Annotated in this window: 28 protein-coding genes and 1 pseudogene (2 of these 29 only partly in view); 7 read left to right on the plus strand and 22 right to left on the minus strand. The window is 45.4% G+C overall.

Annotation, left to right across the window (positions count from 1 at the left end; translation table 11 throughout):
• The 19 genes and pseudogenes from HRU80_00825 to HRU80_00915 form a co-directional block, all read right to left on the minus strand.
• Positions 1 to 4,253, minus strand: partial view of a T9SS type A sorting domain-containing protein gene (locus HRU80_00825; GenBank protein QOJ27482.1) — the 5' portion only. 2,143 nt of this gene lie to the left of the window's left edge; only the first 4,253 of its 6,396 coding nucleotides appear in the window; its start codon is at positions 4,251 to 4,253; its stop codon lies beyond the left edge, outside the window.
• Positions 4,254 to 4,266: 13 nt separating this feature from the next.
• Positions 4,267 to 5,574: a hypothetical protein gene (locus HRU80_00830; GenBank protein ID QOJ27483.1), complete on the minus strand. Its 1,308-nt coding sequence runs from the start codon at positions 5,572 to 5,574 to the stop codon at positions 4,267 to 4,269.
• A 296-nt stretch (positions 5,575 to 5,870) separates the two neighbouring features.
• The gene (locus tag HRU80_00835; protein QOJ27484.1) at positions 5,871 to 12,296 is read right to left on the minus strand and encodes a T9SS type A sorting domain-containing protein; all 6,426 of its coding nucleotides are present in this window, start codon (positions 12,294 to 12,296) and stop codon (positions 5,871 to 5,873) included.
• A gap of 33 nt (positions 12,297 to 12,329) precedes the next feature.
• Positions 12,330 to 13,289, minus strand: coding sequence for a hypothetical protein (locus HRU80_00840; GenBank protein QOJ27485.1), 960 nt, complete (start codon positions 13,287 to 13,289; stop codon positions 12,330 to 12,332).
• A gap of 51 nt (positions 13,290 to 13,340) precedes the next feature.
• Entirely contained in the window at positions 13,341 to 13,688 is a 348-nt protein-coding gene (locus HRU80_00845) for a response regulator transcription factor (GenBank protein QOJ27486.1), read from the minus strand.
• Between the two features lie 486 nt (positions 13,689 to 14,174).
• Positions 14,175 to 14,819, minus strand: a complete 645-nt coding sequence (locus HRU80_00850; GenBank protein ID QOJ27487.1) for a response regulator transcription factor — start codon at positions 14,817 to 14,819, stop codon at positions 14,175 to 14,177.
• Positions 14,820 to 17,840 (minus strand): hypothetical protein, encoded by a 3,021-nt coding sequence (locus tag HRU80_00855; GenBank protein QOJ27488.1) that lies wholly within the window; start codon positions 17,838 to 17,840, stop codon positions 14,820 to 14,822. It lies immediately after the preceding gene.
• Between the two features lie 519 nt (positions 17,841 to 18,359).
• Positions 18,360 to 20,366 carry a cellulase family glycosylhydrolase gene (locus HRU80_00860; protein ID QOJ27489.1) on the minus strand — a complete coding sequence of 669 codons (2,007 nt, stop codon included), beginning with the start codon at positions 20,364 to 20,366 and terminating at the stop codon, positions 18,360 to 18,362.
• Positions 20,367 to 20,390: 24 nt separating this feature from the next.
• On the minus strand, positions 20,391 to 22,592 hold the full coding sequence (locus HRU80_00865) for a glycoside hydrolase family 3 C-terminal domain-containing protein (protein ID QOJ30417.1): 2,202 nt from the start codon (positions 22,590 to 22,592) through the stop codon (positions 20,391 to 20,393).
• Positions 22,593 to 22,680: 88 nt separating this feature from the next.
• Positions 22,681 to 24,492, minus strand: a complete 1,812-nt coding sequence (locus HRU80_00870; GenBank protein ID QOJ27490.1) for a family 16 glycosylhydrolase — start codon at positions 24,490 to 24,492, stop codon at positions 22,681 to 22,683.
• Positions 24,493 to 24,560: 68 nt separating this feature from the next.
• On the minus strand, positions 24,561 to 25,589 hold the full coding sequence (locus HRU80_00875; GenBank protein ID QOJ27491.1) for a PorV/PorQ family protein: 1,029 nt from the start codon (positions 25,587 to 25,589) through the stop codon (positions 24,561 to 24,563).
• A 14-nt stretch (positions 25,590 to 25,603) separates the two neighbouring features.
• Complete coding sequence (locus HRU80_00880) at positions 25,604 to 28,726, minus strand: hypothetical protein (GenBank protein ID QOJ27492.1); 3,123 nt, start codon at positions 28,724 to 28,726, stop codon at positions 25,604 to 25,606.
• 16 nt (positions 28,727 to 28,742) lie between these two features.
• On the minus strand, positions 28,743 to 31,466 hold the full coding sequence (locus HRU80_00885; GenBank protein QOJ27493.1) for a TonB-dependent receptor: 2,724 nt from the start codon (positions 31,464 to 31,466) through the stop codon (positions 28,743 to 28,745).
• A 79-nt stretch (positions 31,467 to 31,545) separates the two neighbouring features.
• The gene (locus HRU80_00890; GenBank protein ID QOJ30418.1) at positions 31,546 to 31,968 is read right to left on the minus strand and encodes a T9SS type A sorting domain-containing protein; all 423 of its coding nucleotides are present in this window, start codon (positions 31,966 to 31,968) and stop codon (positions 31,546 to 31,548) included.
• Positions 31,867 to 34,032, minus strand: a pseudogene (locus HRU80_00895) (hypothetical protein). The gene HRU80_00890 and the pseudogene HRU80_00895 overlap by 102 nt, the downstream one beginning before the upstream one ends.
• Positions 34,033 to 34,100: 68 nt before the next feature.
• Positions 34,101 to 35,729: a sodium/solute symporter gene (locus HRU80_00900; GenBank protein QOJ27494.1), complete on the minus strand. Its 1,629-nt coding sequence runs from the start codon at positions 35,727 to 35,729 to the stop codon at positions 34,101 to 34,103.
• 166 nt (positions 35,730 to 35,895) lie between these two features.
• Positions 35,896 to 37,356, minus strand: coding sequence for a sigma-54-dependent Fis family transcriptional regulator (locus HRU80_00905; protein ID QOJ27495.1), 1,461 nt, complete (start codon positions 37,354 to 37,356; stop codon positions 35,896 to 35,898).
• Positions 37,357 to 37,366: 10 nt separating this feature from the next.
• A complete protein-coding gene (locus HRU80_00910) occupies positions 37,367 to 38,839 on the minus strand; it encodes an ATP-binding protein (GenBank protein QOJ27496.1) in 1,473 nt (490 codons plus the stop codon).
• Between the two features lie 8 nt (positions 38,840 to 38,847).
• On the minus strand, positions 38,848 to 40,161 hold the full coding sequence (locus HRU80_00915; GenBank protein QOJ27497.1) for an extracellular solute-binding protein: 1,314 nt from the start codon (positions 40,159 to 40,161) through the stop codon (positions 38,848 to 38,850).
• A gap of 377 nt (positions 40,162 to 40,538) precedes the next feature.
• On the opposite strand from HRU80_00915, the gene fucP reads away from it, so the two are divergent.
• The 5 genes from fucP to HRU80_00940 all read left to right on the plus strand — a co-directional run bounded on the left by fucP (position 40,539) and on the right by HRU80_00940 (position 51,369).
• Positions 40,539 to 41,849 (plus strand): L-fucose:H+ symporter permease, encoded by a 1,311-nt coding sequence (fucP, locus tag HRU80_00920; protein ID QOJ27498.1) that lies wholly within the window; start codon positions 40,539 to 40,541, stop codon positions 41,847 to 41,849.
• Positions 41,850 to 43,085: a cellulase family glycosylhydrolase gene (locus HRU80_00925; GenBank protein ID QOJ27499.1), complete on the plus strand. Its 1,236-nt coding sequence runs from the start codon at positions 41,850 to 41,852 to the stop codon at positions 43,083 to 43,085.
• Positions 43,069 to 44,943, plus strand: coding sequence for a hypothetical protein (locus HRU80_00930; protein QOJ27500.1), 1,875 nt, complete (start codon positions 43,069 to 43,071; stop codon positions 44,941 to 44,943). The genes HRU80_00925 and HRU80_00930 overlap by 17 nt, the downstream gene beginning before the upstream one ends.
• 1,346 nt (positions 44,944 to 46,289) lie before the next feature.
• Complete coding sequence (locus HRU80_00935; protein ID QOJ27501.1) at positions 46,290 to 49,604, plus strand: PKD domain-containing protein; 3,315 nt, start codon at positions 46,290 to 46,292, stop codon at positions 49,602 to 49,604.
• A gap of 94 nt (positions 49,605 to 49,698) precedes the next feature.
• Complete coding sequence (locus HRU80_00940; GenBank protein ID QOJ27502.1) at positions 49,699 to 51,369, plus strand: T9SS type A sorting domain-containing protein; 1,671 nt, start codon at positions 49,699 to 49,701, stop codon at positions 51,367 to 51,369.
• Between the two features lie 597 nt (positions 51,370 to 51,966).
• Here the strand turns inward: HRU80_00940 and HRU80_00945 are convergent.
• The 3 genes from HRU80_00945 to katG form a co-directional block, all read right to left on the minus strand.
• Positions 51,967 to 52,485 carry a DUF4411 family protein gene (locus HRU80_00945; protein QOJ27503.1) on the minus strand — a complete coding sequence of 173 codons (519 nt, stop codon included), beginning with the start codon at positions 52,483 to 52,485 and terminating at the stop codon, positions 51,967 to 51,969.
• Positions 52,482 to 53,654, minus strand: a complete 1,173-nt coding sequence (locus tag HRU80_00950; GenBank protein QOJ27504.1) for an ImmA/IrrE family metallo-endopeptidase — start codon at positions 53,652 to 53,654, stop codon at positions 52,482 to 52,484. Before HRU80_00950 ends, HRU80_00945 begins: the two co-directional genes overlap by 4 nt.
• Positions 53,655 to 53,889: 235 nt before the next feature.
• Positions 53,890 to 56,088: a catalase/peroxidase HPI gene (gene katG, locus HRU80_00955; GenBank protein QOJ27505.1), complete on the minus strand. Its 2,199-nt coding sequence runs from the start codon at positions 56,086 to 56,088 to the stop codon at positions 53,890 to 53,892.
• Positions 56,089 to 56,529: 441 nt separating this feature from the next.
• Here katG and cas6 point away from each other — a divergent pair, with 441 nt between their 5' ends.
• Entirely contained in the window at positions 56,530 to 57,192 is a 663-nt protein-coding gene (gene cas6, locus HRU80_00960) for a CRISPR-associated endoribonuclease Cas6 (protein QOJ27506.1), read from the plus strand.
• Positions 57,189 to 57,671, plus strand: the 5' portion of a protein-coding gene (locus tag HRU80_00965; GenBank protein QOJ27507.1) for a hypothetical protein. 189 nt of this gene lie beyond the right edge of the window; 483 of the gene's 672 nt are visible here — the first part of the coding sequence; its start codon is at positions 57,189 to 57,191; its stop codon lies off the right edge, out of view. The genes cas6 and HRU80_00965 overlap by 4 nt, the downstream gene beginning before the upstream one ends.

Consider the following 57,671-nt stretch of genomic DNA (forward strand, 5'->3'; position numbering starts at 1 on the left):
ATTTCATCATTTGCACCCAGTACGCCATTTACGGGTTTTGGCTGACCAAGAACCGCCGGACTTGTTTTATCTATAATGCCCTGCACAAGCGCTGATGTTCCGCTCAGTGTATTGCCCGCACAGACTGCAAGCGCCTGCAGTTCATAGCTGCCGTCGGAAAGACCTTCTGTATCAAACGGAACAATCACATAATCCTGAAGCAAAGGCAGACTGTCTCTCGGAATCGTTGCAATAACCGTCCAGCTCTCCGTTGAGTTCTGCGGTGAAGCAAACAGAGATGCATAATCAGGGTTATTTCTTAATATACTGTACCGGTCCGTGCTGCTGTAGTCAATTACCTTCTGATACCTCATTGATGCAAGAGGCGAGCTTTTGAAGATTCTCTCACTCTTCATTTCTCCTTCTTCATTCAAGAGGTTTTTTCTGCCTGAGGACGGAGCTAGCTCCGGCACCTGACGATATCTTAAAACCACTTCCTGCAATGAGGGATTGCCGCGGTTATACTTCCAGAGTTTTACTGTAAAATCATCAGCATTTTCCCGATTGATCAGCCAGTTTGGCTCCGGCTCGTCAATTGCAATCTCGCTGCATGGTTCCAGGAAGCGGACTGAAATAAAGAGCGTATCAGCAATGGAAAGATCCTGACCGGCGTTTGCATCCCACTCACAGGGTGAGGTCAACACAATACCGATATTCTCGTATATATACGCCTGAGGACCCCGCTTTACGGTCAGGACAGCATTAACCTGAGACATCGGCTGAACCGTGAAGTTCAGTCCGCCCTGAAGCACTATTCCGTTAACAGCAATCACAGCACCCGACTCATTGGTTTCATTCAGAACGCGAAGCTGAAACTCTCTTGATTCATTAAGCTGACCCAGATTCTGCAGTGACAGATTAAACACCGCGAATGAATCCGGATGTACGTTCACTGCTATTGAATTATCAGTCAGCAGACCCATTGAGTCCCGCGCAACCGTTCCTTCTTCCCAGGGACAGGAGCTTTGCCCGCTCACGGTCGAGAAGACCGGAGTGCCATAGACACGGTCTTTATATACATTAACCGAGAATGCGTCCCCCACATCATCATCACGAAGACTGAAGCCAACTTCGTTAATCGTTGTCACAGTTGATGATGAAGATCTGCCAGCACCAAACCCGGTTCTGAATGTAAAACCGCCTACTCCCCCGATCCCGTTTATAGTAGCGCCAACTTCAAGGCCTACACTGGCATCCACCGTCATATCAAACTCAAATATCCTCGAGTTCGTCTGCTCTGTTGATTCAATATATTCAGCCGTTGCCCCTGAACTGAATGAGATATTTCGGGAATATTCTGCATCAGCTTTAAGTGAGTCGTTATAATCAAGAATACGCTGCCAGTCTCTTACTCCGGCTGTATCATTTATTGACTCAAGACTCGGGATAACAAAATTCTCGATATAGTCTGCCGTATATATAAAGGTGGTTGCAAAACCATTCGGAGAAACCACCAGACTGGTCTCCCTGCTGAATCCGCAGCTTCCGTTGTATTTTAATACATCGGTTACACCGTAAATCAGATTCATTGCCCCGCCGATAAACACATCTCCGCCGTCTCCGGTTATTGCATCATCATCCGCAGTCGAGAAATTTTCGGTCGTAGTGATTGTTGTGCTCAGCTCTGTTGCAGAGGTGCCTGTCTGCGTATAGGACATACTTGAAGTAATATCCAGTGTCAGATCAATTTCCGTGGAAACCGAATACATAAATCCTACGTCAAAACTGAAATCAGGAGCAAGTGAAAGGCGGCTGTCTAAGTCCGTTCCTGATGTACTCTGATAATACATATTCAGTGAATTCGAAAGAGAAGTAGAATTCGAAAAATATGAATAGCTTGCGTCTCCGGGGGGGTCTCGCAGAATCAGCAGCGGTACAGCAGGTGAGGTGGTTGTGAACGCATTGGTTCTTGGTTTAAATCCTGTTACCACCGCAAAAAGAGTATCTCCTGCAGTTCTTCCGTCTCTGTGTTCGGCGGAAATCTGAAGCCGCTTTGTATATGGTGCGATGATATTCGGATATCCGGAAATCAGAGTATCTAATGCAGCTCCGTCAATGGCTGTGAGTTCACGCAGAATTCCTTCTTTGTCAGAGATAGCATCGTCAATCGTAATAACTGCTGTGTCAACCTCACAGATATTTGTCACTCCGTTATAGGTGTAGCTTTCATATACACGGTACCGTACAGGTATCTTCGTGAACTGATCAAGCACAATCGTACTGCATCCTTCAGTGGGTTCCAGGCCAACAATTTCCGCCTGAAGCGGTGCATAATAGCGGTAATTTCTGATCTGGCTTGTATCACGAAGATCAATAATATCATCATTAAAAGTGATGCCTGGCTGAGCGGGATCAATTTCAACCCGGTAGCGCAAAGGGGGGAGATTCGAAATAGTAAAACTTCCGCTGCTGTTGGTTGTTATTTCTCTTGTGATACATGCACCTGACAAACTGGTCAGTTTAATAACGCTTGGGCCAATAGGAAGATCACAATCACCACCGGCAACCAGACCTGAGATTGAATAGGTTCTGGTCTGAACAAAGTTTGCGTTTGCAATAGGATCAACAATATTCCTGACAGTTATAAATGCCGGATTAAAAGTATATCCCTCCCGTACAGGCGTGAGTGTCTGAGTTGTTCCCGGTTCGAACTCGGCAATAAACTTTCCCTGATCATTGGTAAAGATTCTGGGGTTTCCTGGTGCGCCATTAATATATATTTCAATACTGTCAGCAAAGCAGCTAGTACCCTGATGCGTAATAATACCCGAAACCGGTACTGCTGATATGTCCGTAAAGTCAATATTATTTGCCGCTGTATTGCTTGTTGAAAGTGTAACAATACGTGCAGGCGGATTAAACAATCTTCCTTCACGTACCGGGGTTACACTAAAGTTTGTGGCAGAGCCGTAATTAATTCCCTCAATGGAATAATTACCAAGCGTATCAGAAAAAGCACTGGTTTTTACCGGACCCCGGTCATCGGTGAACACAGCACCTCCCAGCACGTTGCCGTTGTTAAATGCGGGTGAAAGGTCAAACACCAGATTACCCAGCCCTTCATCAAACTTCCAGTAGGAAGCAAGACCGGGTGAGTTCGTGTTTACCGTACGGCGCATATTTCTCTTGATTTCGCTCTGCGAGAGCGCTTTCTCCCAAACCCGCATCTCGTCAAGCTGCATCTTGAAATACTTGGTAGAGTTAATGCCGCTCCTGCCGATAACAATTCTGCCGGTGCCGTTGTATTTTACTCCGTTTAATTTATAGCGTAAGAGCTGAACTGCATCACGGTAGATATATCCGGAGTCTTTTTGATAATCCTGCACCCATGCATAATGGTGCCACTGGAAATCCTCCGTAACCGCTGTTACCGCGGGTACTCCGCCATAAACACCAAGCAGGTTGCCCGGTTTGTTGAATCCGATGAATAGCTGCCGTGAAGAAAGTGCCGAGTCAGACACATTCTGCGAGAAGATCATGCCTGAATCATTCGCGCTTCTTTTCAGCCAGAATTCAATGGTAAACGGTTTATTTGCAATATTAAGCCCATTTCCTGCATCGATATAATCATTAATGCCATCAAACTGCATTGCTTTGCCGAGGGTAGGAGTTACCGTCACTTCTACATCATGCACTGGTCTGCCAAACTGCGTTGAAATGGCACCGGTTATGATACCGTTCGGATTAACAAACCCGATGGCCTCAGAAGGAGGGCTTTCATTGAACTCATTCACTCCTGTTACCGTATAGCGGTAAAAGGTTCCGGGATATACATTATAATCAATATAATAGTTCTGTGTTGCAGGAAGCGTAGCAAGAAGACTGCCGTCACGGTAAACTTTAAAGTAATCATTGTCAGCCGGGGGGCTCAGGATGTCAAATTCCCAGCTTACTTCAATTCTGTTCGGGAATTCTCCCTGCGATACCGTTAGCTCTGCTTTATTTGGGGGCAGGAGATAGAAGCTCCAGTAACCCATTGAGATCGAACGGTCGGAACCAAACGTATTCCCCACAACCGCCTGTCCGAGCGATACCTGTACATTACGAAGGCCGTTTGTCGGGGCGGTCGGCGTAAAGCCGTATAACTGTACCGCGTTGGTCAGTTTAATTTCATCCTGCGGATATATATCCATTATTCCTGTCAGCAGGAATAGCATAATAACCTGCCACAAGGGGAGGATACCTCCGCCTTTGTATAAAAATATTTTATTCATCACAGTGCCCCTTTTACTGCCCTAACGGGGTAATAATAACCGTCCAGGCAACTGCCGCTCCTGTTGATGTAAGGAGTGTTACTGAGATATTCTCACCTTTTTTTGCGGGAAAACTGATGCTCTGAGCATCTCCCTCTCCAAGATTCCACCGGTTGAATGCAATGGTCTCCCCGGGTATATATGCCCGCAATTCCACAGTATGATTTGAAGCATTTGTTTTTTGCGCTATCGCATTTACAATTACATCAGTAGCCGGTGTTCCCGAATAAAGAACCTGATATCCGGTTGTTAGTGTTCCTTTAGTAATTGCCCTGGTTCCAAAAAGTTCAACGGTTCCATGCACATCAAGTTTTGCGTTTGGTGTTGTTGTTCCAATTCCCACATTTCCGGTTGATCCTTCAATCACCATTCTGCTGACCGAACCCGGGGTTACAAAGTTCAGTTTTGCCCCAGGCTCGTTATCAAAGTGGAGTACAAAATCATTCTTGGTTGCATCCGTGCCGCCGCGGGAGATAAAATAATCATCCGAATTTAAAGCGCCGGTAAGGGTAGTCGCTAATCTGAGACCAAAGCCCCAGGTCGAAGTGTTTATAATTAACGGTGTATTTAATCCGGTTTCAATTCCCCTGTTGCTGTTTACTTCAAGTAAATTAGCCGCAGTTGTTGAACCGCCCGGCCTTAAAATAAGACGGTCTCCGTTCCCGGCCAGCCAGCTCTGCTGAACAAGCGGTTTAGCATAAACATCAAATATACCGGCCCCATACTCGCTGAACCTCATTCTGTTTCTGAGAGTAACTGAGTCCTGCACCGAAAGATATGTGCCCGCCTGAATATTACCTGTTGCGCGGATATTGCCGCTTACATCAAGTTTTTGAGATGGATTAAGTGTCCCGATTCCAACATTGCCGCTACCGCCGAAAACGTTTTCACTTCCGCGGAGGGCAAGTGCATAAGGAGCTGCTGTAAGTTCTATACGAGGCGCAAGTTCTGCCCCCTGTCCTGTTACGGTTATACCCACCCAGTATTGCTGCGTAAAATTAACTGATGTCGGGATCGCCGTAACCGAGCCCAGCTTTGCGGTAAAGACACCATTTTGAACTGCAACCCCGGACTGTGTCTCCTGCCATACAGCGGTTCCGCCGGTTGCTGCCGTATATAAAGCAAATCTTAAAGAATAATTGCCATCGGCGACTGCTTTGTTTTGCTGATCTCTCAGCGTTCCCTGAATTACCAAACCTGTTGAATTGATCTGTGCATGTATTTCAACCATAAAACATGCAACCAGCAAAAGCATCCGCAAAAATGACAGTGTATTCTTCATTGTTTATTCCTTATATATAGATATTAAAATTTCAGTCCGGCAAAATAAGGTGTTTTGCCTTTTCTGTTTTTGGTATGCATCACATCAGGAAAGAGGGGAGGAAGTCAGAAGGCATCACACACACAAATGCTTCCGACCCGGCAGGGCGAGAGAGGCGGTATATAAATTCCGCCGGATATCTCAGGCCTGGCTACGGTTTCCGTCCCTGTTCTCTTCCTTATTGATAATTAAAAAAGCGTAATTCCTCAAAAGCCAGCCCCTCCTGCCGCGTGAGCAGGAGGGGCGCGGTTTAAATTTTATTTCAGGAAAACAATCTTTTTGGTAAAGCTTCTCTCACCTGCTTTCAGTGTGTAGAGATAAATACCGCTCGGCACATATTCGCCGTGATTGTTTTTGCCATCCCATACTGCCTGATGATATCCGGCATTTTTTCTTCCGGCATCAAGCAGACGGACCGCCTCACCCATGATGTTATATATCGTCAGACTGATCTCCGCCTCTTCCGGCAGTCCGAATCTGATTATGGTAGTCGGATTAAACGGATTCGGATAATTCTGATCGAGTGAATACTCGGCCGGAATACCGGACATATCATCAGCCGAAGAAAGAACCGGGGTGAGTATCATCGGCTGTTCAATAGTCCCGATCACTCCGTCAGCCGTAAACTGAACTCCGGTACCAAGATCTATTACCTGATCCGATGACTCTCTCCAGAGCATCATATTCAGGAATTCACCGCTGGCCTGATTGGCATATCCGGTAAGGAAGATATACATCTCCTTCTTTCCGGGAATTACCACTGGGTAAGCCAGACCGCGGCACTCCTCACCGGCAAAGAGCGCTATCATATCACCTGTTCTCAGGGAATCCGCATAATCTCCGCCAACTTTTGCAATGATGCTCATTGTATGCTGATACTGCGCCCGGTCAAGCGTCCAGAGCGGCTGAGAGGGGATAACTCCCGGCAGTATATCCGGCTCTGAAATATTGTTCTGCTGACCGCTTACACGGGGATAAATAAGGGTGCCTGCATTTGCCATTTTAATCAGATAGCCCTGTCTTGGCCTCATGAACTGCAGACTTCCTATCCATCCGATTCCCTGCGCATAGACCGAGAATGCCGTCTGGCTCTTGATGATATCGCCGTCAGATGCCTGCAGACTTGCCAGCGCCTGGTTTATCTGCATATCCGCGTTTGGTGTATATCCGATCCATGACCATCCTTGCGCAAGGCGGAGTGTGTCAGTCAAAGGATCAATCGCGTATCCGGTACGCCGGAGTGTATCACGCTGCGCAAGACGAATCATATACAGTGATTTATTATTCAGGGTTGTAAGCCCGCCGACCCAGCCATAGCCTGCTGCAGGAGAGTACTGGCTGAAGAGTGTCTGCTCTTTTATCATATCAAGATGCGTAGGGCTCAGTGAAGCAAGCACGGTATTTATGCTCATGTCTGCTGATTTGGTGTTCAGGGAGAACCAGGTCCATCCTGCATTGAATGAATAATCCTCAATTATCTGGCGTGTTGCAGTCATTTTAACCGGCATCTGATAACTTCCGATAACGGTATCTGCCTTAAAGGTGAAGGTTTCCATTATCTGTCCGTATTCCGTACACTCAGAAGCATCCCACACCCTGAATGTAAGTTCTTCGTAGTAAGGAGAATTACTGTACACGGTTATAAAGGCAAGATGTCTGTTTATTGCCTGTATATACTGCAGTTCCGCGGTACCGCGGAGTTCATTGCCGGAAAATGCAGCAATTCTGTCATAACGGTCTTTCGACAAGGTTGTATCTATATACAGTTCAGTTATCATATTCATATTGAATTCATAAGCTGCACTGTTAAAGCTCCACTGGGGCGGACGGCAAAGCACTCTCAGACGGACAATAAGCGGCTCATTACCGTTAATCGTCTGCGCATAGATGGTATCTTCATAAATTCCGGCAGGAATATCCTGCCCAAAGCGGAATCCAATGGTAGTACTGCTCTGAATCTGTACCGTTCCGGAAATAATTGTAGGCATCAGCCATGAAGGAAGATCGGTAATGGTAAACGGCTGATTAAACGAACCCGTATTCTGCAGAGTACGCTGCATGTCAACGGTTTCATCGAGATACTTTACCACATCAATCTCACCGCCGGTCCAGCGCACCGGATTTCTGTCCACCAGAAATTCCCATCCCAGAGAATCGATATAGGTTGTTCCTAATGTCACGCGCATGATGTTGCCGTTTTTATCTTTGATCCGTTTTACAACCGCTTTCAGGGTTTTATTCTCAAACGGAGCATAGCTTCCCTGAGGCGTGATTAACAGTTCCGATCCGTTGCATGAAAAATCAAAGAGAACAGGAGTACCGGTTTGTGTATAGATCAGCTCAATATTGTCAAGCGGATCTATGGTAGCACAGGATATATCTTCAGTGAAGGTAACTTTAATCTGATCATCGGCATTCAGAACCGCGTCAACCGGTTCAGGCAATCCGAGAATTTCAGGTCTGGTTCTGTCAATTATGCCGGAAATCGCTGCTGAGACTCCGTCGGTATTGCCGAGACCGCAGACAGCAACCGCTCGTATTTCATAACTGCCATCTGCCTCACCCATAAGTTCCCAACGCAGATTATGATACTCTGGCCCGAGTGAATCTTTAAGTATGGTCGCAAAGGTGAACCATGGTGTCGGGTCATCTCCCACAGGCGCAGAAGGTGCAATACCTTTGTCTGATATCAGATCAAGTATATGGTCATATGATACCTGATCATAGTCCATAATATCTCCTGAAGGCATACGCAGGGTTGCAAGCACCGATGAGATATATGCATTGCGCTCATCATTGCTTTCAAATACCGGGGTTTTATTTTCTACAGGACTATTGGACGCGCTCATTCTGCGGTACTGAACTTCTATTCTCTGAAGGTCAGGATCGTTTTTGTCATAGCCAAAAAGTCTTACGTCCAAACCATTTCCGCTGCTGCTGTTTATCAGCCAGTTTGGCGCAGGCTGATCTATCGCAACCTGTGTACAGGGTTCTTTGAAATAAACATCAAAATCCAGCTGTTCATAAATTGCCAGATTTCCGACGCCCTGATACCGGTCAAACTCACAGGGTGAGGTAAGTATTACACTAATATCCTCATAAACATACGCCTGAGGACCTCGCGTAATAGTCAAGACCGCCTGAACAGACTGTCCCGGACCAATATTAAAATTGATACCCTGTTCAATAATAATACCGTTAACCGCTACAACTGCACCGTTCGGATTTGATTCATTCAAAACCCGCATATAGTATTCTCTCGTTTCAGCGGAATTTTCATTTCCGATATTGATAAGAAATACAGCCGGTTCATTCGGGTCAACATTTACTGCAGTTGTTCCGGTTGATCCTGCCTGAAGGCGCGGAATATCTCTTGCCTGAGTCCCTTCTTCCCAAGGGCATGAAGTAGTACCAGCAACAGTCTCGAATACAGGTGTGCCAAACACCTGATCTTTGAATATATCAACCGTTAATGCATCGCCCGGATCATCGTCCCGAAGACTGTAACCAACGGTATTAGCTGAAGTTGTCGTGGTAATCCGGGATCCTCCATAGGACATTCCGGTTTTGATTTCAAATCCGCTTACCGTCCCTGCTCCATTGAAAGTTACACCAACTGATCCGCCAAAAGAATAGTCAATAGTGAGATCAAATTCGAAAATTTTGGTTTCCGTATTAACAGTCGTCTGCTGATATTCGGCAGTTGAACCGGCACTGAAAGAAATGTTTCTTTCAAACTCAGCCTGGGCTTTTAACGTATCATTATAGGCGAGTATTTTCTTCCAGTGATTTGCCTCCTTTACTAATGTATCCACACCCATTAAACGCGGAATCAGAACATTTTCAATATAATTAGTAGTATATATATAAGTAGTATTGAAACCTGTAGGCGCGAATGTTAAGGTCTGTGATTTCTGCAAAAGACAGGAATCCTGCTGAAACGTGAGAAGATCCGTAAGAGCATAGGTAAAGTTCAATGCAGCTCCCATTATGACATCACCTTCTTCGCCTACAATTCCCTGATCTTCATCAGTTCTGAAAACCTCAGAAACTGTCAGTTCAGTCTCAAGCTCAGTAGAATTGGTACTGGTATAAGTATATGAAACATCTGTTGTAAAATCAAGCGTGTTATCCTGCTCAACTTTTGTGCTTCCAAAGATAAATCCAATTTCTGTCTCAAAATCCGGAGCAAGTGAGAGGACATGGCTATATGATTTCGTGGCTCTGTCCTGAGCAAATAAGCTCCAGTTGTATTTTGTTGTCGTTTCCTGGGACACAAAAGAATAGCTGCCGTCTCCCGGGGGATCGCGTAAAATCATCAGCGGCAATGCCGGCGATACCGTAACAAAGGACCCAGTCTGTGGTTTATATCCAGTTATAATACCCTGATACACTGTATCAGTGCTGCGTCCGTCTCTATGCTCAGCAACAATTTCGAAAGTTTTTTTGAAATCACCCAGAACATTCGGATAACCGGTTACGATCGTGTCAATGATGCTGCCTCCCACAACCCGCAATTCATACGGCGAGTTTTGTCTGTCACCAAACCCGTCTTTTATCGTTACAATCGCGGTATCAACCGGACATCTGCCGGTAACCTGGCCGTTGTAAGTATACTCTTCAAAAACCTTATAGGTCAGAGCATAGTCAACAAACTGATCAAGCAGAGGCACACCAAAGCAGTCATTTACAGGGGGAAGTCCGGTTACTTCAACTGTTATATCTGCATAATAACGGTAATTTTTCTCAACACTGCCATTCCGCAGATCAATTGTATCAGATTTAGCTGTCCAATTAGGATTTTCAGGATCAATAAATACCCTGTAACGCACAGGAGAAAGACCATAAAACGCAAAACTTCCGGTCATATCGGTTACCAGTGTATCCGTAAAACAGATCTGGTTGTTTCCAATGCCTTCAAGGATAATCTGAACCGGTCCTATGGGCAGATCACAATTTCCACCGCCGACTTTTCCGCGGAAGCTATAGTTGGTGGTCTGCTGAAATACTTCACCGGCAATAGGATCAACAACATTCTGGTATTCGCGGAAGGCAGGGGCAAAAGTGAAGCCGGTTCTTCGGGGAGAAACACGATTTGAGGAACCGGGTTCAAACTCAAGTATATACTTGCCCTCTGCATTGGTAAATGTTGCCGGCACTGTGCTTTCACCATTAACCAGAATTTCAACACTGTCTGCGTAACAGCCGTTTAAATGCCGGACAAATCCGCTCACAGGCACCTGAGAGATATCAGTGTAATCTATATTATTTGCGGCAGTGTTACTGCTTGAGAGTGTAACAATACGCGTCGGGGGCGAAAAAATTCTTCCCTCGCGTACTGGCGTGACACTGAAGTTTGTGCTGGAACCGTAATTAATACCTTCAATAACAAAGTTGCCATTCAGATCTGAGAATGCACTTGTGCGTATCGGTGAGCGGTCATCAGAGAATACACCGTTGAAAGAATTTATCAGTATGCCGTTATTTGTATTGGGTGAAAGGTCAAATACCATAAGACCCACACCCTCATCAAATTTCCAGTAGGCAGCCAGATTTTCTGAGTTGGTATTTACCGTTCTTCTCATGTTTCTTACAATAAGATCATTGCTGCGAGCCGTTGTCCAGACACGCATTTCGTCAAAGATGAAGTTATTGCTCCCGACCCCTTTACCAAGCCAGACCTGCCCGCCCGCTGAAGTATATTGCTGATTCTGTGCTGTTGCTCCGCTTCCGGCAAGTTTACCATTAATATAAACAGAGCGCTTCCGTATCTGATCATCATAGACAAAAGCATAGTGGTGCCACTGATCAAGCGCGGAAGTATCAGTAACGGCGAGGAAATCTGTTGAGGAAAATCCAAAAACCAATTGTGTGGCGCCGGCATAGCCAATGGTTAGCTGGGGAGTTCCTGCTGCGCCAAGAGGATTCTGAATAAAGAGGGAGACGTTCGGAGAAGGATTCTGCGGACGTTTCAGCCAGTACTCAACGGTGAATGATTTGTTGCCAAGATCCAGATTATATCCGGCATCAACATATCTGGCATCACTGTTAAAACGCAGAGCCTTACCAAGTGTCGGAGATACGCCGACTTCAACATCATATACCGGTCTTCCGAACTGGGTGGTTATTGCTCCTGTGATAGTCCCGTTAGGATTAATAAAGCCGGCACTTCCTCCGCGGTACGACCAGCCAAACTCATTTCGCCCCGCAACTTCATAATAGTAATATTTGCCGGGATATACATTAAAGTCCTGATAGAAGTTTTGTGTTCTTGGCACGGTTGCAAGAAGAACCCCGTCACGGAAGATTTCAACATTTCCAGTGTTGTTTGCCGGACTCAGCACATCCCACTTCCAGGTTATATTCACTCTGTCCGCAAAATCACCCTGAGATGCCTCAACGATCGGAGCACTGGGCTGCATTATATAGAAAGAATACATACCCGCAGAAACAGAATTTGTTGTAGCATCTGACCTGTTTTGAGAAAAAGTCTGACCGATTACTGCCTGTATCTGGTAATTCGTATTTTTGCTGATTGTGCTTTGGTAACTTGAGCCGGTTGCAGAATTCCTGATTCTGTACTGCCCGAACATGATGCCGCTCAGCATTAAGACCAGCAGCATGATTACTGCCGGACTGAACACCGCAGGCATAGTCTGCCGCCTTATTTTAAATTGCTTCATAATAATCTCTCTTTCATTTATGAATGTGATTTATCAGAGATCGCCAATATGAAGACGGTAAGGAACAATAAATGCCCCGGAATTACTGGTTGTCTGAGCCTGTATATTTACTGACTCACCCTTTCTCACGGGAAAAAGCACAGTAAATCTGCGCGTGGTATAAAGTTGTTCGTGTACTACATCCGAACCTGTTGTCACTTTTATATATGTTGTCGGTGAAGATTCATAAGCATCTACCACATAGCTGATAAGCATATCTGCGTCAGCAGTAAATGAGCTGATGGTCTGGCTAATGATCGGACTCAATGTAATAAAACCGGGCATATCTCTTTTTCCATAGACTTTCGGTTTGCCATTCAGCTGGCCGGTCATTGACATGTTTCCGCTTATACTCACCGTGCTGTTAGGGCCGGTAATGCTTCCTGCATTAAGATTTCCTGTAACGCGCAGGTCACCCGTAACATTGGAGTTCCCGGATACATCAAGTCTATACGTAGTCGAGTTGGTACCTACACCCATATTTCCATCCACTCTCACATTTCCGTTAACATGAAGTTTCTGTGAGGGGGAAAGTGTTCCTATGCCGACATTGCCTGAACCTGCCAGCACATTTTCTCCTCCTTTTAACGCGAATGCATAAGGAACCGCGGTCAGTTCAATGCGCGGAGAAAGTTCCGTTGCGCCTGAACTTCCGACACGGATACCCACCCAATACTGCTGAGTGAAGTTAAGCGATCCGAAAGAAGTAACCGAACCAAGCCTTACGCTGAATACACCGTTTACAACCGGAACGCTGCTCTGGGTTTCGTTCCAGAGACTGCTGCCGCCCGTGGCAGTGCTGTATATATTAAAAACCAGTACATAGTTTCCGTCCTGTACCGCGGCACCCGACTGGTCGTGCAGTACTCCCTGCAGTGACAGGGTTGACGGTTGTGCATATAAAGTGGTGATGGCGCAAAGAAGAAAAAAAACAGACAGAAGCAGCTTTTTCATGATTACCTCGGTAGATATATAAGTTATTGGTTATTTAAAAATTCTTTATTATTACTCTTTTTCCGTAAGCAGCTTTTTAAGGCGTATGATGTCATCCTTGCGCACAAAATCCGCGGCACCGGCTTCAGTTGCAGCCCTGCGGTAAGATTCATTGTCATGGGATGTTACTATAATAACCCTTGCGGAAGGGTCATGCTGCAGAATATCCTTTGTGGCGCTCAGGCCGTCAAGCTTTTCCATCTCGATATCCATCAGCACGTAGTCCGGCCTGTATTTCACGTAGAGTTCCACCGCTTCCCGGCCGTCGGCAGCCTCCAGAAATTCGTCAGCCGTGGTTCCGAGCATCCGGCTTATTATTTTCCTTACGCGATGATTGTCATCCGCGGAAAGTACTTTCATTCAGTCCTGCAGTTAAAGATTAATTAATAAAACACACACAGAGAAATTGCCTGAGATTGAGCATCCGGGCAGGGCCCCTGAGGACCCTGCCCCGATACTTGTGGTAAAGCCCTCTTTTACCGCAAAATCTCTTCACTAATCAGGGAATCTTCAGACAGTAAACTAAAGGAAAGTAAAAGGGGATACAATCAGTGCTGACACTCAATTTTCTGAGTGGAAACACCTAGATGAATTATGAACTATGAATTATGAATTATGAATTTTGAAGTATGAATTATGAATCGATTAAGTCTGTGAGGTTTTGGCGGAAAAGGGATACTTGCGGGAGTTTCGGGAGACCTTAGTGCTCTTTGCGTCAATAATTATCTGCACACTGAGACAGATGGTCATCTGTCTCTGCCAAAAAGGTCTTCGATCCGCTGAAATCCGCGCTGCGAAGCATCCGTCTGAATTCAGCGTCCCATCGCAGAGTGCGGCGTCCCCTTTTTACAGTTTGTCTTTATTATCTAATGCAAATTTCAGAAGTGCATTGCCTCCGGTCAGCCCCATCTTCTTGCAGATATTGTTCCGGTGGTTTTCAATAGTGCGGTAACTTAATACCAGTTCAGCAGCTATCTCCTTTGTGGATTTCCCCATTGCTACATATTTCAGAATTTTTCGCTCGGAAAGCGTGAGCATGCTGAGTCCCGCAAGAAAATCCGGTGCTTCCTGCTCATTGGCTGATATCATCAGTTCCGTAAGTTCGTCACTGATATATCTCCCTCCGCCAAGAACTTTTTCAAGACAAAACCCGATTTCCGTAAGTGCATTCTCCTTCAGAATAAATCCCTTAGCTCCGAGTTTCAGAGCACTTTTGAGCAGAGACTCATCCTTAAATCCGGTATTAATAATAACCTTAACCGGATGATCCGTCTCTTTCAGCTGACGCAATATATCAAGCCCTCCCATGCCGGGCATGCTCAGATCCACAATGGCAACATCAGGTCTCAGCTCCGCGATATATCCGAGCGCTTCCTCGCCGTTTTTGGCTTCCGCAATTACTTCCATTCCTTCAAGAGATGTAAGGACCGCTCTCATTCCGTGCCTCACAATCGGATGGTCGTCAGCAAGCAGAATCGTTACTTTTTTCATTTACGCTGTTTCCTCAACCGGAATAGTAATAACAATAGTTGTTCCTTCATTTGCTTCTGATTTGATACTGTGATCCCCTTTAAGTATGCGCACCCGTTCAATGATACCGGCAAGACCCATTCCCGGACTTGGCTCATTGTCCTGAGTATATCTTCTTGCGTCAAATCCCCGTCCGTCATCCTGCACAAACAACCGGAGGCGGTTTTGTTCTTTTTCCGCAATTACTGAAACCCTTTTTGCCTCCGAATGTTTAAGAACGTTATTCAGAATCTCCTGCAGGATGCGGAAGACTATTATTTCATTCTCCTTCTTAAGCAGGCCGTCAATCTGCCCGATTTCATATTCTATAATAACCGAACTCCCCTTCTGAACGGTTTTAAGAAGCTGACGCAGCGTTTCAGCAAGACCAAGCCGGTCAAGCTGCACAGGCCGCAGATTATGCGCCATTTTTCTTGCTTCGTCAAGTGTTTCTCCGGCCAGAGCGGTTATCTCCTGCAGATGCTCGGTTGTTTCCTGAGGATTAGTGTTATTCTCCAGTGCAAGCATTGCCATATTCTTCATCAGGAGAATATTCTGGCTCATACTGTCATGAATTTCCCCGGCAATCCTTTTCCGTTCACTTTCCTGAGACTCCATAAGCTGCCGCGCAAGCTCTTCCTGGAGCCGTGTGCGGCGTTTAATGACATTCATGCGCCAGGTATATATCCAGAAAATCAGTCCCGATACAGCCAGCACCACTGCCCCCACAAACCAGCCTGTCATCCAGAACGGAGGCAGTACTGTTACACTGAGGACCGCGTCTTCTTCACTCCAGACCCCGTCGTTATTAGCCGCCGCAACCCTGAAGGTGTATTCCCCGGGAGGCAGATGTGTATATACTGCTTCCCTTGCTGACCCTGCGTCAAACCAATTGCTGCTGAAACCTGACATGATGTAACGGTAACGATTCTTTGAGGGGTCACTGTAGCTGAGTCCGGCATAGGTGATCAGAAGGCGCTCAACCCCGCTTGAAATAACCAGTCCGGCTCCGGGCATCATCCGGTGCTGATCCACAGAAACCTCTTCTATATATACCGGAGGTGCTGTCCGGTTAACCTCCGCGGTCGCGGCATCCACTCTCACAATACCTCTCACGGTCGGAAACCAGACCTGCCCATTTTCATCGGCAAATGCCGAAGGATGAAATCCGCCGTTGGTCTCGCTGTTCAGCATGCCGTTTGAAGAGGTAAATATCATGGGAGTCAGCTTCTTTTTTTCCTCCGTGTATTCCGCTGTCAGATACTCCTTGCTGACTGCTGATATACCCTTGTTTGATCCCATCCAGAGCCGTCCCTGCTTATCCTCAATGATATGTGATACCAGATTATCGTATAACCCTGATGCTTCAGTAAACGCCAGAACCCGGCTCCCTTCCACTCTGAAGAGACCGGCCCCATAAGTACCGATCCATAAAACAGAATCCGCATCCCGGTAGAGTGCCCTGACAATCTTTCTTGGAATCTGTCCGGCATAGGGCAGCGGTGTAACCGCGCCGTTATATATACGCGAGACTCCTCCCCCCGTTCCGGTTATTACCGCGCCGTCCATTTCAGCCATGATCGTCCGTATTTCATTGCTGGCAAGCCCCTCCGCGGTGGTAAAGCGCACCGCCTTCCCCTCAGGTGTTAACCGTATTACTCCTCCGTTTAGCGTGCCGAACCAGAGATTGCCGTATATATCCTCCTCAATGGCAAGAATTACATTCCCCTCTACCTTGCCGGCTTTTTCCGCGCGGAGGTTTCCTGTGCTGTATGCCTTCTCCCAGTTCTTCACCCGGTAAACTCCTTCCCCCCAGGTACCGAACCAGAGGTCGCCGCGGCTGTCTTCAAAGATTGACCAGACACAGACATTCTTTATGTTTCTCTCATCCAGAAGAAACTGAAGGTTTCCCTTCGCATCCTGAATATATATCCCGCCGCAGTTCAGTCCTGCCAGCAGACGCCCGCTTCTGGTTCTTATGAGCGAGGTGAAGTTATTAAAATCATCCTCCCCTTTTCTGATAAAAGTCTTAACCAGATTTTTGCGGAGCTGCATCAGCCCGTTGGTTTTGGATCCCAGCCAGTAGTTCCCTTCCCGGTCCCGTGCCATGGAAAGGATTTCGTTATCACTCAGCCCGTCTTCCGTTGTGTAGCGGAACAGATTACTGCCGTCATATATATACAGCCCCTTGTCGCTTGCCATCCAGAGGGTTCCGTCTTCATCCTGATGAAACTTCCTGATCCAGTCTGAAGCAAGCCGGTAAGGAAACGGCTTAATCTCTCCGGATGGGGTATGCCGGGTAACTCCCTTCTCTCTGCGGCTCACCCACAGGATACCCTGCCTGTCAAAAAAGGGAGAAATGGAAAGCTCTCCTCCGCCGCTGAAGTCGTATATAGTAGAAACAAACCGGCTGCCGTTAAACTTCAGGCATATTTTATCCGTGGCAAGATGAATTACCCCCTGCCGGTCCTTAAAGAGAGAATATTTATCGGGCACGCCGTGGCTGCTGTCATAACTGCTAAACTTCCCATCCTTATAGCGGATTATCCCCGGTTCAAAGGTCTGAATCCACACTCCCCCCTGGCCATCTCTGACAAAGGAAAGGACTGTCTGCTCAGAACCGGAACCGGGAAGATTAAAGCGGGTAAACTGATTATTCTGATAATGAAATATACCCCCCCGCTCAAATCCGATCCACAGGACACCGTCGAACTCAGCCATGGTCAGCACACGATCGGTTTCAAGCCCGGGAATATTTGAGGTATTAAAAAGAGTGAAGCGATTGCCGTCAAACCGGACAATGCCGCCAAAGGTGCCCACCCAGATATAGCCGTCACGGGTTTGAAGAATCGCTTTAACCGTATTCTGGGGAATACCGCTCTCAATATCCCAATGGCGCACCGTAAAAGCGGGCTTATCTTCCTTAGCGGAAATAATCTCCTGCCCTGCCGGCATCAGCTGCAGGGTAAACCAGAGAACGGACAAAAGCAGAAAAAAGGGCATTGGCGAAGAAATTGTTCTGTTTTAAGGCATGAATATAACTAACTGCGGAAAATACTTCTACAATAAAGAGATTTCCGTTTGCCGGAGCAGATGACAACAATCAGTGATGCCAGCCAAAAAGACAAAAATCTTTTTCCATACTCCTAGCCTCATGGGCACGCCGCGGTGTGTCGGTACGATTGGTAAGGATTACTATTTTCTATTATTAAGAAGGATTGCTTTCAGAATTATTCGGGCTATATAGGAACACGGCTCTGTAGCGACACGCCGCGGCGTGTCGGTACGATTGGTAAGGATTACTATTTTCTGTTTTTACGAAGGATTGCTTTTGAAATTACGCGGACTCTTTAGGAACACAGCTCTGTTGCGACACGCTGCGGCGTGTCGGTACGATTGGCTGGGATTTCGATTTTCTGTTTTTGCGAAGGATTGGATCTGGAGTTATGCGTGGATTGTTCAGCAATATAGTTCTGTAGCGACACGGTACAGCGTGCCGCTACAAAAGCTTTAAGAGGTCAGTCACCTCAACAGAATCATTTTCTTTGTTGCGGAGTATTCCGCTTTTCCCTCACTTGCCTGGGCGCGCATGCTGATGAAATAAATTCCGCTCGCCAGTCCGCTGGCTTCAAAAGAACGCGTATAATAACCCGCCTCCTGTTTTTCATCTGCAAGTAAAGCAACCACCCCACCAAGAGCGTTATATACTTCGATTTTTACTGATGCTGCTTCGGGGAGCTGGTAGCTGATTTTCGTGGCGGGATTAAACGGATTCGGATAATTCTGCTCCAATGCATATTCGGCCGGCACTGACTGCCCGTCTGCTATATCCGTTGAGACCAGCACAAAATCCAGATTACTGAAATTAAAATTACCGCTGTAAAATCTGACCGTCAGTTTGTGTGTTCCCGCGCTTAGCTGCACGTTTGAAAGCTGCACTGTCTGCCAGTTTTGCCACCCGCCGGTTGCCGGAACCTGAATAAATCCACCGAGCGGAGTGCCGTTCATCAGCAGAAAAATACTTCCTCCGGCTGACTGCGCGGCCACGTTCAGATCAATGTTATATACACCAGTGGTGTTAACCGTAACCGTATAACTCAGCCATTCGTTATTGCTGATCCACCCGACATTATATCCGTTGGAGGCAAAGTCGGAACACTGCTCTATATCAACACCGTCATTCCGGTAAAGAAATCCGCTGTTGTAGCTCCCGCCGCCGGTATTCTGAAAATCGGTATCAAAATATGCTGTGTTATGTTTTCCCATATCATAATTCACGGCAAAGATGTTGCCGGGTATTATATTCGGAGCATAAGCAGTAGTCTGACTGCTGAAAGGCTGTCCCAGTAACGCATGAACATAATCTTTATTATATGTGCAGTTTTCAATTTTCAGATTGTTGACCTGTGTCATCAGAGCGTTATATGCATACGTTTCTGAAGGACGCGCGCCCGACCCGCCCCAGTAATTAAGCAGCGTCTGATAGAGCGGAGAAAGCGTTGCCTGAAGCGGACCGGCAACCGATTTTATTTTCTTATGCGGCCATACCGCCCAGCCGATATTATGCGTCTTCATCAGCTCGGCCATATCGGTAAGCCACTGGTTTGAATTCTCACCCGTTTCGCCAAGCCACAAAGGGCGGTTGGTATTGTTCCTCAGATCTAGCAGATACTGGATTGAACCCTGATTATTGGTATTCCAGTATTTATGAAAACTGTAAACCATGTTTGCGTCCCACGGCGGGAAGAGACCGTTAAAATCAGTCGCAAACCAGTTCCCCTCGATAAAAATAATATGATTGGTATCAACCGCGCGGATAGTGTCGGTGAGGCGTATATACAGGTCACGCAGCGGCTGGTTTGTGCTGCCAAGATTCCACTTTGGCTCATTAAGAAGATCATATCCGCCAATCCACTGTTTGTCTTTATAGCGTTCTGCTATCTTACGCCAGATGGCCACCGTAAGATTTTTGTTCTGCTCGCTCTGCCAGAGCGAAGGGAACGCGGAATTATAATCACTGATCGGCTCATCACTCTGACCGCCCGGGGCTGCGTGCATATCAAGTATCAGATAGATCTGATTCGCCTCGCACCAGGCCAGCAGTGAGTCTGTCAGTTCAATACCTTTTGTTAGGAACTGCGGCGGGTTAGTGTTCGTCGCGAACAGGTTAAAATGAAACGGAAGCCGTACCGAATTAAATCCCCAGCTTTTTAACGAGTCTATATCAGCTTTGGTGACATAGTTTTTCAGCCAGGTATCATAAAAAATGGCTGTTTTTTCCGCCCCTATCAGATCAGTAATTCTCTCCTTTATCTGCCACTGCGCTGAGGCAAATGCTCCCGTATGCAGCATATATCCCTCCTGAAGCATCCACCCCCCGAGCCCTATTCCCTTAAGAAAGACTTCAGAACCGCTGCTGTTTACAATCTTCTGACCGTTAACTTTTAATAAATGCTGTCCTGTAAGGACGGACTGCATAAGGATAAACAGTAATGCAATCCGTCCCGCTGAATAAAACCATACGAACATAAAAAATCCCGGGCCGAAGTTTTGTTACTTAAGTTCGAACTCTTTTTCAAGTCCGGCAATGTTTACAAGAAATCTGCCTGGCTCAACAATTCTTTTATTTTCACGACCGATAAATGAAAGATGGTCCTTGTTCACGGTAAAGGAAACAGTCCTGGTTTCACCCGGAGCCAGTTCAATCTTGTCGAATCCTTTAATCTGTCTGTTCGGACGGCTTACGCTTCCGAAAAGGTCTGTCAGATATAACTGCACAACTTCTTTGCCTTTAATCTTGCCGGTGTTCTTAACATCAACCGTCACCGTCAGAGTACCGTTTTCGGATATTTCATTGCTGCTTAATTTCAGATTTGCATACGCAAAGGTTGTGTAACTCAGTCCGAATCCAAATTCAAACTGCGGTTTGTAGCCGTTTGCGTCAAATTTTTCGATTGGTTTGTAATCATAAAAAGTGATGCCGTTAGGTGATTTCGGATACGTCACCGGAAGTTTGCCGCTCGGATTTGCATCACCGAACAGGATATCCGCAATAGCTCGTCCGCCTTCCATACCGGGGAGGAACCCAACCATTATCGCATCAGCAATCTCCGCGATTTCATTCATAACGCGGGGTCTGCCCTGAACCAGCACTACAACCAGTTTTTTCCCTGCCGCTTTCAGCTTCTTTGCATAGTTTATCTGAGCGTCAGGCAGGGTAAGGTCATATATATTACCCGGAGTTTCGCAGTAAGCCGGTTCGCCAAGGCAAAGGACAACAACATCAGAAGAACCGGCAAGCTTTACTGCTTCATCAGTATTTCCTTCTTTATCGAATGTTACGCCTTCTGCATAGCTCACCTGTGCTTTGGGAATTTCAGACTGAATTGCCTCCAGGATGGTAAATTTCTCCTGAGGGTAAAGAGTCTCTTCATTCCCCTGCCAGGTAATGGTCCACCCTCCGTTGAGCACTGAAAGCATATTAGCTGTCGGACCCGTCACAAAAACCTTATTATTCTTTGCAAGAGGAAGAGTGTTATCCTTATTCTTTAACAGAACGATTGACTCCGTTGCAGCTTCAAGATTCTGTTTTGTATGTTCTTCCGTAGCGAAATGTTTTTTAAGTTCTTTGTCAGGAAAAGCATTTTCAAAAAGTCCCATACCCATCTTCACCGCGAGAATCCGTTTTACGGCTTCATCAATTCTCCACATCGGAAGCTTGCCTTCTTTTGCAAGCTCTACCACATATTCATAGAAACTGTAATCAGTCGGCACCATGCTCATATCAACGCCTGCCATTACCGCCATGCGGACAGCTTCCTTGGGTGAGTCAGCCACACGGTCACGTGTATATAAACGTTTAATATCTTCCCAGTCGGAAACCACAAAACCGTCAAACTTCAGTTCTCCTCTGAGTACATCGGTTAAAAGGAAATGATTTGCGTGTCCGGGAATGCCGTCAATCTCACCGGAATTAACCATCACGGTTTTTGATCCTGCTTTAACGCCTGCTTCAAACGGCGGAAGGAAATATTCCCTCAGCGTTCTTTCTGACATATAAGCCGGGGTACGGTCAAGCCCGTTGAACGGAAAACTGTATCCCACATAATGTTTAAGACAGGTTACAAACCGGTCTTTACCGACCAGCGGATTATTCTGTGAACCATATATATATGCTCCGCCAAGCTGCTGAGCCAGATACACATCTTCGCCGTAGGTTTCCCAGAGGCGCGGCCAGAGCGGCTGACGGCCGAGGTCAAGCACCGGATTAAAATTCCAGTAGATACCCGAAGCCGCTGTTTCTATGGCGGTAACATCTCCGATCATTTTCGCCAGCCCGGTATTCCAGGTGCTCGCCAGCGCCAGTCCCTGAGGGAATAATGTTGCGCCTTTTGTATAGGTTGCACCATGGATTGCATCAATGCCATAAATAACCGGAATACCCAGACGGGTTTTTTCCGTAGCTGCTGTCTGTATTTTGGTAATAATCTCATGCCAGTATTCAATATCATGAGCCACATCAAACACATTCAGTATTGAGCCCACATGATATTTTGTTATTGCCTCTTCAAGCTTTTTGTCATCAAGCTCATGCTTCTGGTCTTTTGTACCCTGCTTCTTTGAAATGGTCTGTATGGTAATCTGTGTCATCTGACCGGCTTTTTCTTCCAGGGTCATTTTGGAAATCAGCTCGTTCAGCTTAGCTTCCTGTTCTTTTGTTAGCTGCTGGGTATATGCGCAAAAGCTTATCAGCATTGCAAGTGCTGCGGTTAGTGTAATGTTCCTGAATGTATTCATGATTCTTTGTCGCTTTAGGATATGAGTATGATACTTTAAAAATACTTTAATTAAGCAGCAGAAGTTTCTTTATGCTGCGTGCCCCGGCTGATGCCAGTTCGTAAAAATAAACTCCGCTTGAAGCTGAGCTTCTGTTCAGATTATCAGAACGTAATGAAATCGAATACTCCCCCTGCTCCAGAAAGCCAAAGTGCTTCTCGAACAGACTTTCACCAAGCGTATTATATACTGAAAAAATGAAGTCTCCGGGAGTATGTACGGAGAACGATATCACCGTCTGTCCGTTAAACGGATTAGGATAATTCTGATGCAGACGGAATCCGCCGGGAGTTTCAAGACTTCCCTCATCTGTGCCAGAAGGATCCTGCTCAATGATAATGCCATTTATAAGAGGCATATCAACCTGCGCCCCAAAATAGATATCCAGCACTCCGTCCTGAACTGAAACTCCGTCAAAGGTATGCACCAGAGCAGTGTTTCCTCCAACGGATGCATAAATATCAAGATTCTGCAAAACGCGGTTCTGCTCAAGATAAATATCAAAAATCCTCTTGCCTGCTGCTGTAAGATAGTTCTCCGCAAACATCATCTTAACACGATAGGTGCCATTTGGCAGACGCACTTTATATCCCATGGCGCCATAGCGCTCTGTACGGTAAATTTCATCTTCATCGGTACCATTAATCTGCAGTGAGGATGCGTAGGTGGTTACTCCCCCTTCATAATAGCCGTAATCGGTCGTCAGATTCCATTCAGCATCAGCCAGATACCCGAGTGCAGCCGGACCCGCGGCATTAATCTTAACCGGAAAGGTAAACTGTGTCTGCGGAGAAATGGTAATTGCCCGTGCGGCAGCGGTATTGTTAAACCGGTCCTTCACATTAAATACCAGCAGATTTTTGGACGAAACAAAATCCCATCCTGAAACCGTCAGTTCAACACTTTTATTGTCCGGACGGATCTGAGCATTATCAACGGTCGCACCCACGATAATAAAATTGGATTCCGTCTGTGCGGTAACGGAATCAAGTTCTTCGGTAAAAGACGCAATCACTTTGTTGTTCTGAACCTTTGCACCGATAAACTTCGGCGGAGTAATATCTGTATATCCGAGATTAAACTGATCGGTAAGACAGAGTATCAGTTTTGAATCACGGAAGACAGCGTTTTCAACAACAAAATCACATCCGTTGCCAAACCAGGTGTGGGTGCCTTTTTCCCAGCGGGAAGTGTTAAAGTAGTCAAACTCATCTCCCCAGGAGAAGGTGAAATTATTTCCTGAGCCGTAATTCCCGGTACCAGGCGTATAGGTGTAATACTTAACCCAGTCATAGTAGGCAAACGCAGGAAGGATATCCGGACTCCACTGCCCCACCCAGTTGGCAAATGAAGGATTCCAGATATTCATCATAATCTTCTGTGTTTTATTCAGCGTTTGTATATGGGCTGATGTCTGCCGGTAAACTTCCACCCCGTCAATAAACCATGCGACATAGGACGGAGTCCATTCAAATGCATACGTGCGGTATTCCAGATGCGGGGAATAATTCACCGGATGACTTCTTACGTGATTCGCCTGTCCGGGTGTTATGGTGTTAAACTGCACGTTGTCATTATATCTGCCCAGAATTTCGATATCAATCTCATTCCAGGTATCAGGCCCCGTAGAATTGTCATTATAGGTAAAGAATGAAGAAAGCATTCCTTCTCTTCCGGCAGCTTTCATATTCACTTCAAAACGTCCGTAAAGAAATGACTGTTTAGTCCGCAGTTCCGCCCCTTTAAAATCCTTTGCCGCAAGCGGAGCCGCCATGGCAAGCAGAAGAAACACTGTTATATATAGTCTTGGCTTATTCATGCAATCCTGTTTGTTTTGGAAACAGAACGGTTCCGGAAGCTGCATGCTCCGGAACCATTCAGACACATCTAGAACGAAACTGATAAAGAGAATTTCTGAATTTCCGAGAAACGGCCGAAATTCTGGTAGCCGTAATCAAATATCACCGAAACATTATTCATCAGTGACTGCCGTATGCCGAATCCCAGCGCGAATGATTCTTCTGAATCCTGCTGAAACATTGATTTAAATCCGCCTCTTATAAAAACGAAATTATCAAATGTATATTCAGCTCCCAGATTCAGACTTTCATAATCATCACTCGGGTGCTGTGCGTCAACCGCGACGGTCAGTTTATGCATCTCACTCCGTACCGGATCATAGCTCACTCCCACTCTGAAGTTCAGAGGCAGCGACCACTGATTGGTTTCAAGATACGCAGGCAGTTTGCCGTTATCACCCGTGTTCGAAGGATCCATATCATAGAGAACCAGGTTTGAATTACCGAGGAGCTGAACCTTTGTTCCGAAGTTTGAAATGGACATCGCCAGTATGGCGCCGTCAAACGGAGTAACATACTGCACTCCCATATCAAGCGCGAAAGCCGATGCATTCATCTTCCAGATTCCCTGATAGATATACTTCGGGTTAAATCCGATCGAAAAATTATCTGTCAGCTGCATTGCGTAAGCCAGACTTATCGCAAGATCAGTAGCGGAAAAAGTTTCTCCGGTACCGTCCGGGCTTTCTACGGTTGTAACACGCATATCGCCAACATCTGAGCTGATAATGCTCAGGCCGATTGCGCCCATATCCTGCAGATTAACACTCGCGGCCACAAAGTTATAGCGCACGTTTGCAATCCACATCGTATGGTCAAACATCATCTGAATGCCCTGCGCCTTGGTGAGGCCGGCGGGGTTCCAGTAAATCGCGCTCACGTCATTAACAGTCCCGGCAAAAGCACTTCCCATTCCTATTGAACGGGCTCCCTGTCCCACAGAGAGGAAGGGTGCCGCGGTGGTACCCCGTTTTGAAACATCTGATTTAAATGTCTGCGCCAGTGCAGGAGCAGTTACAAAGTAAATAAGAGCAAGTATATAAGTTATCTTTTTCATATTCATCATTCCTCTTATTTAATCAGTGCAAATTTACCGACATGTTCCCCCACATTCGGTGCTTCAACATGATAGACATAAATGCCGTACGCTGCATCCATACCGTCATCGGTTACCAGATTCCAGGAGATGCTTCCGTCTCCGATGTTCGAATTCTTATACAGAGTCTTTATCAGCTGTCCTGTTATTGTATATATTCTGATGGTGCATTCAGCGGGCAGCTTAACAAAGTCTATCTTTCTTTCACCCCGGCCGGTGGAATTCAGATTTCTCTTTTCCCACGATGCAGCCCCGACGTAAGGATTCGGTACTACGTCAATCCTTTCGAGCTGGTTTTTAGCCAGGTCATTATCAACCACCGCCGCGTTGGTTCTGAAATTAAACTTATCGCCGTTCTTAAAGGGTTTGTAAGTGGTAATCTGATATTTATCACCTGCCGCGGGCAGAACCGGAGTTGCTGCCGGATCAGCTGGAGCATCATAGGATATATCCCACGCAAAGCGTACATTTGCCTGCGTAACAGCTCCCTGGAACTCAAGCACCTGTATCTGGTCCCCTATGGTCAGTGAGCCGGAACCGTCATTATCACGCACAGCAACCTTCGCGAATTTGTTTTCCGTTTTATTATATATCTTAAAGTTCACCGGGAATCTTGAGTAAAGTGGCGGTGACTGAATAAAACAGGTATCCTGCGGAGTATCGCTGAAGGTAATTTCATAATCAGCCGGCCACGGAATACCGCGGATCGGGGTAGGATTAGGCGTGGTCATGGTTATCAGATTTGTTCTGCCTGTCAGCCAGCCGGTCAGTGAATCATTCACAGTAACCGCGGTATCATTCAGAACTGTAATTGCCATGCCGTCATAAGGAGGACTGATTCTCTCAGCGCCAAAGTACGATGAATCAACTGTTGCAAGTGTGTCAATTACGGAGTTAAAGCTCTTAATCAGACGGTATCCCGTTGATTTATAAAGCGGATATGCTGAAGTAGAAGTAAACTCAACCGTGTAATCAGCTCCGCTAACAATGGCTGAAGGGTCAAGTACGGTAATCTGCAGATCACCTGATCCCGCTCCTCCTGCGGCTACGTTCTTTATATCACCGCTGATCTGCGGAGAGACATAACCTGCAACCGGTGCGTTCGGTGTTACCACCGCGCAATTGATATCCACAAACTGCAGATTGCCTGCAAAGTCCTGTGTGATAATTTTTGTGCACTCTGATGGCTGCAATCCTGTTGTTCCGAAGCTCGGGTCTCCCATATCATAGGATACACAGGCGTAATAATATTCAACGCCGTTCTTCACGTCAGTATCTATATATGAATACCTGAGGCCGGTTTCGCTTCCTCTCCAGAAATGCGCGCCGTTAATGCCGACCGGATCAGGACCGCTAATGCTGTCCTTCAGGTCAAACTGTGCAATTGGCTTCCAGTATTTCGGCGAACCTTTTGAGTCAGTGATAATTTTTATATCATTAAACTCAGGTTCGGTACTGCGGTAAATAAGGTATCCTTCAAAATCCTTTTTATATCCCTGCGTCGGGTCATTATTCTGATAACCCAGGAATGCATCACGGCTTTCTTCGGCAACGTTATCCCAATAGAGATATACTTTTCTGTCACCCGGAACCGCGGTGAGTTTTGGCTTAATAGGCGGTTTTGAGAAGTTATAATTCGAGTTATATATCTGCTGAACAGTTTCTTTGTTAAAGATAATGTCATTCAGATCTTCGCCAAATACCAGCGCCATGGAGAATCTCTCACGCAGTCCCTTATTCAGCGGAAACATACCGGAAGCAAAAATCATACTGATGTTTGCTCTCTGCAGTGATGTATCAAATGTTCCTGCGCTCATCTTAAGCCAGAGTGATTCATCATCCTTGGGCCATCCTCCGCCTGTTCCTCCCTGACCAAGGCGGTAGAGTGATACGGCGGTAAGACCTATCTGGTCTGATTCATCTTTATCGGTTTTATCAAAGTTCGGTTCGCCGTCTGTCGGCAGTCCGTCTCCCTCACCTTCATCCGGTCCGGTGTATTGTCTGTCAAAGGGACCAACACCGTCACGGCCTACGTCATCGTTTAATGGTTCATTCTGATCAGCATCCCAGACTCCGTTTCCGTTCAGATCGGTATATTTTATCCAGTCACCGTCATTATCAATGTTGTCATCACGGCGTTCATCAGTAATTCCATCCTGATCATTATCAATACCGTCAAAACCGTTACCCGGACTTTCAAGATATGCATAACCATAATAACCGGTTTTCCAGTTATCCGGAAGTCCGAGTCCGTTATTGTCATAACAGTACGCCAGGTCAAGTATAAGGTCAAACGATGCGTTATCATCTTCTGAGTCATCAGTTCCGCCCACGCCGCAGTCCGTATAAAAACCGAATGCGGTTTTGGGATAATTAAAGTCAGACAGGTTAAGTATATCATAATGCCAGAAGATAATATCTTCAGCAAGTACCTGTGACCACTGGAATCCGCGGACTTCAACACGCAGGCCAAGTCCCGCTCTTTGTGAGTCGGCAGCAATCGGATAATAGAAGAAAGGATTTCTTGTGAACTCTTTATCCTTCGAATCATCCATAACAAAGAATGTTTCAAAATCTGAATTCTGCACACCTCTTCCGAAGTAACCGTACCAGAAACCGTCCCACTCTGAAGTAAGATTCAGAGCCGCCGGCCAGAAATCAGGCCATGAAGCCGGATCGGTATTAATGGCAGGTTTCTTTGCTGAAGGATGCATATATCCGGGTACTGGTTCAAGCCCCCAGATTTCGCCGGTAACCGGATCTTTATCCATCCACTCACGGTAGGAAGTCTGAACCGGATGAACAAGCTGGCCTGTTCCCGGAGCAGTAATTTCAGATGCAATAAGAACGCTCACACCGTCAAGATATGAGTGTCCGGATCCTTTTGGCCACTCACCAGAGGGCTGATAGGGCCACTGCCCTACTTCACCGTTATTATAAAAAAGTGTGCGTATCTGATTACCGTCCATCACACCTTCACGGCGGAATTTGATGTCCCCCTTAGGGTCATCACGGTACCTCTGGACTTCAGGGGTTACCTGTGCCGTTACCGGGAAAGCTATCAGTATATAAACTATAAATAAAAGATTTCTGAACATGAACAAACTCCGGATATTAGAAATCAATGCCGACTCCTATTCTTATTTCGCGCGGGGCCGAGTACATTGCGGGATTCTTTATATACTCTTCAATCGTGTTAAGGCCTATGATGTCGCCTGCATACTGCGTATTCAGATCAATATTCGCACGGCCTGTGCTGGCATAAACACCAAACTCATTTCTGAGATCAAGAACATTATATATCATCACATACGTTCTCAGGAATAATCCGCTGCCGATATCAAATGCCTTGTCAGCCCGCAGGTCCATATTAAAGAACGTGGGCTTAATTCCGCCGTTTTCAAAGCGAACGCCGCGTGAGATTCTCGGGTCTTCAGTATACGGGGTGCCTGAACCGTACTGGAAGATCAGTCCCGCTGTCCAGTCAGCAGGCAAACCAACATTAATCACCAGATTAGCAGTATGGCGCTGATCCCAGTCAAGCGGAACAACTGATTTTGCTTCTTCAATAGGAGGCACTGTCTGGTTTTTGTTATACACTGCATAAGGGTCAGATGAGTTCCCTTCAGCTATCTGATAGGTATAGTCCAGTTTCGCGCTGAAGAAGTTGGAGAACCGCTTGTCAAGCACTAGTACCAGGCCGCGAACGTTTGCGTAATCGCGGTTGATGAATCTGGCGTATTTAAATCCTTCATAGGTATTTACAATTTCCATACCCAGCCAGTTGCGGATATCCCGGTAGTATAAAGAAGCATTTAAGGATATATCTTCAAATAAAACCTGCTGCAGGCCTATTTCATAAATTACGTTTTTCTCTGCTTTCAGATCGGGGTTGCCGATGATCGAGTTCAGACTGTTTCCGGGCCGGACGATAAAGTCAGGATTCTGATACAGATTCTCGAATGCCGGAATCTTGAAAAAATGTCCGTATGAGAAGCGGATAATTCCCTGGTCGGTAATCGGGAACGAAGCGCCAAGACGCGGGCTTACCTGCAGATTATCCGAAGCTTCAACCCACTGGTCAGCGCCGGGGAAAGCCGTGTTGCGTGTCGGATTCTTTTTATCTGCCGGCATACGGGCGTTTGAATTAAAGTAATCCAGACGAAGACCGGCGTTGATGATCATGATATCATACTCCATCTTATCCTGTATATACGCAGATGCTTCAAAAGGATAGCGGGTATATTCGATATGGGAGCCCTGGTCAGAGATTGTACCCTTTGCAGGATAGCCCGGAGTAAAAATAACGTTTCCGAGACTGTCAGTCTGGCCGTCGGTCAGGTTTACCAGATCCATGCTCTGGTTAAAGATGTTGTTAAATCTTGCTTCAACTCCCATCCCGATTTTATGTTCTTTGCTTATCTGGGAAGAAAGAGACCACTGGCTTACAAATGTCTGTGTATATCTGTGGTATCTGCCCCCCTGATTTCCGCCGGAGCGGAATGTATAGTTGGAAAGCGATATTCCCTGGCGCGGATTTACATACCGGGGGTCAAACTTATCTTCATAAAGATATCCCTTAAAATCATAGTTGCTGAAACTGAATTTCAGACTCTGATTGGTAGAGGATGATATATCGTGAATAAACTGCAGATTCTGAATCAGATCATTGCCATAGTGGGTCATAATTCCGTCAGGCGTCCAGCTGAAGTTATGATCATAATAGCGGTTTTCTGTGTTATCCCAGAAAAGTGAGTAGGTAACAGCCAGTTTAGGAAGAGCATAGGTCAGCTTTCCGTTAAAGGAATATTTACTGCTTGGATTCATTGCCACGTATGAATTGTCGCCGGTGTTGCGTGCAACCCAAAACTGCTTATTTGATGGGTTCGGATAAAACGGAACATCATCTGTTACATTATAAACTCTTTTTCCATAGAGGTGGCCGGTATTATCAGCAAATCTTGCTGTTGTGAAAAAGTATAAATTATTTATTGGAGTTACCGGACCGCTCACGGTCAGCTGAATACTGCGCTGTGATATACGGTCTGCCCTGTCAAGATTTCTGAAGAGATCAGTGCTTCCGGTTATAAAATTGCCCAGATACGATGAAACGCTCATCCTGAATTTATTTGATCCCCCTTCAGTTACGATATTAACCACACCGGAAAGTGCCTGGCCATATTCAGCGTTAAATGTTCCCGTTATAACTTCCATCTGACGGATTGAAGTGTTCTCAACCTCCATGCTGAAGCCGCCGTTAAAAGGATCCGTCACAGCCACGCCGTCAATCAGGTAAGCAACATCATTGGAGCGGCCTCCTCTGAAGTGTCCGTCCATTACACCGGCCTGCAGATTAACAATTTGGCCTACATTTTCAACAGGCATCAGTTTAATATCATCAGATGAGATGGTAGTTGAGGTTGACGTAAGATCCTTCTGTACCATCGGACGTTCGGAGGTAATCACGACTTCCTTATCCAACATAAGCGTTGAAGAGGTTAGTTTTACATCCACAGCTGTGGTCAGGTCTATCTTGACCAGGATATTTTCAATAACCACTTTCTGATATCCGATTGCCGAGACAATCAGACGGTATTTACCCGGAGGCACGTTGCTTATGGCATAATAGCCGTCTATATCTGCCGCAGCTCCGAGATAGGTGCCTTCAAGTACGATATTGGCCCCGATTACCGGTTCGCCTGTTTTATCATCCAGCACCTTGCCTGCTATTTTTCCTGTCACACCTGCTTCCAGATCAGCCAGAAACAGTATGAGCAGCACAGCCAAGAGATGTTTATATACAGATAGAAGAAATGTAGTTTCAGCTTTCCTTATCATTATCCTGTCCAAAATTAACCATTAAATAAATGGATGCAGGGACGCACAATCCTTCGTCCCTGCATACCGGAGGTAAATGCTACTTAATGAGCATTAATTTATTAGTTTTTGTAAATGAGCCGCTTTCCAGCTTGTAGAGGTATATACCGCTTGCAAGTCCGGATGCGTTAAACTGCACGGAGTAAACTCCTGCATTCTGTTCCTGGTCAACCAGAGTTGCAACTTCGCGTCCGAGCATGTCATATACGCGCAGTGTTACCAGACCGGCTTTCTGAATTGAGTATTTTATCGTTGTAGCCGGATTGAACGGATTCGGATAGTTCTGCGCGAGTGCATAGCTGTCCGCGGTCAGTTCATCTTCAACTCCGACCGGCTCCCACAGGCTGCCAATCCAGGTGTGCGTCCATCTTGATACGTCAGCATAAGAACGGTCTTCGTTGAACGGTGAGTAGGTAAGAATACCTTCTCTTGTTCCGGTTGCATCTGCATCATTCAGAGCCATATCGAACGGAATTCTGTAACCTTCAACCGGGACGAAGGTAATATCATTGCCCTGAAGAGCAAGCTGTGCAAAACTGATTCTTGCTTCAACAATGTAGCCTGAAGGGAATTTCTCACCGAAATAGTAATCAGTTCCCAGCCCGATCAGACTGTCAGTTCCTGCGGAACCGTCAATAAGGATTCTGTTGTAAGCAAATCTGAAATGATAATCAGGTTCTGCGCCTCTGCGATAGGTGGTATGAGGCATACCGCGCCAGTTATAAAGGCCGATATATAAGTCAGCTGCGTCATTCAGATATGAATCACCGTTGTTGTTCTGAACAACAATATCATCATTCACGTCAAACGCAACATAGAGATACTGGTTATCCATTGCAACATATGCATCAGCTGAAGCATCAGCATCGCCGCCGATAGTGGTATTGGTTACCACAAATCCTGTTCCGTCTGAAGGATACATTCTGAACTTGGTAAGTGACTGCCATTCCTGCAGATTACCGTCTGCTGCAAATGCTGCAGTAGGAGCGTTAAGGGAGATGGTTGGTTTTCCTTTTGCGGTATTGGTTACGGCAGATGAGTTATTGCTTACCGGGCTTTTATTGCCTGCAAGGTCTTTGCACATTACTGCATAATAATAGGTAACTGACTGATCTGTTACCGGTGCAATCAGAAGATGTTCAATAAGCTGAGCATTTTCCTGAACGCCAAGTTTTACCACTTCAACACCAGGAGCGGTAACATCGGTAATAGGATTCTTTGAATAATATACATCATATATTTCGCCTGTTTCACCGGGAACATCCTGCCAGGTGATTACGTTCTGGAAAGAGCCGCCGAAAGCTGCGACACCTGTCGGAGCAAGCGGAGGAATCACATCAAACGAAGGATTGCCTGTCCACCAGTCAGTCATCCAGATAACTGTTCCGGCTACTGCTGATGCTTCAGCCATTATCTGCGCTACGTTAACATTTGAAGAATCAAAAGAGGTAGTGTTATCCTGGAATACCAGATCACGCAGTGCAAACTTGTATGAGTGCCACTGATCATCACCGGTCGGAGTGAAGACTAATCCCTTCTTTCCGCCGCCGCCTTCAAACTGAATTCTGAGAGCACCTGTTCCGGGAGGGCATTTTAATTTAAACTTTACACTGTCCACCTGCCATGCGCCTGAAAGATCGAAAGTAGGTGATACGTTAAGACCCCATCCGGTCCATCCGTTGCCCCATTCATTACCCTGTGTCCATTTAATTGCGTTGCTGTTAGGTGTCGGGCCTGCACCAGTGACAACTTCCATTCCGGACTGTCCCCAGGTGAATGCAGTAAGGTTGCCCATAAACTGCACACCATTAAAAATGATTGCAGGTTTTGGCTTGTTGCCTGAACGGCTGAATCCGTCAAACAACACGCCAACTGAGTCTGCAGGAAGATTAACTCCAGGGGTGAATCCGGATGTTACTGCCGCAAGGTTAAATCCAACGATTTTATCGGCATCAAAAGTCTGGTTGTTCCAGTTATTGGTCGGACCTCCGCCCCATCCTGACGGGAAGATTACAAAACCGGAGTCTGATGGATTAAGGCTTCCGTCTGTTCCGAGAATTCTGAGAGGAACTTTCAGATTAATCCAGTCTGTCGTAGCATCAATAACCACGGCATTTTCATACACGTAGTTCTCCAGCGGAGCAGCTGCATTAGGACGGTCAAGCAGGTGAACACGAAGCACCATGTTTGCGGGTATTGAAGGTGCCTCAGTCACTTTAATCCAGAGAGAAAGAGTATCGGACTGGGTCCAGTCCCAGCTTTCGCCAACGGGAAGCAGCTTTTCAATAAGAGCAAAACTTCCCCAGGGATGATGCGCGCCGATGACAAATTTTATCTGCGCGGATGCTGTTCCCTGTCTGAAATCAGTCGTGTTGACGGTATAGTCAAGACGGCTTATTCCGCCTTCTGAGTAGAAAGCGTAGGTAGTATCAGCAAAGATATCAGTATCGAAGGTTTCAATAATCTGCGGAAATGCAGTTACTGAAAATCCGATCAGCATCAGTGCCGTAAGTACGAGTTTTTTCATGTGATCCTCAGATCTTTAGTTGTTAGTGATGTTTATTAAATTACTGTTCTGTGTAGTATATATGGCTGCTATGACCAGATACTCCACAGACCCGCAATAAGAATCAGAATAAACGCTGACAATACCACATTGGTATTGACCCGGTGAAGCTTAAATGCTTCCGAAAAACTAAATCGAATTTCAGCAATACTCTCGGTAAAGGAGTTCCTGATTTCAGCAGCAAAGTGGTTTGTCTCGCGGTTTGTCTGATAATTTAATACCAGAATCATTGCCACACTCAGCCCGAACAGGAATACCGAGAAGTGAAGGAAATTAACCGTCAGAACCCATTGCAGAAACGGATAAAGCACGACATTATTTTTATCCAGTATCTCAAGCACCAGCCGGCTGATGCCTATTGCTTCCGTTGCTATCAGAGTAATAATTGCAGTCCGGCCGTTCATCTTTTTTGAAAAGAGTCCGAACAGCACAACCGCGGTAATGGGCGGACTGATAAAGGACTGAGTGCTCTGCAGAAACAGATATAACTGCGAACTAATCAGTTTTACAAACGGCACCAGGAGTATCGCGATTATTACCGCAGCAGTGGTTGAAAGCCTGCCGACCAAAACTAATTTCCGTTCGTTTGCTGAAGGATACTTAAGGCGGTAATAATCATTGGTAAAAAGAACAGCAATGCTGTTAAACGCGCTTGAAAGTGATGACATAATGGCGGCGAGAAGTCCGGCAATCACGATTCCCTTTAGTCCGAACGGCAGTATCGAGCCGTTAATTAATGCTGAATATGCTGTATCTCCCCGCTGATCAGGGAAAAGAACTGCTGCATAAAGACCGGGGAAAACAAGAATAAATATGGGGAGTATCTTAAACGAGGCGGCGAGCAGTGAACCTTTTCTTGCGTCATCAGCTGATTTCGCGCTGAAGGTTTTCTGCACGATATACTGATCAGCGCACCAGTACCAGAATGCAATTATCGGTGCGCCAAACACAATGCCGGTCCAGGGATAATCTTTATCAGAAACCGGTTTAAACATCGTAAAAAAATCAGCCGGCAGTTTTGTATATAATTCACTGAATCCCCCCACGGCAAAATATCCGGCAACGGACAAAATCACCGCACCGGTAATAAGCATGATGCCCTGAAAAGTCTGGGTCCTTACAACCGCAACAGAGCCTCCTATCACACTGTAAAGCCCGGTGATGAGAACAATAAGAATTGATGATGCATAAAAACTGAGCCCGAAGGTGCTGTAAAACAAAAGTCCTGCGGCAAATAGCGAAACAAGAATTTTTGTGAGGAAATAATTCGCGATTGAGAACACCGCAAAAATCTTACGGATTTTAACTCCAAGACTCCGCTCAAGGAATTCAGGTACGGTTGCCGCGCCTGACCGGTACATAACCGGAGCGAGAAACCATCCGAAAAAGATCAATATAAAAATAGCCATCAGTTCAAACTGACCCACCGCAAGCCCGCTCACTGAGCCGGCTCCGGCTAATCCGATAAAATGCTCGCTGGATATATTCGCGGCAAAAACGGAAATACCGATGGCAAACCAGCCAAGCGTTCTGCCGGCCAGAAAGTAATCCGCAAACTTTTCATCATTCTTCCTCGAGGAATAAAACCCGATAGTGAGAACCACTATCAGATACACCACAATAAAGAATGCATCCAGAAAAGAAAACGTATCAGGCATTTGATTTTGACTTCATACTCTGCTGAGTGAGCAGAAATCATGCCATAATTAATAATTACCCCCGCTTTATTTAAACCCCTTTTAATGCGATCAGCCCAAGAACTTCTTTAATAATGTTATTAAAATAATAACCCTGCATTTATTATTTTGATAAGCCATCCCGATGCTATTTAAGCCCCAGTTCTTTCATCATACGGTGATAGTTGGGGGGAGCAAGTCCGAGTTTCTTTGCCGCGTCAGAATCGGACTGTGAGTGCTCTCTTACAAATCTGAAATATTTTTCTCTGAAAGCGCTTTCCACCTCCTTAAGCGGAAGTATGTTCTCCGGATCAAACAGCCCTTTCAACTCGCCTCCCATACTCTGATCACCGGGGAGCGCAATTCCCAGCGCTTTTTGCACAAGCGCCGGTGTGATTGAGTTTTCGGCTGAAAACAGCATACGCTGAACTACATTTTTTAATTCCCGTACGTTGCCCGGCCAGTCATAGGCAATGAGTGACTTCATCGCCTCGGGTGTAATATCCGGTTTCTCGCGCCCCATATCAGCACTCAGATTAAATAAAAAATGCTCGATGATTTCCGGTATATCATCCGACCGCTTTTTAAGATCCGGCACCTGAACCGGCAGCACGTTCAGCCGGTAATATAAATCTTCCCTGAACCGCCGCTCTTTTACTTCCTGCTCAATGTTACGATTGGTTGCCGCTATTACCCGAACATCAACTTTCATTGTTCCGGTTCTGCCGATTTTTTCTATCTCCCCTTCCTGAATCACACGAAGCAATTTCACCTGCGCAAAAAGCGGCAGTTCGGTTATTTCATCAAGAAAGATGGTGCCCTTGTCAGCTATCTCAAAAAGTCCCGCCTTTTTCTTATCCGCGCCGGTGAAAGCGCCTTTTTCGTAACCAAAGAGCTCACTCTCAACAAGTTGTTCAGGCAGGCTTCCGCAGTTAACCACAATAAAATTTTCATACTTCCGGTCGCTGCGGTAATGGATATTGTGTGCCACAAGCTCCTTTCCGGTTCCGGATGCACCCTTAATCAGTATGTTAATATTGCTTTTGGCAAGGCGGTCTATATCATTTTTCAATTCAGTCATGAGCGGAGAACTCCCGATGATTTTTTTCTGCAGAAGTATGTCGCTCACCCCCCGTTTAATCTTTTGAATAGAGCGGAGCCGCTCCCTTTCTAAACGGGATTTTTCAAACGCATTGAAGATACTTAGTACAAAATCAGTCGGCTGATAAATAAATTCTTCAATATCTCCCGGGTATTTGGTACAGTACCAGAATGCTCCCGCTTTAATCAGCCGGTTGGCAAAGTGGTAATCTGTCAGATTAATGGTCATCTTGGTTATAACGATAATCTGAATGGAACTGTCTATCTCCCTGATTTTATATATCAGCTCCTCACCCATAATACCGCCTGAAATCTGATAATCCATGATAACCAGATCAATTTCTGACTTATTCTGCTCCAGATATTCCAGAGCAGCTTTACCGTTCGAAACATATTTGGCAATCCTGATTTTTTCAGCAAAGGGAATTATCGTATTGGTCACACGCCTTACGTCAAACTCCTCATCCTCAATCAGCAGTATGTTGATATTCACATCCTGAAAGATCATTCTTTCTCCGTCAATGTTTTATGGTGATAATGAAACGGCATCCCCCCTCACGTCGGTTTTCAGCATCAATCTCCCATCCGCACCGTTTTGTCATTTCATATGCAATATAACACCCGTAACCGGCATTCATGAATCCTTCCGGTTTAGTGGTGCTGTTTTCGGTGAATAACATCTTTATTCCCGACTCATCCCGCTCCAGAAGCGGTTCTGCTATGCCGCGGCCGTTGTCTTCAATTAAGAGCCGTGAAATGTTTTTCTCCTTATCGAATCTGGTGATTACGCTGATAAGCAGGTCGCTCTGTCCGCTGTGGTCTATGCTGTTCTGTATCAGCGGCTCCAGGATTTCCCAGATTACAAACTCGTTGATATATACCGGAGGCATTGTCTCATCAAGGTCGCAGACAATGTTGTTCGCGTACGATACCGTTGAGACCCTTTCAAAAATGTTCTTCTTCAGAAACATGATAACCTCATTCAGATTGGTGCGGAACATCATGTTCCGTATTGTCTGCACCGGAGGGTCATACCACTTCATATCATAAATCACGCGGGAAATAAAGTTCGAGTATTTTGTCACACGGTATTTTACCTCGTCAATATTATCCACGGCAAGAATCCGCAGATCTTCCTTGATAAAGCCCATGATTTTTTCCGCTTTGTGGTGCGTGTGATATATCCGCTTGGTAAAGACCAGTTCCTTCTCGTAATTAATCTGCTTTTTCAGATTCCGTTCATTTTCATCAAAAAGCATCTTCTGGGTTTCATCCCGTTCCTTCACGGTATAGGAGGAGATAAAATACATCGCGAGCAGACCCAGGGTAATCAGCGAGAGGTAAATCACCGATGTTTCATCATAATTGCTGATAACCTCATTGCTGATACTGCTGAAATCAGGCGAAATCAGCATATATATTGCTCCCAGATACTCCCCCTTTATCACAAAAGGCACAAAAATATGGAAGTTTTGCCTGTCTTCAATCACCGTCTGTATGCGTTCGGTGGACTTCAGCCCCTTTTCCAGAGAAGCATACTGCCCAAGAATCTCCGGAGCATAAGCATCCGAACGGAGCGGCACATCTTTCCTGCTGAGAACCCCGTAGAGTGTCTTCCCCTCATTGATGCATAGCACCGAGTCCTTATACTCAATCAGCAGATAAAGCTTCTCTATATTATGGGTAAGCTGCTGCTGGCTGAATATGATGTCGAATGACTGTATCACCCTCCTCTCATCTTCCCCGTTCTCCGATGTGCGGGGATTGATGGACTCAATGGCAAGTTCGATTGCGGTCGCGGTAAGGTTGGCTATCTCTTCCGCTGATTCTTTCTGGTACCACTCCTGCGTGGTATTCAGAAAGCTTTTGATGGAGGATTTATTAATAAAGGATACAAGAAGCTGAAAACTGAAAAGCACAATAAACAGCACCGTTACGTGCCTGAACTCAAAATGATACTGTTTTAATTTTTCTAATACACTTTTTTTCATTTCGGCCGTCAGTTCTGCTCTATCTGCCTGAGTATGGTTCCGGTAACCGTTGCCGCGTCGGTGTTTTTTTCGATGGCTTTGCTGATATTTGACGAGAGAATATCCGATATGCCGGTATATTCTTCAAACATCGGACGGTATTTTCCCTTCTCAAAAAGTTTTTTGTAAAACTGAAGTTCAGGATACTTTCCGGTGAATTCTTTATCTGCATAAGGTGATTTCACCGCGGGGAGCAGATATCCCTCTTCAAACAGCAGCTTCTGATGTTCTTCTTTCAGTATATATGTTATAAACTTAACCACTTCCGGAACATTGTTTGAGAAACGGGAGATCATAAGATTCCATCCGCCGAAAACCGAAACCGGTTTCGTTCCGGCAATGTGCGGCACGGGAGCCGGGAGTATTTTTCCGCGCAATTCTTCTCTGAATGCAAGATTCGTTTTGCTCATAAAGCCCGGCCATCCTCTCACGGCAAAACCATCGTTCTCAAAAAACTTTTGATAACTTTCATTTTCTTTAAGCCGCGTAACCTCCGCGGGGGATATGCCAGAGCCGTACACCAGCTGCTGTAAAAAGCTGATTGAGCTTTCAACCAGTCCGGCATCACGGAAAATCTTGTCGTCAGTTTTCATGCCGTTAGGGACTTTTGCGGCAGCCACTTCAAAAAATGAACAGATCAGTCCTTCGTAAGCATCCGCCTGAAAGTAATAAAATGGTTTACCATTCCTTCCCGGAAGTTTTTGTACGTTTCTTTTCAGTTCCGCGAAACGATCCCAGGTGATTGATTCCGCCAGTTCAGCTCTGAATTTTTCCTGCTGCGGAATCTGCCTGAGCAGATCATTCCGGTAAAACATAACGGCTATATCCGCATAGAGAGGTAGAGCAACAAGGGAGTCCTGATAACGGCAGGTTTCAAGGGTAAAAGGCAGAAGGGTGTTAATTACGGAAGTATCTATCAACCTGTCCAGCGGCAGAGCCCACCGCGAAAATCTCGGCACCCAGATGATATCAACGCTGAAGAGGTCTATCCTGCTGCTCTTGCTCCGCAGATATCTGGCAAGCAGTTCCTTCCGTTCGTTGGTGCTGAACTTTTCGAACGGAAGATTAATAGTTTCAACCCGGATTCTTCCTTTATACTCATTATTAAACCGGTTGATAATTTTCTGATGAGCAGGTGATATATTATCAGCATAGTATATCACTTTCTCCCGGTTTATCTGCTGATCATCGTACGAGACCGGAGAAAAGATGAAGACAATCAGCACAAAAAGAGTTACGAGCACCGTGCTGGCAACGATGTAAAAAATCTTTTCGAGATTCATTTCCATTTTTTGCAATAGTTACGGCAAATATAGAGTGTATTTCTCCGCCGGAAAAGAGTTTTTCTTTTCACATCCGGTTTCAGGCGTCTCTTTCCGCCTAACCCTGACCCGCTCCCGCCTCCGGACTGATCATGATAACACCGCGTCTTCATTTCCGGAGCCTTCATATTTTCTTCTTTTTCTTTACGCGGATATCGGTAAATTTGGAGCCGGTTATCATTTTAATAACCGGAATTTATCAATTTGATAAATAAATGCCTGCTAAACCGTACATAATACCGCTTATTCCCCTTATTAGCGGCTGGTAAATTTCAGGTACAATTATTGCCGTGTGAAAGTATTTATCATAAAACTTATATTTAACCGGAGTTACTTAAATGGCTGGTATCATTACCGACTCAAAACCAATCTCCCAAAGTAACGGGAATAATAAGAACTATCTGCCCGAATTGTCAGTCCTTACCTCACTCTTCTTTATGTGGGGATTCCTGACCAGTCTTAACGATATTCTTATCCCCCATCTTCAGAACGTCTTTTCGCTGAGCTACTTTGAATCCATGCTCGTGCAGTTTACCTTTTTTCTCGCTTACTTCCTCATCTCCCTCCCGTCAGGATGGATTGTTGAAAAGGTAGGATATAAAAGAGGCATTATCATCGGTCTGGTAACAGCCGGTATAGGAACACTTATTTTTTATCCTGCAGCCGGCATGAGATCGTACCCGGTTTTCCTTACTGCATTTTTTATTCTTGCATCGGGTATCACCCTTCTTCAGGTTGCGGCAAATCCCTATGTAACAATTCTTGGCAAGCAGGAAACAGCTTCCTCACGGCTGAACCTTACACAGGCATTTAACTCGCTCGGCACCACCATTGCTCCTTACTTTGGTTCCTTGCTTATCCTCTCAACCGCGGTTAAGACAGCAGATGAAATGGCCAAGATGTCAGCCGCTGACCTTGAAGCATACAAAATAGCTGAAGCAGCAGCAGTGCAGCAGCCTTACCTCTGGCTTGCAGCAGTTCTCCTGCTGATTGCGGCAATATTTGCTTTCATTAAACTTCCGCAGGTTGAAGCCGGTTCAATGGATGAAGAAAATGACGGCTCGGCAAAGTATGACCATAAACACGAAAGTGCCTGGCAGTACCGCCATCTCATTCTCGGAGCAATTGGTATCTTTGTATATGTGGGCGCGGAAGTAGCCATCGGCAGTTTTCTTGTTAAGTATTTTGTTTTCCTTGACGGCACTCTCAGCGAACTGGATGCCGGCAAGATGGTTTCCTTCTACTGGGGCGGTGCAATGGTCGGACGCTTCATCGGTTCAGGTATTCAAAGGATGATTAAACCCGGCACCGTGCTCGGTTTTAATGCTATTGCTGCTGCTGTGCTGGTTGTTGTTTCAATGTTCACCGACGGGCAGATTGCAATCTGGTCAATGCTGCTTGTGGGCCTGTTTAACTCCATAATGTTTCCGACTATCTTCTCCCTTGCTATTCACGGACTCGGAAAACACACCGGACAGGCATCAGGTATCCTTTGTATGGCTATCGTAGGAGGAGCAATTGTTCCTGTGCTGCAGGGACTTATCGCTGACTCCATCGGCATTCATCAGGCATTCTTCCTGCCGGTTATCTGCTACATGTTTATCGTTTATTACGGTTTCTCAGGAAGCAAACCTTCGTTTGTGAAATAAATGACCAGTATCCGGAATATTTTTCCGTATATAATACTCTTATTTTTGCTTATCTGCCGGACCGGACTGGCCCAGTCCGGCAGCTTTTATTCTGTCAGCGGTAAAGATATAATCACGCCCTACGGCAAACCGGTTGTGCTTAAAGGGATTAACCTCGGCCACTGGATGGTACCTGAAGGATATATGTTCCGCTTTGAAAAAATCAGCTCCCCCCGGCTTATTTACGATTTCTTTAACATACTGCTGGGTGAATCAGAAGCGCAAAAGTTCTGGAGCAAATTCCGTGAGTTATATATTACCCGTGAGGATATAGCCCTGATACAAAAGGCCGGCTTTAATTCAGTCCGGATTCCTTTTCACTATAAACTTTTTGTAAATGATCAGGGAGAAATGACCGGTCCCGGTTACGCATTGATGGATAGTGCTGTTTCCTGGTGCCGGGAGTATAATCTCGGGGTGGTGCTTGATATGCACTGCGCTCCGGGAGGACAAACAGGTGATAATATAGATGACAGCTACGGCTATCCCTTCCTTTTTGAAAGCCCCGAAATGCAGGAACTCACCATTAGAGTGTGGAGAGAACTTGCATCGCGATATGCTAAAGAATCCATCGTTATTGGTTATGACCTGCTGAACGAACCAATTGCCCATTTTTTTGACAAGGATAAACTGAATCCGCTTCTTGAGCCGTTATTCAAAAGAATCACTGCCGCAATTCGGGAAGTTGATGAGAACCATATCGTCTTCATCGGAGGAGCACAATGGAACAGCAATTTCTCCGTCTTCGGCCCTCCGTTTGACAGTAAATCGGTATATACTTTCCATAAATACTGGACGGCAGCAGGCAAAGAGGTTATCCAGGATTATCTTGATTACAGAGACAAATACAATGTGCCTCTATACCTCGGTGAGTCAGGCGAGAACACAAATGAATGGATAACTGAATTCAGAAAAACGCTCGAATCAGAGTCGGTAAGCTGGTGTTTCTGGCCTTATAAAAAACTTGAAAGCGAGCGGGGAGTAGTAACCATAAAGGTGCCGGGTAATTACGATCAGATCAAAAAGTTCGCTGATGGTTTTGATGTGTCTTTTGCTTATATACGGGATAACAAGCCAGCGCAGGAAATCATTAACCGAGTGCTTGATGAGTATCTTGAAAATCTTGCTGTGAAAAATCTGATAATCAATCATGAATACCTGAAAGCTCTGGGGCTTGCTATTGATAATAAAAATTAGTTCTATGCTCCCTTCCGTCATCCGCATTATTTTTCTCCTGTTTTTGATTATTTCATGTAATGCCGCCGCGCAAAAAGCTCCGCTTACAATTGCAGAAATCGGAAAACTGAAAATTACCGATTCTGAGTTCCGCATCCGCTATGAGCTTTCCCCTTTTATCAGTCAGAAATCAGGCACCAACGCTGAGCAGAGAAAATCCGACTTCCTTTTTTCACTGATAACGGAAAAGCTCTGGTATCTTGAAGCGCTCAGCAGCGGCATAAGCGAATCTCAGTTATTCCGTTTTTATTATCAGCCGGTAGAAGATATACACCTGCGTGACGCACTTTTCAAAAAAGAAATTTCAGACAAGGTAAAACTCAGCGCGGATGATGTTACCAAGGCCCTGATGTTTGCCGGAACAGAAGTGAAAACCGACGTTATTTCCGGGAACGACTCCGCGGCAATATTCTACCTTTATCATGAGCTTTCCGGCACAACACCCGAAAAGCATGACTCCGTTCTCGTAACCTTCAGCAGCAGCGGATTGTCCCTCAATCAGTTCACCGTAGTTTTAGGATCAATGAAGGATGCCGAGGTTGAGGAATATATTTTTACTCTGAAGCAGGGAGAATGTTCTTACCCTGTCAAAAGCGAACTTGGGTGGACAATGTTTCTGGTACGGGAAAAGTCTTCTAAGCCGGTTGACATAAGCAATCAGTCTGAAGTGAACAGGATCAAGGAAATCATCCGGAACAGGAAAACCCTGCTGAAAACCGGTGAGTATTTCAGCAAACTGCTCTCGGATGTGCGGATTGATATTAATGAACAGAACTTCCGGTATATAGCGGAAGCAATGTATAATAAAATTAAAATTCGTTATCCTGAGGGGATTGATACTGCAGAAGGAAAAATCATCCTCAGCGATTCTGATTTCCGGGAACTGCTTTCTGAGATTCCTGAACAGGAAATACGCCGTCAGCTTTTTACCGCCGGCCTTAATGCAGTAACCATATTGGATTTCCTTTCTCATACCGCATTTAACGAGCTCACTTTTTCTTCATCAGGTAAGGCATACGTTTACCAGCGGCTAAGCAACGCTGTTAAGACTTTTGTGCAAAGCTGTATCCTTACTGATGAAGCACGCCGGCAGGGACTTCTGCAGACAGAGAGCGTCCAGCGCGATCTTGCGCTCTGGAAAGAAAGCATGCTTGCCCATTTCCTCAAACTCAGCAGCCTTGACTCCGCCCGTGCAAGCGATGATGAGGTAAAGCAGTACTACGATACAGATATATATAATGACCGTGAGCAGACCTATCTTAATGTGCAAATTCTTACCCTTGCTCAGCTGAGTGAAGTTGAAGAAGCTCTGCGCCGTATTACTGAAGGAACTTCTTTCGACCAGGTCACCCGCTCTTATGGATTTACTGATCCTCTTGCAGACTCAGCAGGAATGACCGGACTAAAACCCGCGGCTGTTCTGGGCAGCATTGGCACTATAGCCGCCGGGCTTGAACTCAATGAACTTTACGGCCCAGTGAGAAGAGAAAACGGAAGCTATTCACTTCTGATGGTTAAAGAGAAGCAGCGGTCATCAGATGCGCCTGTTGTTGATTTTGAAAAAGACAAAGAACAGCTCCGCAGATATCTGGCACAAAAGAAGATTACCGGTTTCATCTCTGAGAAAACCGCTGAGCTGTTTAAGAAGTATGGCGTAAGAGTAAACGAACAGCTTCTTTCTTCGGTTAAAACCAGTGATATATATATGTTCACCCACCGGCTTATGGGCTTTGGAGGAAGAATCTCCGCCGTTCCCCTTCTTGACAACTGGGCAGACTGGATTAACATTCAGCAGCTAAAAAAGGAACTGCTGCCCTAGAGGTTTTTTAGCTGTCCTCAGAATATGTTGCGGGAGTATTAAAACCAGAATCATCAACCGGAAATTATTCTTACTGACGTTCATATCCTTCCTTTCCTTTTCTGGCAGAAGATCACTTGCCGGTTACAAATTTTAACAAAATACATTTCAGATTTCAACCATTGCGAAATTCCGGATACTGCTTATTAAAACCATCCTAAGTTATACCGTAGAGTTTTAGTGAAGCCTGCTGGTGTGGAATATTTGCCTGCTTGGCTCTGCAGAACTCAGAAAAGCCCCCTCTTTTTCGATCTGACTTATATTCATGTAAAACCATCTAACCCAAGAAATATACATGAACACGAACATCGTTTAAAAAGAGAGGGGGTTTGGGATAATTCAAAAAGCCCCCTCTTTTTCGGTAAGATTCAAAATCAAGAAATACTTTCTTGTTGAAAGGGCACAACTAACCACTATACTAAGTTTTAAGAAAGAGAGGGGGTTTGGGGGTGAGTCAAAAAAGCCCACATTTTTCGATTAGAATTACTTTCATGTAAAACTATCTTGCCCAAGAAATAATAATGAACACGAACTTCGTTTTAAGAAAGAGGGGGGGTTGGGGGTGAGTTAAAAATCTCCTATATCTTCGATGTACAAAAGCCCCCTCTTTTTCGGTAAGATTCAAAACCAAGAAATACTTTCTTGTTGAAAAGGCACAGCTAACCACTATACTTCGTTTTAAGAAAGAGAGGGGGTTTGGGGGTGAGTCAAAAAAACCCACACTTCTTCGATTAGAATTATATTCATCTAAAACCATCTTTCTCAAAAAATAATAATGAACACGAACATCGTTTTAAGAAAGAGAGGAGGTTTGGGGGTGAGTCAAAAAAGCCCCCTCTTTTTCGGTAAGATTCAAAACCAAGAAATACTTTCTTGTTGAAAAGGCACAACTAACCACTATACTAAGTTTTAAGAAAGAGAGGGGGTTGGGGGTGAGTCAAAAAAACCCACACTTCTTCGATTAGAATTATATTCATCTAAAACCATCTTACTTAAAAAAATAATAATGAACACGATACATCGTTTAAGGAAGAGAGGAGGATTGGGGGTTAGCCCTGCCAAAACTTCTACTCTCTCTCCACACCGCCCAAAACCCAAATTCCACTCACTTCACAATGCAAAAGCTCCCCATTATCAATTTAATAACCCCCGGTTATTATTATCATAACCCTGCCTGAATTCTCATCTTCATAAACCCCTTAATCCATCTTATTTAACAGCTTTTCAGAGGTTTTTTACTGGTACGTTTATTGCATACTTGCCTGTACGCGAGGGCGAAATTATTCTCCCTCCAATAAAAGGAATTAATGATAAAGACTTTGCTTCAATTTACCGCGTTCCTCCTGCTTTCATCATTTGTTTTTGCCCAAAACGTTCAGGTTGGGGCGGGCAGTTATGGTACGGTACTTCCATCCGGAACCGTCGGTCCGCAATATGCATCAGGAGCCACTGCCGTTCCAAAAGTATCAGCGGCTTTCAGTAAGCCGGCACAGACCTGCGACTATTGGACCAGTCTTATTTTTCCTTTTTACGGCGACCAGCATTCAAACAACATCTTTGCCCACCCTCTGTATTTCCGCGCAAAGGGCAACGGACTTCAGGTTGGTCATACTCTTAACCATGTTTTTGCCGCGCAGGATTACCTCTATCCTTTTTCCCAGCAGATGACTGTCGGGATAACCGGACTCAATGTTACAAAAACCCTCACTGATGATTACGGTGACTGGACGGTAACAGCACTCTGGGATGACGGCACACGCCGAATGAAAGCAACTTTAGGACATGGACTTCCGTTTGTGTTCTTCACCATCTCAGGCGGAAACGCTTCCATTACTCTTATAGCCAATCCCAATATCTGGTTTAATCAGAATGGCGTTCTTGGTATTTCAGTTGAAGGGCGTCATTATGGAATCTTCGCCCCCGACAGTTCAGTGTGGACAGGAACAACCCTTCTTCAGTCTTCACTCAACAACAAAGATTATCTCTCCATAGCGCTTCTCCCTGACAATACTCCTGCAACACTCGAATTCTTCCGCAAGCGGGCTTATGCATTCGTTACCGGAAGTGAAGTTTCATGGGTATATAATCAGCAGACATCAAAACTTATTACCACGTTTACCTATACAACAGAACTGAAAGAGAACCGGAACGGAAATCTTAACCAGACTCTTTCAGCTCTGTACCGCCATCAGTATATAAACTCTTCCGTGCCGCTCACAGCATACGAATACACCACTGTCGCCGGAAAGATGAAACTGTTTGACGGCAGCCAGTTTGAAACCTCCCACGCTTATGAGGGAGTACTCCCGGGTATGCCCGATGCGGGTATATATAACCGGGCAGATCTGCTGGCAATGCTGAACTCTCACACGTCCGAAACACTCCCGGCAAGCGGTGACAATTCCGGAACCTATTGGAACGGCAAGCTGATGGCCCGCATGGCACATCTTGTTGGCATTGCCGATCAGCTCGGAGCAGCAGCACAAAGAGATTATTTCCTTACCCAGATCAAGACTCGCCTTGAAGAATGGTTCACCGCGGGCGGACCCCAGAGTTATGTATATAACGCTCCCTGGCGCACCCTTACCGGCTATCCTTCAGAATACGGTGCTGATAATCAGATTAACGACCATAACTTCCACTCCGGATACGCAATCATGGCAGCTGCAATAGTTGCGCAGTATGATCCCGTCTGGGCTTCTCAGGAAAACTGGGGAGGCATGGTTAACCTGCTTATCAAAGACGGCAATAACTGGGACCGCAATGATACCCGCTTCCCTTTCCTCCGGGCTTTTGACGCTTATGCGGGACACTCCTGGGCATCAGGCCACGGTGATTTTGGCGACGGCAACAACGAAGAATCAAGTTCCGAAGCCATGAACTTTGCAACCGCGGTTATCCTCTGGGGCTCACTTACCCAGCAGGACAGCATCCGCGATCTTGGTATATATCTGCACGCAACTCAGCGCAGCGCTATTGAACAATACTGGCTTGATGTTGATAATGTTGTTTTTCCGGCGGCCTATACTTATAAAGGTCTCGGCATGATCTGGGGAGCAAAAGGAGTCCACTCCACCTGGTTTGGCGCAAACCCTGATTTCATTCACGGCATTAACATGCTCCCCTATAACGGCGGATCACTCTATCTGGGACGCAATCCTGAATACGTGCAGTCGCTGCATACTGAAATAATCACCGAACTTAACGGCGCTGACCCCACATGGAAAGATATCATCTGGAAATATCAGGCGTTTGTTGATCCCTCAGCAGCGCTTTCCTCTTTCTTTGCCGACAGTGGATATATACCCGAAGCCGGCGGCACCAAAGCCCACACTTACCACTGGCTTGGCAATATGAAGAAGATGGGCAAGCAGGATCTGACCGTGACCGCGGATATTGCCACCTATGCGGTTTTTAAGGACAACGCGGGATATAAAACGTATATCGCGTTTAATCCCGGTTCAGATTCCATAACGGTGAATTTTTCAGATAACTTTAGCATGCGAGTTGGTCCCCGCAGGATGAGGCATATCAGCACATCACCAGTTAACCCCGATGCACCCATTGTACTTCTTACAACAGACAGAACCACCGGCAAAGTGCCGCTTCGTGTTTCATTTTCCGGCAGCAGAAGTTATGACCGCAATAACTCACCCCTTACGTTCCTCTGGAACTTCGGAACCGGTGCTGTTTCTTCCGCCCCCGACACTATATATACTTTTACTGCTCCGGGGGAATATACGGTCCTCTTAAACGTGAGCAATCCGGCCGGACTTACCACCATGGACAGCGTAAAAATCCGTGTTCTTGGCAACGGTACTCCTTACACCGGAACTGCGGTTAACCTCCCCGGAATTATTCAGGCAGAAAATTATGATAACGGCGGCGAGGGAGTTGCTTACCATGATGTTAACTCAAACAATATCGGTCTTGCCTACCGCCCGAATGAAGGCGTTGATATTGAACCCTCCGGTACACAGGGATATGATGTCTATTGGATGGTTGACGGTGAATGGCTTGAGTACACCGTGAATGCAACACGCGACACCGTCTATGATATTACTGCAAACGTAGCAACCGTTCCCGGATTTGGTTACTTCCGTCTTTTTGTAAATAATGAGGATGTAAGCGGCAAGAAGTTTGTAACCGGTACCGGCGGCTGGCAGAACTGGCGCCCGATTACCGTGGCAGGTGTTCCCATGCAGGCAGGCACCAATATCATCAGATTTGAAGTATATACCGATGTGATTTCTGAAAAACCAAACTGGCTCTTCAGTCTGAACTGGTTTGATGTTACCTATTCAGCAGTAACCGGAAACCGGGAATATGCATCCCTTCCGGCGGAATTTGAACTCAATCAGAATTATCCGAATCCGTTTAATCCGGCAACAACTATTTCCTATACCTTATCCCATGATTCCCGTGTAACGCTGAGCGTATATACCATCCTGGGTGAAGAAGCCGTTCAGGTGGTTAATGAAACCCTGAGCGCGGGAAGTCATGTGGCACGGTTTGATGCATCCGGACTGCCAAGCGGCGTCTATTTCTATAAACTGACAGCTGATCCGCTTAACGGCTCTCCGTCATATCATGCTGTCAGAAAAATGACGGTTCTTAAATAGCATTACAAAAGCGGGATGCGGGTAATCTGCCAAAAAACAGATCATCTGTATCTGAAATAATTAACCTAAACAAACATAATCTTCTGGAGAAACAATGAAGACCAATCGTGTACCTTTTCTCTTTGCTGCTTTCATAGCAGTTGTTCTGTTTGCCGGATCAGTTTTCGCGCAGGCACCAACCCTGCCGCTGGATTTTGAATCGGGAACAGTAAATTACACATTCACTAATTTTGACGGCGGTGTTGCTACCGTTATCAATAACCCGCAGATCGGCGGCATTAATACCAGTGCAAAAGTTGCACAGATGGTAAAAGGTGCCGGACAGCCATGGGCAGGCGCATACCTGACCTTAGCAGCACCGATTGATTTTTCCACCAATAAATTCTTTAAGGTAAAAGTATTTATGCCAAGAACAGGCGCAAAACTTCTCCTTAAAGTTGAAAACGAAACCAATCCTGCCATTAACTTCGAAAGAGAACTAACCGGAACTGTGGCAAACGGATGGGAAGAACTCACTTTTGATTATACCGCAATTAATGCAGCAAACCAGTATTCAAAAGTTGTTTTTATCTTTGACCTCGGCACCGTAGGAAACGGATCACCTGATTTCACCTATCTTTTTGATGATATCCGTTTAACCACAGGCACCCCTCCTCCGCCTGATACCACACAGATGAACCTTCCTGTTACCTTTGATGTACCATGGATTAACTATGGACTGGTTGGTTTTGAAGGCGCTGAAAACTCAACCATCGTTGATGACCCGACTATGGCCGGAAACAAAGTTGCAAAAGCAGTAAAATCAGCTACCGCTCAGCCCTGGGCAGGCACAACCGTTACCGCTGTTACCGGCGGAGTTCAGACCGGTTTCAAAACAAAAGTTCCTTTCACCGAACAGGAAAAAAGGATGAACGTCCGCGTATGGTCACCTCACGCCGGCATTCAGGTTCGTCTGAAAGTTGAAGATCATCTGAACAATACCATCACCTGCGAAACCGAAGCTACCGTTACCATTGCAAATCAGTGGCAGACACTGGTATTCGATTTCGGCAACCCAGCATCAGGTACCGCACCGCTCAATCTTGCAAACAATTATAATAAAGCTTCCATCTTCTTTAACTTCGGTGTTAACGGAGCAACCGCCGGTGAAAGAACCTATTACTTTGATGATATGGCATTCGGACTGCCGGTTATTCCGGTTGAACTGACCTCATTCACCGCCTCTGTTTCAGGTAACGTTGTTAACCTTAACTGGGCAACCGCAACTGAGACCAACAACAAAGGTTTTGAAGTTCAGAGAAAATCAACTGCTGGTGAATTTAAAACCGTTGCATTCGTTAACGGAAACGGAACCACCGTTGAAACCAGAAGCTACAGCTATTCTGATATCATCAGTGAAGGCACCTACAGTTACCGCCTGAAGCAGGTTGATTTTGACGGATCCTATGCATATTCACAGACCGTTGAAGTAAGCGCGGCTCCTTCAGAATTCAGCTTAGAGCAGAACTATCCTAATCCGTTTAACCCTTCAACCATGATATCTTTCTCGCTTCCATTCGAAAGCAAAGTAAGTCTGATGGTATATAACACCCTCGGTGAAGTGGTCAGCGAATTAGTAAACGGAACATTCAGTGCCGGTTACAATCAGGTCAGCTTTAATGCTTCCTCGCTTACCTCAGGAATCTACTTCTACTCCATCACAGCAAGCGCTGTTGACGGAAGCCAGACCTTCCAGTCCATGAAGAAAATGATTCTCACCAAGTAAGAAGGTATTTGCCTCCTCCGAATCGTTAGTGATTCAGCAAAAAGCCGTCCTCTGAGCATGGGACGGCTTTTTTGCTTTTAAATATATACCCCATTTGGCCCTGTAGAGACGATGCACCTGTCCCGATGCAATCGGGATGCATCGTCTCAACGGGTTTTGGTACATATTATAAGATAACCACACACAGTATTATCGGGATACATCGTCTTGTATGGTTAATGTGCCCTGTTCTTCCCTGAGACGACGCAAATGCAATAATCCGCTGACCCTGAAACCCCGCGTCGCATTTGCATCGTCTCTACAAAAACCACATATATATTCCCCAAACCCCAAATGCCGAAGACATGATATTATTATATATCCGACAAAACACATCCTTCATTTTCAACCGGGGTTATTCGATCCTGCAGGTAAATACGCACCCCTTTGTCTCCCCTCCCTCTTCTTCCCTGAGACTTAATCAAAAGAAATGCAGTATGTTAAAATTGTTTTACGCGCACCTTATCGGTGCCCGCTCAAATATTATTTTCGGTAAATAGTCAGAAGGAACCGGTTTCTTATTGCTTTTTTGACTTAATCCTTAAAAATAAAATGCGTTTAATGGCTTTCATTCTTTAATCTGCACGAGAACATAATTTGTATTTCAGTTATGAACTGGAAATCGTCCATCCATCTGACATTCATACTTTCACAAACATTAGGGATTTTTATTCTTGTTGAATTTAATGCAGTTTCTTTATTTTCTTTTGTTACCACGGTTGCCTTTTCATTCATTGCATGGGCAATCACCCAGGGATCCGCCAGTGAGCGTCCTCTTATATTATCCACCAGCAATCTGTGTTTGTGATCAGCTGAATAAATTTTCTGAAGACATTGTGTTACTGACAAAGTAATCTTTACAATAGGAATCTGGCTTTTCTTTAACCACTTAGTCAGATCATCTTCTGTCCGCACAATTTCGTCAAAAACCTGTTCCGGAATAAAAATCCTTTTCTCTTGGCCAAGTTTATCAAGGATTCCCCAGTAGTCAGGACAGAACTTTGGGTTATAATATTTTTGCCATGCCTGTATCAATACGTTTGCATCCAGACAATATTTATTATCACCTGTACTCATTTGAAAAGCTGCGCTTCCAATTTCTGAAATTTTGTAATCCGGACATTTAAAAGGTCGCTTGCTAGTGTCGGATTAATACTTCCTCCTCTAAATGCATCTAGTACAATCTGCGTAAATAATCGGCCGTTTCTATTGCACTGAAGCAGATAATAATTTGGACCGCCATCCTTTGCTTTCTGCTTTGCCTTCCGCTCCGCTTCTTTAACAATATAGCTGTTATATTCAGCTTCCGCCTGTTGTCTTAAGCTCAGAAATTTGTTGTTTGATATTATGTGAAGATTTAACAGTCTTACTAATAAAGCGAAACTGCTGACGCCATATTTTCGTGAACTGGAAGACAGGTCTTTTAAGTCACTAAAATTAGATATATTTTCAGATTGTAATGTTTTTTCCGGCATTAAGGCAGATGCTGCCACCTCATTACAGAAACGTTCAACTGTATGATACGTATCTCCTTTTATTTGATCAAAGTCAATAGCATTAGAAATACCGCTGGCAGCAATCCAAAGATGAGCAAGTTCATGAACCAGGGTAAATAACTGAGCTGTATTCCAGTCCTCAGAGTTTATAAAAATAAACGGCGCAATTCGATCAGCTATTGCAAATCCCTGCAACTCATCTGTATCTATCAGTAATCTGGAATGAATATTGCTGGTACGGGTAATAAATATACCACTCATTTCGGCAGCATTTATCCACTCCTTTAAGGGATACCCGGATACGTATTGTGATGGATTTATTCCCAGAACCTTTAGAATATCAACTGCCACATCCTGGGGACTGTTTTCCAGAGAAAACCGGCCAATAAATGGCAGCGGCTCTTTCTTTTCATTTAAAAACGATTCCCGGACCCAGGCCTGCTTCTGCTGGATTTCACGGATAATAAAAATTACTGAAGTAGACAGATCCTTTGACCCCGGTTTTCTAAAGTCTTCAAGCGGTTTGAAGTCAGTTGGTGCTTCCGGGAGAAAAAATAATGCGAATGGTCTTCTGTAAACTTTTGCGAGTTTTTGTGCCTGCTTAATGGTTGGTTGTCCTAAACCCAATTCCCATTCTCTGATTCTATCAGCACTGACTGAGATTTTTTCTGCAGCAGTCTGCTCGTTCATTTTAGCTGTCTTTCGTGCCCAGCGTAAAACCTCTGGAGTTACAAATGCTTTTTCTGCCATACTATATTTTATTAAATGAGATTTGTCCAGCCGGAAAAGTGTCTTCTCAGCATCAAAAGCTGAAATTTACAGATCATAAAACCACACCACTTTAACTGACTATGCTAAAATACGAGTTTTCTTTAGTCACATCAATAACTGTTTTAATGTTACCCGGATTTTTCCACCATTTATTATAAAAAAAGCCGCGGCGTTTTTAACCGCCGCGGCTTTTATAATTCAGATCTTTACGTTTTTATCTTTTCAGATCAAAGCGGTCAAGATTCATTACTTTGTTCCATGCTGTGGCAAAGTCCTTCACGAACTTTTCTTTACTGTCTGAACTGGCATAGAACTCAGCAAGCGCGCGGAGCTCCGAGTTTGAACCGAACACCAGATCGGTGCGCGATGCTTTCCACATCGGCTTCCCGGTCTTGCGGTCGCGTCCTTCAAACTCTTCCTTTGCTTCATCGGTTGCTGCCCAGGCGGTATTCATATCAAGCAGATTTACAAAGAAATCATTGCTCAGAACACCGGGACGGCTGGTGAAAACACCCTTATCCGAGTTATCAAAAGTTGCTTTAAGCGCGCGCAATCCGCCGACCAGCACTGTCATTTCAGGCGCGGTGAGCTGAAGAAGCTGTGCGCGGTCAACCAGCATATGCTCGGATGGAACTACCGCAGGTGCTTTCAGATAATTGCGGAAACCATCTGCGTATGGCTCAAGATTACCAAATGACGCTGCATCAGTCTGATCCTGCGAAGCATCGGTTCTGCCCGGAGTAAACGGAACGGATATATCATATCCGCCATCTTTCGCGGCTTTCTCAACTGCAGCACATCCGGCAAGAACAATCAGATCAGCAAGAGAAATCTTTTTTCCGTCTTTTGCTGACGCGTTAAACTCTGCCTGAATCTTCTCTAAAGCAGCAAGCACCTTCGAAAGCTGAGCCGGATTATTCACTGCCCAGTTCTTCTGCGGCTCAAGACGGATGCGTGCACCATTAGCGCCGCCCCGTTTGTCTGATCCGCGGAATGTTGATGCTGATGCCCATGCAGTGGTAACCAGTTCGGAAACAGTCAGTCCTGATGCAAGCACCTTTGCTTTGAGTGATGATATATCAGCAGCATCCACAAGTTTATGATCTACTGCCGGTACAGGATCCTGCCAGATTAAATCTTCTGCCGGAACTTCCGGACCAAAGTAACAGGACTTTGGACCCATATCACGGTGAGTAAGCTTAAACCATGCGCGTGCATAAGCATCAGCAAACTCATCCGGATTCTCATAGAAGCGGCGTGAAATCTTCTCGTATATAGGATCAAAACGCAATGAAAGATCGGTAGTGAGCATCATCGGCTTATGTTTTTTTGAAGCATCATGCGCATCCGGTATGGTTGCTTCTGCGTTCTTTGCAACCCACTGCTTTGCGCCTGCGGGACTTGTGGTGAGCTCCCACTCATATTCAAACAGATGCTTAAAGAAATCATGACTCCACTTAGCCGGTGTGCGCGTCCATGCAAGTTCAAGTCCGGATGTGGTGGTGTGGCCTCCTTTGCCGGTACCAAATTTATTCGACCAGCCAAGACCCTGTTCTTCAATATCAGCAGCTTCAGGTTCAGGACCCACTAACGCGGCATCACCCGCGCCGTGTGTTTTACCGAAGGTATGTCCGCCCGCAATAAGCGCGACCGTTTCTTCATCATTCATGGACATCCGCGCGAAAGTATCGCGTATATCATGCGCGGCTGAAACCGGATCGGAGTTTCCGCCCGGACCTTCAGGATTCACATAGATAAGACCCATCTGCACAGCGGCGAGCGGATTTTCAAGATCACGCTTTCCTGTGTAGCGCTTTTCATCACCGAGCCATTTCTGCTCAGCGCCCCAGTATATACTCTCATCCGGCTCCCACATATCCTCACGTCCCGCGCCGAAGCCGAAGGTCTTAAAGCCCATGGATTCCATAGCCACATTACCAGCCAGAATCAGAAGATCAGCCCAGGAAATTTTGTTGCCGTATTTCAGCTTAATGGGGAGCAGCAGACGGCGTGCTTTATCAAGATTGGCATTGTCAGGCCAGCTGTTAAGCGGGGCAAAACGCTGCAGACCGCCCGAAGCGCCGCCGCGTCCGTCACTTGCGCGGTAGGTACCGGCAGCGTGCCAGGTCATGCGGACAAACAGACCTCCGTAATGGCCAAAATCAGCCGGCCACCAGTCCTGTGAGTCAGTCATCAGTTTCACGAGGTCTTTTTTCAGAGCTTCAAAATCAAGCTTCTTAAATTCTTCTATATAATTAAAACCCTTATCCATCGGATTGGAAAGGTTTGAATGCTGTCTGAGGATATTCAGACGGAGCCGGTTAGGCCACCAGTCCTGATTACCTGTGCCCGCGGCACCCATACCGGCATGGTGAACCGGACATTTTCCGCCGCTTTCAGTATTGCTGCTCATAGTTGTTCCTTTAGTTTTTTTTAATGTAACGTTTAAATATAAAGTTTAGCGGGCAAAAAAACGGAGTTGAAATCCGTAAGCCGGGCAGGATGCGGCAAAGATGAAAAACCAGGGGATGAATTCAGAAAAAACTAAAAAATTATCATGCCGTGATAGAAAACTCTCCTGAGGAAACCGGAAATTTGCTCAGGTAAGATGAATAAACTAAAAAGAAACAGTTTTGGAAATTCCATGAAAAGCCCATATTTTATAAGGGTGACTTTCTTAAATGGGGGAGAGCAATGACCCGCCCCCGAAGAAAAATCCAAAAACAAAGGAGCTCAGGAAATGGATAAGCAAAGAAACCAGCTTTGCGGCGGCGGGGTCTCATGACCACACGGGAGATTCACGCCTTATTCTGTATAACAACCCCCATTTTTATCAAATATCAGAGGAAAACCTATGCGCTTTCTCATTAAAACCACCCCAAACCTTGAAATTGTCCCCTTTAACTACCAGCAAAAACTTCTCGGCGTTTTCCATAAATGGCTTGGGGAGGAGAATCCCCATCATGATCAACTAAGTCTTTACTCCGTAGGATGGCTTTGGGGATCAAAATCTCACCGTGAAGGATTTATTTTCCAAGATGGAGCAGACTGGTCAATTTCTGCGTGGGATGAAAAAATTCAGACAAGACTTACCAACGCAATAACATTAGACCAGGAGCTTTTTTGCGGTATGAGAATTAAAGAAATAAAAACCATGAAAACCCCAGAGTTCGGAAACGACTATACATTTAAAACCCTCAGCCCAATATTAGCCCGAATAAAAAGGGAAAATGGCACCACCGAACACTTAACCTATCTCCACGATAATTTTCCTGAAAGATTAAAACAGATTCTCTTAAAAAAAGCAAATCATGCAAAATTGGAATTATCGGATTTTAGCATAATTATTGAGAAAAACTTTAAAGGGAACAGGATTAAGGTAGTTACTCTCAATAAAGTGGGTAATAAAGCCAATTTTGTAAAGGTAAGGATGCAAGGTGATGAAAATGCAATTAAATTTGCCTGGTGTGTGGGTTTGGGTGAATCTACAGGATCATGTTTTGGAGGGTTAAGATGAGCACTAATAAAATTTCATTGGATTTTCTCTTACAGGAGCCAACATTTGATAAAACTCTGGTTCTAAAGATAACACCCCTTACTCCTCTCTCAATGGTGAGCAAGCTGCCCGGAAGTTATTATCACTCCTCACTTGAACCTACGAACCAAATGGTATTTGGAATGATTGAGAATTTATTATCCTTTCATTTTTCACCTGATATCCGAAATCAAATTGAAAAACGACTTAAAAAGGAATTCAAAAAATCATTTAACGCGTTGCCCGAATCGGGTTCAGGTTATAAAAGCATACTTTCGAATCATATAAAAATTGAAAGTATTAATAAGCCGGAAGAAACTACTTCTTTTGAGGATTTATGGAGCCAACAACTCAAGCGCAATGATAAAGGACACTTGAACGGTTCACGCAACTATGATTGGCGCCTGGAGCAAAAACTTGATACACTTGAAGAAAAATTGCAAACACAATATTACCCGTAC

Source organism: Ignavibacteriales bacterium, assembly GCA_015709675.1.
Classification (GTDB): domain Bacteria; phylum Bacteroidota; class Ignavibacteria; order Ignavibacteriales; family Ignavibacteriaceae; genus H2-BAC3.

Coding starts and splice junctions, on each gene's coding strand:
- HRU80_00830 (QOJ27483.1), bottom strand. CDS start 5,574: ATGAAGAATACACTGTCATTTTTGCGGATGCTTTTGCTGGTTGCATGT.
- HRU80_00835 (QOJ27484.1), bottom strand. CDS start 12,296: ATGAAGCAATTTAAAATAAGGCGGCAGACTATGCCTGCGGTGTTCAGT.
- HRU80_00840 (QOJ27485.1), bottom strand. CDS start 13,289: ATGAAAAAGCTGCTTCTGTCTGTTTTTTTTCTTCTTTGCGCCATCACC.
- HRU80_00845 (QOJ27486.1), bottom strand. CDS start 13,688: ATGAAAGTACTTTCCGCGGATGACAATCATCGCGTAAGGAAAATAATA.
- HRU80_00850 (QOJ27487.1), bottom strand. CDS start 14,819: ATGAAAAAAGTAACGATTCTGCTTGCTGACGACCATCCGATTGTGAGG.
- HRU80_00855 (QOJ27488.1), bottom strand. CDS start 17,840: ATGCCCTTTTTTCTGCTTTTGTCCGTTCTCTGGTTTACCCTGCAGCTG.
- HRU80_00860 (QOJ27489.1), bottom strand. CDS start 20,366: ATGTTCGTATGGTTTTATTCAGCGGGACGGATTGCATTACTGTTTATC.
- HRU80_00865 (QOJ30417.1), bottom strand. CDS start 22,592: ATGCTGATAAGCTTTTGCGCATATACCCAGCAGCTAACAAAAGAACAG.
- HRU80_00870 (QOJ27490.1), bottom strand. CDS start 24,492: ATGAATAAGCCAAGACTATATATAACAGTGTTTCTTCTGCTTGCCATG.
- HRU80_00875 (QOJ27491.1), bottom strand. CDS start 25,589: ATGAAAAAGATAACTTATATACTTGCTCTTATTTACTTTGTAACTGCT.
- HRU80_00880 (QOJ27492.1), bottom strand. CDS start 28,726: ATGTTCAGAAATCTTTTATTTATAGTTTATATACTGATAGCTTTCCCG.
- HRU80_00885 (QOJ27493.1), bottom strand. CDS start 31,466: ATGATAAGGAAAGCTGAAACTACATTTCTTCTATCTGTATATAAACAT.
- HRU80_00890 (QOJ30418.1), bottom strand. CDS start 31,968: ATGGCTCTGAATGATGCAGATGCAACCGGAACAAGAGAAGGTATTCTT.
- HRU80_00900 (QOJ27494.1), bottom strand. CDS start 35,729: ATGCCTGATACGTTTTCTTTTCTGGATGCATTCTTTATTGTGGTGTAT.
- HRU80_00905 (QOJ27495.1), bottom strand. CDS start 37,356: ATGATCTTTCAGGATGTGAATATCAACATACTGCTGATTGAGGATGAG.
- HRU80_00910 (QOJ27496.1), bottom strand. CDS start 38,839: ATGAAAAAAAGTGTATTAGAAAAATTAAAACAGTATCATTTTGAGTTC.
- HRU80_00915 (QOJ27497.1), bottom strand. CDS start 40,161: ATGAATCTCGAAAAGATTTTTTACATCGTTGCCAGCACGGTGCTCGTA.
- fucP (QOJ27498.1), top strand. CDS start 40,539: ATGGCTGGTATCATTACCGACTCAAAACCAATCTCCCAAAGTAACGGG.
- HRU80_00925 (QOJ27499.1), top strand. CDS start 41,850: ATGACCAGTATCCGGAATATTTTTCCGTATATAATACTCTTATTTTTG.
- HRU80_00935 (QOJ27501.1), top strand. CDS start 46,290: ATGATAAAGACTTTGCTTCAATTTACCGCGTTCCTCCTGCTTTCATCA.
- HRU80_00940 (QOJ27502.1), top strand. CDS start 49,699: ATGAAGACCAATCGTGTACCTTTTCTCTTTGCTGCTTTCATAGCAGTT.
- HRU80_00945 (QOJ27503.1), bottom strand. CDS start 52,485: ATGAGTACAGGTGATAATAAATATTGTCTGGATGCAAACGTATTGATA.
- HRU80_00950 (QOJ27504.1), bottom strand. CDS start 53,654: ATGGCAGAAAAAGCATTTGTAACTCCAGAGGTTTTACGCTGGGCACGA.
- katG (QOJ27505.1), bottom strand. CDS start 56,088: ATGAGCAGCAATACTGAAAGCGGCGGAAAATGTCCGGTTCACCATGCC.
- cas6 (QOJ27506.1), top strand. CDS start 56,530: ATGCGCTTTCTCATTAAAACCACCCCAAACCTTGAAATTGTCCCCTTT.